Raw genomic sequence first — 57,671 nt, 5'->3', positions numbered from 1 at the left:
TACCACATCCACTAGGACCTAAAAGACAAACTAATTCGCCTTCATTAATTTCAAGATTAATGCTCTTTAGAGCTTCATATCCATTGCTATAAACCTTTTTAAGTTTTTCAATTTTTATCATGTGCCACCTCTAATATATTTTTAATCTTTAACTGAATAATAACATATATACTATACTAAATATCTTATTTTATGACAATATAATATATTTTTTTACATTTATTTTTAACAAATTTAACATTTTATTAACTTATTTGTAGTATACCAAATATGAATTTCATTTTTTACCATTTATTATAAACGTATTTATAATATGTTTTAATTATTTAATCATAGTTTTTGAATTAAATATTATTTTTATTCAGCTTAAAGATTTTATATATGTTGTCGAAATATTAAATATATTATTTTATATAGAAAAATAATGTTTAAATAATATGTAATTTTTATAACTTATATGATATTATTATTTTTAGAGGTGACTGTTTGTGAAAAGAATTATGAAGGTTGTATGTGCTATTATTGAAAATGACAAATCTGAAGTGCTTTGTACTTTAAACTCGAAAGATATGTCTTTTTCTAGCTTTTGGGAATTCCCTGGTGGAATTATTAAAGACGGTGAACCACCTGAAAAAGCCATAGTAAGGGAAATCTATGAAAAATTAAATTGTAAAATTAAAGTTAATTCTCTATTTAGTGCAACTACATATGAATACGACGACTACATATTAAACACTATGGTGGCTAAATGTTCAATTTTAGAGGACATGCCATCACCAAAGGAATATACAAAGCTATTATGGTTACCAATAGAATACATAACAAGTTTAAATTGGAATCCAGCCACTATCCCAACTGTAGACAAACTTATAATGAAGTATAAAAAAAATTCAATATCAAATTAAAAAAAGGCCATCAGAAAACCTGGTGGCTTTATATTGTTTATTCTCCTTTAAAATAACTTTTTATTTCATATAAATTATTGAAACTTTTATAGCTATATCTTTTTATTTTTTCATCAGCTTCTTTTAAATCTACTACATGAAGGGGAGTCATATTTCCTTTATAGGCTGCTTCAACTCCTGCTGAGGAATCCTCTATTACAATGCATTCCTCTGGAGTAACATTAAGCTTATTAGCTACCTTTAAAAATATTTCAGGGTTTGGCTTTGTTTTTTTAACATCATCTCTACAAACAACTTCATCAAATATTTTTTTAAAATTAGATTGGTTTAATTGTTTGTCCATTCTTTCTTTAGATGCAGATGTTGCTAAGGCAAGCTTATACTTTTTCCCCTTTAAGTACTTAAGCAATTCCTCTGCTCCATCTTTTATAGGGATTTTCTTTTTTAACTCTTCAGATAAAGCCTTATCTTTTTCTTCATACATTTCTTCTATTGGTATGTTTTCTCCAAATTCATCTTTAAATACTTTTTTAACATTTTCTCGTCCAGTTGCAATTACTTTGCAATATACTTCTTTTGTCATCTTATATCCGTATTTTTCAAAAACCTTTGTCCAAACATCTAAATATATTTTTTCTGTATCAAATAAAACTCCATCCATATCAAATATTACTGTTTTAAATTTATCTATATTTTGCTGCATATAATCCTCCATTTATAACTAACTCTAATACTAGTTATATTATAATAGAAAAATTAATGCAAGAAACTAACTTTCCTCTTCTAAGTACTTTATTAAATTTTCATATTTTTTTCTGCTACTTCTAACCTTGGTTTTAAATGATTATTTAAACAATGAGCACTTATAGTTTTGTTATAGCTAGATAATATTTCAATACAAATTATTGTATAAACTAAAAATACTTTCCATTAAACTTATCCTTTACTGCCTCAGTTACAATTTTAAATTTTTCTTCATTTTCTTGTATTAAATTAATTATTTTTTCTTTAGCTTCTAAATATTCTTTATTATTTTCTTCAAAATCTACTATTCTCTTAGATAAAGTATGAAACTTCATAAATATTATAGGATGCTTTTTAGCAAAGGACTCCATTTCATTAATATGTCTTTCTTCCTTAGTTGCATTTTTTAACCATTTAAAAATATAATCATAATTATTATTCATATTACACCTCACTTAACTTTATAAATATATTCTTTACTAAATTAGTTTTATATTATACTAAAAATAAAAAACTCCTTTTATAGCTAATTCATAACTATAAAAGGAGTTTTTAATTGTTTATTTTTTAATCATTTTACCCATTTCATTATTTAAAACATTTCGTATAGCTTTTGCAACACCTAAATTATCATTAGAATCTGTTATGTATTTTGCAATGGCTTTAACTTCTGGGATTGCATTTTCCATAGCAACAGTTTCTTCAAATATCTCAAACATAGAATAATCATTAAAACTATCTCCTAATATCATTACTTCATCTTTTTCTATAGATAATTTCTTAGCAACCTTTGCTAGAATTATTCCTTTTTGAGCATTCATATCAGTTATTTCTATATTATCTCTAAAAGAAGATGATATAGCTAATCCTTCTATTTTACTAAGTTCCTTTTTCATCTTATCTATTAATTCTATATCACTATGGAAGGCAACAAACTTTCTTACTTCTAAACCTTCATTAAAAAACTTATCTAAATCATCAATATACTTTAAAGCTGTAAAAAATCTTAAGTTTTCCGATATTTTTCTTGCTTCACTCTCTGTTAATTCAGGATTAAAACTTTTAGTTCTATTTATAACCTCTTCTAAAGCTTTTTCCCTTGTAGAAGTAGTAAAAATACCTTGATTAGTAAAAATTCTTGCTGAAAAATTATTTTCATCTAAGGTATCTATTATTTCTCTAGCACTTTCATTATTTATATTAATAATATCTAATATATTTCCCTCTTCATCTCTATATTCAGCTCCATTAGATAAAATACATTGTGATTTAATATTATGCTTATCTAACACTTCTTTAACACTTTGGTACTCTCTTCCAGTAGAAATTGCAAATATTATTCCTGCTTCTTCTGCTTCTCTAATGGCATCCACTGTTTCTTTATCAATATCGTGATTGCTATTTAACAATGTGCCATCCATATCTGATGCTATTAGTTTTATCATTTTATTTACCTCCAAATTATAGACCTACTATTGTATAGTTTCTCATTTGTAATTAAGTTATTCTAAAGTATATTATATCTTATTTACAGTTTAAGCTTGTCAATTATTATTATATCAATATTATTAAAATCTTTCCAAATATAATTTTTAATGCTAAAAACTAATAAAAATAGGCTATGAAACCAATCTCTAATTAGAAAATTTACATTGTTCCAAAGCCTATTCTTAATTTAAATTGTATTAATCCATTTAACAGCTAATTCAAACCATGATTCTACATGTTTATTTATAAGATCACTATTATCTTTATATGCTGTATTTACATCACAAAGACTTAATCCATGTACACCATCAGGATATATATGAAGTTCAAAAGGTACATTGTTTTTTCTTAAAGCACTAGCAAAAAATAATGAATTTTCAACTGGTACAACTGTATCATTAAAAGTATGCCATAAGAAGGTTTCTGGAGTATCCTTAGATACTAATTTTTCTAAGGATAATTTTTCTCTTTCTTCTTTAATTGCATCTATTCCAAGTAAATTATCAAAGGAATCCTTATTTGCAAATTCTCCACTTGTTATAACTGGATAAGAAAGTATCATTCCATTAGGCTTAATATTCTCCTTGTTTATATTTAAAGCTTCTGAAATTAAATCTTTATTCCATAATACTCCTAAGCTTCCTACTAAATGTCCTCCTGCTGAAAAACCACAAGTTATAACCTTATCTATATCAACATTCCATTTACCCGCCATTTCACGAACATAGTTTATAGTGGCTGATAGCTCTAATAGTGAAGTTGGAAATCTGTTAGGATTAACACTATACCTTAGAATTATTACATTAAATCCTTGGGAAAGTAATTTAAAAGCAATTGGTTCAGCTTCTCTATCAGAAGTACCTACATATCCTCCGCCAGGACATATAATTATAGTTTTCCTTTTTTTATTAATATCAATTTCTACACTATTATCTGGAATATAAACATTTACATAAGCCTTACTATCTTTTAACTTATTATTTATATCACAAATATTTATTTTTTCATAAATCATTTTCTTTTCCCCCATTCTTTCTCAATATATTTATTTTAATTTTATAAAAGAACTTATTATGAAGATACCTTATAAATTTAAGTAAAATATATATACTTATTATATTATTCTATAAAATATATTACAATACTTGTAATTACTGTAAATAAATATTGAAAAATGAAGCTATCTTAACAGTCTATAATTAAAAATTATAGACTGTAAGACAACTTCATTTGTACTTTTTATATTACTTTAATTAAGTTTTATAATTGATTAATTACATTAACTACATTATCAACACTAAAGCCAAATCTTTCGAATAATAATTCAGCTGGTGCTGAAGCTCCAAAAGTATCCATTGTTACATATTTACCATCAAAGCCCACAAGTTCTCCCCAGCTTAATGATGATCCTGCTTCTATAGCAACTCTCTTAGTTACTTTTCTTGGTAGAACCTTTTCTTTATAATCTGAATCTTGAGCTTTAAATATATCCATACAAGGCATACTTACTACTCTAATTTTATCATTTCCTAATTTCTTTTTAGCTTCAATAGCTAAAGAAACTTCTGATCCAGAAGCCATTAATATAATTTCTGGTTCTCCATTAGAATCATCAATTATATATCCACCCTTCATAGCTTCTTTATTTGATCCTTCTATATCAGGTAGATTTTGTCTTGATAATACTAAAGCTGTAGGTGTTTTCTTTGATGTCATAGCTAAATACCATCCAATATTTGTTTCAGTTGAATCACATGGTCTGAATACATTAAAGTTAGGCATTGCTCTAAGCATTGTTAATTGTTCTACTGGTTCATGTGTTGGACCATCTTCTCCAACACCTATACTATCATGAGTTAAAACATATGTTAATGGTAAATTCATTAGTGCTGATAATCTTGCCATTGGTTTAACATAATCACTAAATACAAAGAAGGTTGAAACAAAGGTCTTTAATCCTCCATGTAACATAAGACCATTTCCTATAGCTGCCATAGCTAATTCACGAACTCCAAAATGTATGTTTCTTCCTGCATAATTATCACTACTAAAGTCACCAGCGCCATTTAAATATGTTTTAGTTGATGGTGCTAAATCTGCTGCTCCCCCCATAAAGTTAGGGAATAAATCCTTAATTTTATTCATAGCAATACCAGATAAATTTCTTGTAGCATTAGCTTTTTTATCATATTTCCAATATTCAGAACTTTCATCTAACACTTTTTTATAATCAACATTAAAATATTTATCCCATAATTCTTTCATTTCTGGGTATTTAACAAAATAACTTTCATACATATTATTCCAAGCTTCATATACTTTATTAGCTCTTTCTTGTTCAGATGCTATATGAGAATATACATCTTCATCAACATAGAAATCCTTATCTTCAGATAAACCTAAGTTTCTCTTTAATTCTATTACATTATCTGCTCCTAAAGGCTCTCCATGAGCACATGCTAATCCTTCTTTAGCTGGACATCCTCTACCTATTTTAGTTTTAACTTCTATAAATATAGGTTTTCCCACTGACTTCTTAGCTTCATTAAGTACATTTAATATTTCTTCAAGATTATCTCCATCTTCTACTGTAAATACATTAAAACCAAATGCTTTCATTCTCATTTTTACATCTTCAGTAAATGCAATATCTGTACTTCCTTCAATAGAAATCTTATTAGAATCATATAATACAACTAATTTATCTAATTTTAATGTTCCTGCTAATGAAAAGGCTTCTGATGATATACCTTCCATAAAGCATCCATCTCCCCCTAATACATATGTATAGTGGTCTATTACTGGATACCCTTCTTTATTAAATACAGCTGAAAGATGTTTTTCTGCCATAGCCATTCCTACTGCCATAGCCATTCCTGCTCCTAATGGTCCTGTTGTAGCTTCTACACCAACAGTATGTCCATATTCTGGGTGACCTGGAGTCTTAGAATCTAATTGTCTAAAGCCTTTTAAATCATCAATAGTTACCCCATAATTAAATAAATGTAATAAACTATATAATAAACTTGATCCGTGTCCACCAGAAAGAACAAATCTATCACGATTTATCCAATTCACATCTTTTGGTGTACTATTCATAACTTTTGCCCAAAGGGTATATGCCATTGGTGCTGCTCCTAAAGGTAAACCTGGATGTCCTGAATTAGCTTTTTGAACTGCATCAGCGCATAGTCCTCTAATGGTATTAACAACTTTTCTATCTAAGTCCATGCTTTTTCCTCCTTAACTAATAATTTCCTCATTTCAATTTTATCACTAATTATATCTTTTTTATATGAAAATACTATCTTTTATCAAATTAATTCTATATGTTATCAAGGAACTTTAAAAGACCCATTAAACCTATTAACAAAGAAGGAAATTATACCAGTAAATACTAATTAGTGGCAAAGATGTATCTTATTCGTAAATAAAAAAGGAACTGTTATAATAAAGTACATACTAAGTGTTAGAAATAACTAACATCTAGGTACCTTTTAGAACAGTTCCCTTTATTAAAAATATATATATTTTTAAAACTAATTTTCTGGTTTATTATAAATATTTTTATATATTATTATACTAAGTCTATTTATTAACTCTTTTTTACCTTAGAACTTATAATAGGTAATGTTGTAGCAACAACTAAAGCAATTAATAATATTATTCCCATCATATTACTAGCTGCAAAACCTGTTGGTGTCTTAGGAGTTATTATTCCTGTTACTTGTAGTATAATTCCAAGTAATCCTATTATAGATCCACCTGCTACAAGTCCTGAAGATAAACCTACTCCATTAGAAACTCTAAACTCTTTTTCCTTTTCACTCTTGCTCATATTTTCAACAAATACACGAATTAAAGCTCCAACTAATATTATTGAAGTTGTTGATATTGGTAAATAAAATCCAATTGCAATAGTCATTACAGGTAGTTTTAATAGTAATAAAAATAAAGCTATAACTATACCAACTAAAATCATTGGCCAAGGTAAATTTCCTGACATTATTCCTGATGTTAATGTAGCCATTAAATTAGCTTGCGGAAGTGCAAATTGTGCATCTGCTCCTGTAACTGCTAATTGATTTGCAAGTAATAGAATAGTTCCTGTAACTACAATTACTCCTATTATACTTGAAATAGCAAAAGTTAATAGCATTTCCTTTCTGCTTCCACCTATTATATAGGTTACCTTTTGAGATTGGCTATATCCACCTGCTGTTGAAATTGCCACAACCATAAATGCTGCAAACAAAAGTAATGATTTATTATCACTTTGAGATGTCCATCCCATAATAACAAAAACTAATGTTAATATAACTAGTGAAGCTATTGTCATACCTGATACAGGAAGGTTTGAGGTTCCTATTGTTCCTGTTAAACGTCCAGATACTATTACAAATAATAATGATAATATTAATGATACTATTACTGCTATTATAGCCATTTTAACGCTATTTGAAATTATAAAGGCTGATATAGCTGCAATTATAACTCCAACTAAAAGTATTATTATTTCTCCAGAGTTTTTTTCTGAGTTATCATCCATATTTGACTTAGCTTTAAGTGTTTCTTTTATAGATAATATTATTGTTGGAACAAGTTTAAGAGCTCCAATTATTCCACCACAAAGCATCATTCCAGCTCCTATGTATTTAACATAACTTGATGATATTAAATTTACATCCATTTGATTAAGTAATACAGATGCATCATTCCATGATACTATATTCTTTTCAGCTAAATCTGTAAAATAACCAATTAAAGGCGCAACTCCAAAGTTAGCTAATATTGAACCTGCAAACATTTGTAATGATACCTCTAAACCAACTATAAATCCTATACCTAATAAAAGTGGATTTACTTCAAGAGAGAACTTCCATTTATAAAACTTGCTTCCTACAAAAGTAATAGTGTTATTTATTATATTTAAAAATGATCCAGTAAATAAATTTATAATTCCACTTATTCCAAATCCAATTCCCATATATTTAATTGCATCTCCATTTCCTTCAGATGCTACAAGGGTTTCAGATATAGCTAATGATTCTGGATATAAAAGATTTCCATGTTCTTCAACTATCAAATAATTATAAACTAATGACAAGGCTCCTATTCCAAATAGTACACCACCAACGCCTACAATTAATCCTTCAATAAAAGTGAATTTATTTCCTATTAATATAATTGCAGGTAAAACGTAAATCATACCACTTGCAATTGATTCTCCACCACTAGACATCCCTTGGGTTATATTTTTTCCAAGAATTCCTTTTCCCTGTGCAAATATTCCTATAAGCATTGAACCAATTATAGCTCCAGGAATTCCAGCTGCAACAGTTAATCCAGACTTCATGCCTGAATAAGCTGTAGATGCTGCAAAAATTGCAGATAATATTATACCAATTATTATAACAGGAATATTGGCTCCCTTTTTTGCTTTATCAGTAACATATGGAATATAATCTCTTCCATGAGTACCGCCATAAGCTTCCTTAGGTAACTTTTTATTCATAATATATTCTCCTTCTTTTGTATTTATTATTTTTAGTATAAGCATTTTATATAATAGAATAAATATATATAATAGTCAAAAGACTGACTTATCAATATATTCATATTACTTATTATTTTCAAAACATATGGATATTATTACATATAATTATTAAATATAAATATTAAGTTATTAATTAAATAAAAAAATAGTATTATGATTTTTTTATAATCATAATACTATTTTTTGTCCTTATTCTTTATATTATTTTATTCTTCATCTTTACCATCAATTACAGTAAGCTTTTTATCTATTGCAGTTCTATTACGAGGCTTTGGAACAGTATCAATATATCCAACCTGTAAAATAGCAGCTATTTTTTCTCCTGGTGCAACTCCAGCTGCTTCTCTAAATTCAGGTAAAGTTAAAAATGAATCAGTTTTCCAAAATACACCTACTTCTCTTTCCCAAGCTGCCAATTGGAAATTTTGAATTAATGCACAAACAGCTGCATAATCTTCTTCCTTAACAAAGGGCTGTGGATCTTCATGCATTACAACAAGTATATGTGCTGGAATAGATTCATAGTATTTCTTCATTTCTTCAGGACTTTTTTTCATCTTAGCTCCTTTTGAAGCTACATCAGCCATTGCATTTGCTAGTACTTCTTTACCTTCGCCATTGTAGATTATAAATCTCCAAGGTTCTCTTAATTTATGATTTGGAGCCCAACTAGCAACTTCTAGTAACTCACTTAATAATTCTGTAGATATACTTTCATCCTTAAATTTCTTTATTGTCCTTCTTTCCATAATTAACTGTGCCATTGGATATTTTGTAGCCATATTAATCAATCCTTTCTCTATCTATATAAAATCCTTTGATAATAATTAGTATTGTTAGAAATATAACTATATTAATTTAAATTCTCATTAAACAAGCATATTATTAATGATAATCAATAAGCACTCTATAATTGATATTGATTATCATTATTATGATACTACTTTTAAATTGTACCTGTCAAGAACCTATAATAGCAACTTTAGACTACAAAATTTATAAATATTAATTTCATTTAAAATGAATTCTAAAAATTATATCTATTTTAAATATAAAAATCACTTAATACTAAGGCTTATATATCAAAATATTTTTTGTAAGCTTTATATTTAAATTATCCTCTGAAATTAAAACAACACAATCATATTGATTTTCTATTTTAGTTTTATTATAAAAATAATACTTATCTCCATTATGGAAATATACATGACTTTCATTAATTAAATATCCATCTTCTTTTGAACAATAAATAGGGCTTCTAGTAGTACTTTTAAAATAAATATCTCCACTTAAATATGATGCTATCCTAGATGGAATATATATATTTTCTCCATGTCCTAGTAATAATACTTTTTTATCTCTTCCTATTCTTTTTTGAATTATATTTGCAGCTTCTATACATTCATCTTCTATTTTTAGAATTTCCTTAAAATCTATTCCAAATCTTCCTGTATACTTTAAATTCTCACCTCTTCTTGACATAATATTTAATGAAGCTACAGGAGATATTTCATTTATTATAACTTCTTCATTATTTAGATATACTTTTTTATCTTCTTCATATATTTCACCTGATATTAAGGATTTTACTTCTATTTCCAGATTATTTTTATCGGCAAATTCTTTATATAAGTTTCTATATTTAATATTTCTTAAATCTAAAATGCTAAGGATAGTATATTTTCTTACATTTGTAACTTTAATTAATTCCTTTATTATATTTAACATAGACTTTCCTGTAGTTATTTCATCATCTACTAAAATTACCCTATTAGCTTCATTTAATTTATTATGATTTATTAGAAAACATCTATGTGTTGTTGCATGGGAATGTTCTTCTTCAAAATTAAATATTGACTTTATATCTTTTATATCTTCTCTAGTTGTAGTTATATAATAAGAATTTTCTATAGATGCTGCTACTGCCATCCCTAGTGCTGTTGCTGTTTCTGCAAAGCCTAAAACAGCGATTTTTTCATTAGTCTTATAAGTTAATTTTATAGTATTTTTTATATTTTCTTCATTGTCATTTTGATTTTTTATATATTTAACAAAGAGACTTGTCTTATCATTCTCTCCAAATAAAATGGAAGTTAATAATAATCCAATTACTTTACACATATTTGGCCTTACCTCTATATGTTTTCCTAAAACCTTGCTTATAAATAAGAAATTTCTTTCAGTATTATTATTTCTGTAGCCTATTGATATTAAATCCTCTAAATCTATTTCATATATATTCTTTGTTATATTAATTTTCATCATAAATCCTAGCCTCATGAAATAAATCATTATAAGAAACTTTATTGTTAAGAACTCCAAAAGCATTAGCTCTATTACATATCCTTCTTGCCCAATTATAATGTGGTGATACTTCATTCATCTTATTATTGCTATAGCCTTTAAAAACTCCTCCAACCTCTTTGTGATTTAATATATTTATAGCATCCATATAATCCTCATAATTTACTGAATAAATAGAATTAACATAAATACCTTGAGTTGGATGAATTATTGTCTTCCCAGAGAATCCATTTTCCTTATCTAATTTTATTTCTTTAATTAATCCCTTAACTTCTTTAGAATTAATATCATAAGAAAAATACTCCCATACTGGAGCTGAAATTATATATTCTTCTTTATATCTACCAAAGATATTAACAATATCACAAAGGCAATCATTTATTACCCCTATATCATAAATACTATTATTTACACTTCTTCTTAGTCCAAATTTTGATGAAAAATCAGTTCCTCCTACTCTAATATTTAGGATTAAGTCTTTATACTCATCAATTAAATTTCTTAAATATAGAATTTCTTTCATTCTTTTTTCTTTATAGATTATTTCTTCACTTTCTAGAATAGGCATACCATAAATTTTATCATCATACTCATTTCTTATTCTATTTAAATGCTCTAAATACTGTGGTCCATTTATCTTATTAAACTTAGGAAATATAAAACCTGTTATTAATTTCAACTGATCCTTAGATAATTTAGATGAGAACTTAATAAATTGATAATTACTTCTAACCCTAATAAATATTAATGGAATATTATCTTCATTTATTTCTCCTCTTACTAAGTCTTCATGTATATTATCTAAAGCCTTTAAAACATTTATCTCCCCTTTGTCTATATCACTTTCTTTAATAGAATCTTCAAAACAAATAGTTATTGTAGTTATATCTTTTATTTTTCCTAGTTTTATTATGCTATAAATATCCATAAGTGCATTCATATATAAATTAGAGCCTATGTCATACTTTAATAAATCCTTATTTGAATATTTATTAAAACTCATAGGCTCTTTATAAAATTTTTCACTACTAATACTTTTTAAATGTCTCATGCTAACACCTTCACCCATATAATAAGATACTATTTTATTATTTAAAACAATTAATATCTATTGGTATTATATTTTTACCCTTTACTTTTTATTCTGATTTTAAGGCAAAACATATTATTTACTAAATAATTTTTAATATTTCTTTGTTAACATTTTTTATACTTATGTAATATACTGTACTACATGGATTTTAAGCTACAATAAGTAATTAATATGGAGATGAATATTTATATGATAACTGAATCCAAAATTGAAAATACTTGCATCTCATCAAATTGTACTAATTTAATGAAAGAATGCTCAAGCCTTCTATATAGAGTTCCAGTTTTTCTTAGCCACCCAAGTAGATTAAATTCAAAGCAAAGTGATTTTGTTGAAAATATAATTAAGGAAATTCGAAGATCTTTGTTATTTCCTAGAACTTTACCCGTTACTGAACAATATCCTGAAACACCTCTTACCAATATAAGAAGAATGATATTATCAAGCTATGGTTTTATAGCTCTTAATTTAGCCCAAAGAGAAGTTAGAGTTTTACAAAACAATTTGGGGCAACCCATTGATTTAACTACTTGGGAGGGAAGTCCATTTGCACAAATAGAGCCTTCCATGGCCTTTCAATTTGGTCTTCCTGTGCTTTTAATTAGAGAATCTACTGTAGAGCAAACTGGTATATGGTCCTTTGGAATTGGACCATTTTTAATTCTAGAATGGAATCCAAATTTACCTTTATCAGAATTCTTTAATAGCAATGTTTGGCTAGAAATTTTTCAAAACTGGATTTCTCAAGTAAGAAATGGTTTTTATCTTCAAACTCAACCATCCTTTAAATACACTTGTACTCGAGATGGAGTTAATTAAAAATCAAAAATTTATACGAAGAATTATTAGTACTATTTTTATTTTAGAAACTCCGAAAGGAGTTTCTTACTATGCACTATGTGGTTTTGAAACCTAATTACTTTCTATTATCCTTAATATTGTATCTGCTCCCTTTTTAGCACCTCCAGCTTTTCTAAAGCTTTCTCCTATTTCCTTTGCCTTATTTTTATAATTTTTATTATTTATAATTATTGAAACAGCTTCCTTAATTACTTCTGGTCTATTCTTTTTAAGCTTAATTCCTGCTCCTAAATCACTAACTCTTTGTGCCACTGCTCCTTGTTCAGATTACTGTGGAAATAACACCATTGGAACTCCATAATATAAGCTTTCATTGACGCTATTCATTCCACAATGAGTTATAAACACATCTGTATTTTGAAGTATTTCAATTTGATTTACTGTATTTTTAACTTCAAAGTTGCATGGAATATTTCCCAATTCTGAAATATTAGTTTCTTTTCCTACTGACATAATTACTTTTATATCACTATTTTCAAAGGCTTTTATACAATTTCTATAGAAATCAATATTTTTATTATTAACTGTACCAAGAGAAATATATAATTGTTTAATATCTTCATCCTTTGGCGTTACATTTATTTTTTTTACTGATGGTCCAATAAATGAATATTTATCTGAAAAAGTTTCAGATAAAGGTTGAAATTCTTTAGATGTATAAACTATTGTATTTGTATCATTATCATTTTGAATTATTGAAATAAAATTTTTAATATCATATCCATGTTCTCTTAATAAATTAATTTTTTTATTTACTTTTCTCATTCCAAATATCATATATATAATTTCTCCAAAGCCCCTTTTCATCATCCTTGAAGTATACTTATTAAAGGCAAAGGTAGTTGTAGAACATATATATGGAATATTTAATTTCATAGCATACAACTTTCCCCAAAAGCATATAGAATCCGATACTATACAATCTGGCTTAAATTCCCTAAGCTCAGAACATACCTTTTTATCCAAAGCTATGGTAGTATCTGCTACCATTTCCATTAAAAATGAAAAATCCTTTCCAATTCTTTTTTTATCTTCCTTTTTTAGTTCTGGAAGATAATCATCACAGCTAATAAATTTCGCTCCAGCTTCTTCTATTTTTTCTTTAAACTCATTGAAGGAATAATACCATACTTCATTTCCTCTATTACACAATTCTCTTACTACTTCAATCGTAGGATTAGTGTGACCATATGCTGGTATAGAAAAAAATACTATTTTACTCATTACATAATCTCCTTTCAATAACTGTCATTATTTATCCTCATATACTCCCATTTTTCCAACAAAATTAATAAGATCTCTTTGATGAACAATTGCGATACCTTTATCCTCATCTCCTAGAACTAATAGCTTATCTCCTGGATTAATATTAAATGTTTCTCTTGCTTCCTTTGGAATAACTATTTGCCCACGTTCTCCAACTAAAACTGCACCAAAGAAATACTTTCCTTTTGGGGGCACAACAATTCCAGAAGTCTCTTCTGAATGATTAATTAAATTATCTATAGTAACATCATATAGCTTAGCAAGAGCTATACAACTATTTATATCTGGTGTAGATTCTCCATTTTCCCATTTTGCTATAGCTTGTCTTGAAACATTAATCCTCTCTGCTACTTCTTCTTGAGTATATTGATGCACCCTTCTTAATCTTTTTAAATTCGAACTAATCATATTATTCATACTCATCATACCTTTCATATTAATTATAATAGCAATTTTCTTGAAATTCTATCAACTAAAGTTAACATCAATGTATATATTCGTAGCATATAAAAAGTAGTAACACTACTTTAGGGTTACTACTTTTTTAATCCATTTCTACTCTTATATTCTTCATATAGTTTCTGTGTTCTATCATAAATGCTTTTATTAATTGCTTCAAAATAATTATTTACCTTTTCTATATCCCACTCTTCTGGTTTTCCAGAATACTCTTTCATATCTTCAGTACTAAAAGAGGATAAAAACATTGATTCCATATATCCTTCAAAATTTTTACTAAAAAGATTCCAATACCCTTCTGTCTCATTAAAACGTTGTTGTAATACTGTATCCTTGCAATCACCATCTTCTAGATAAGCCTTTACAGCATTCAAATAATAATAATAATTATCATAATTAGGTGCACTTGAACGCGAAGTATTCATTGATACATAAGGAATATTCGGTTTCGGAATCATGAAAAAAGAGCCAACTGTATGGTTGTTATATACTTGCTCATTTCCACAATCACAAAAATTTAAAATAGAAAGATTTAAACAATCTATGCTTTTTAAATTCTTCTTAGACAACATACCTCTTTTTTTCATTTTTAACTTCAAAATTTGTTTATATGTCCCTATTGTATCTCCTCGTAAAACAATCTCATTTTTATTTTCATCTTGAAGCACAATTTGATACTTAACTTTACTTCTAGGTATTCTTTCAACCTTGTAACTCCACCATTTATTTGTGTTATTTATACGTATCTCTTTATTTTCATTTTTTACAAAGAACAATTCAATATATTTATCTATTGTCTTAATATACGAATCGGCATCAAACCCATCTGATGTACAATGAATACACACTTTATGATACTTTGTTTCATAGTCTACATTCCAATTATCTTGTTTAATCTTAACCATATCCTTTCAGGTTTTTAATATCCAGTTTAGCATCTATTATAATAATTCTCCACTTCATCCACAATTCAGTGCCTTTAAGTATCCATTCTAATAATTATGTCTAAATACACTATATGATCTTAGTATAAAGTATAGCCTTTCTAGAGAAACTCTTTTCATACTTTAGCATCACTTTCTTAGAAAAATTTTCATAATCCTATTATGTACAAAAAAGTAAGTTCATTTGAACTTACTTTTTATAGGTTAGTGTTAAAGTTTATTTTGATATGGCCCTTGTAATGTATATTATTCCCATATAAAAAACTTTAATGCTACTCCAGTACATATAATAGCAATAGCAATCATTGCAATCATAGGAACCATAAAATTATCTACGCTTATTCCTAAAGATGCTGCCTTTAAAAGCTTAATTCCTTGGGTTAATGGTAATATATCTGCAATCTTTTGAAGGATTCTTGGCATAATCTCATAAGGAAGTGTTGCTCCTGAAAAAATTAGCATAGGAAAATATAAAATACTTGCAATTACACCAGCTATTTTTGTATCTTTTGCAATTCCAGCAACCATTAATCCAATGCTAAACATTGATATCATTACTAATAAATATGAACTTAAAAATAAAACCCATGAACCTTCAAAGTTATAGTTAAAAAACAACCTTGCTACTCCATAAAAGTGAAACCTGTCCACTATCATACTTCTTTGTGCCCAAAATGCACTCAATAGTTGTACTTTTGCCTGCACCATTTGCTCCAAGAAGTCCAAATATTTCACCTTTCTTTACAGAAATATTAAGGTTATTAACAGCCTTTACATTTCCATAAGCCTTTGAAAGATTACTAATTTTTATTACTTCCATATTCATAAACCTCCTATCATTTGTTGATAAAATAATAACACCAGATAAAAGTCTGGTGTTATAATGTATACTTACAAATAATTTCTATATTTTTTGTAAATTTTATAAATTTTCTAAAAAATTATTGACAAATTAATATAAAAAACTTAAAATAAATACAATTAATTAAAAGCAAAGATGGAGAGAAGTAGAAAAGGTCACCACCTAAAGTGAGCTGGAGATAGTGTAAACCCAGTGGCAGGGCTTTTTTGAATAACACTCAGTAGCTGCAAACTGAAATATCTATTTTTATTTACTAGATAAATTAGGGGCGCCGTATTCCATGCGTTATATGGATACCAGTAATGGCTGGGAAGAGACCTTTTTAAGGTAAATTAGGTGGTACCGCGGATAAGCATCAATTCGTCCTATTGTTATAAGACGAATTGGTGCTATTTTTATATTAAGGGGGCTATTAATATGTGTACAATTATGTGTTATTCAGGAAAAGACATTGAAATGGAGAAATTTGAAGAAGCTTTAAAAAGAACTGAATCTAGAGGTCCAGATATGACAAAAATACTTATCTTACCTTCTGGAATCTTTGGTTTTCAAAGGCTTTCTATTATGGATTTAAGTTCTAGTGGCATGCAGCCATTTACAAATAATAAAGATGCTGCTATCTGTAATGGAGAAATTTATGGTTTCCGTGAAATCAAAAAAGAATTAACTAAAAAGGGATATTACTTTAATTCTGAAAGTGATTGTGAAATACTACTTCCAATGTATTATGAATATGGATTAGATATGTTTTCTAAATTAGATGCTGAGTTTGCAACTGTTATCTATGATGGGGCAAAAGATAGTTACATTGCAGCCAGAGATCCAATTGGAATTCGTCCATTATTTTATGGATATTCAAAATCCAAGAAAATATTATTTGCAAGTGAAGCTAAAAACTTAGTTGGACTAACTGATAAGATTATGCCATTTCCACCAGGACATTATTATGCTGATGGTAAATTTACTTGTTACTGTGATATTACTGAAGTAGATGGTGACTACTGCAATGATGACTTAGAAGTTATCTTCACAAAAATACATGATAAATTAGTAATGGGAATAGAGAAACGTATGGATGCTGATGCTCCAGTAGGTTTCTTATTAAGTGGTGGATTAGATAGTTCATTAGTATGTGCAGTTGCTCAAAAATTACATCCTAAAAAACCAATTAAAACTTTTTGTATAGGTATGACAGAAGATGCCATTGATTTAAAATATGCTAAAGAAGTAGCTTATTATATAGGTAGTGATCATACTGAATTTTATATGACAAAAGAAGAGGTTATTGACTCCTTAGATGAAGTTATTAAAGTTCTTGGAACTTTTGATATAACAACCATAAGAGCAAGTATTGGTATGTATCTACTTTGTAAAAAGATACATGAAACCTCTAATGTTAAAGTTCTTTTAACTGGTGAGATTTCAGATGAGTTATTTGGATATAAATATACTGATTTTGCTCCAAATGCAGAGGAATTCCAAAAGGAATCCAAGAAAAGAATAAATGAACTTTATATGTATGATGTACTTCGTGCTGACCGTTGTATAAGTTCAAATTCCTTAGAAGCAAGAGTACCTTTTGGTGATTTGGACTTTGTAAAATATGTTATGTCAATTGATCCTGAAAAGAAATTAAATAAATACGAAATGGGAAAATACCTTTTAAGACGTTCCTTTGAAGGAGACTTCCTTCCAGAAAATATATTATATAGAGAAAAAGCAGCCTTTAGTGATGCTGTAGGCCACTCTATGGTAGATTATTTAAAGGAATATGCAGAAGAAAAATATTCTGATGAAGCTTTTGAAAGCTTATGTAATAAATATGATTACCATGCTAAACCATTCACTAAGGAATCTTTATTATACAGAGAAATATTTGAAAAATACTACCCTAAACAAGCTGAAATGATATTAGACTTTTGGATGCCAAACAAAGAATGGGATGGATGTAACGTAAATGATCCTAGTGCAAGAGTACTATCAAACTATGGTGCTAGTGGTAAATAATTTTTAGACTTAATTAAAATGCGCACCATTACTTTTTTATTAGTGGGTGTGCATTTATTAATTAGGTAAATGAATATCCTTTAAGAAAATCAATCCCTATATTTTTTATTATTCTCATCATTTTTTTCTACTAAATCCTCTATGTTTCTTCCTTTCAAAATGTTTACTATTATAGGTGCAATTATTACCATAGCATCTCTATATCCAAGTTCAATATTATGTTCAATAGTATCCTTTCTTATATTAATAGTTCCTATACCATTTAATATTTCTAATGGAGTAGATGGATAAATCTCTATTATCCTACTATTCTCAAAACCCTTTCTATCTATTTTATTTTTATAAGATAAATGAACCACAATTATAATATCACAATCATGATTTTTAATTGGATAAATGGGTACATTATCCACATTATTTTTAGAGTATAAAGGTGAATTTATCCCACCATCTGCATATCTTATCCCCTCAATAATCAGAGGCTATTTAGCAATAGCCTCCTTATTTTAATTTTCTTCTTAGCAACTTAAATATCTGAATTCTATACTAGTTAAAAGTAATTCACCAGCATAATCATTATCAGATGGTATACGTGCTGAATTATTACATAATAGTACCTTCTACTATATCAGGAAGTACCATAGTAAATCTACTTCCTTTATTAACTTCACTTTCAAGTTTAACAAAACCCCCATGAAGTTCTGCTATATGCTTAACAAGAGTAAGTCCAATACCACTACTGCTTGCTTTTGAACTTCCTGTTCCTTTAACTTGAGAAAATCTATTAAATATAAAATCTTGATCTTCTTTTGAAATTCCTATTCCTGTATCTTCAATTGTAATTTCAATATTATTATTAATTTCTTTAATAAATACTCTCACCTCTCCACCCTTAGGAGTAAACTTAACTGCATTAGCTAATAAATTAATTACACTTCTTTCTATTTCAGTACTATCACAAGAAATAATTTTTTCTTCAATATCAGGATCAATAATTAAGGATAAACCCTCTTCCTCTATAAACTTACTCATAGAAAGTGCTGCTTCTTCAACAATATAAACTATATCATTATTATCCTTATTAATTTCATAATGCCCTGTTTCTATTTTAGAACTATCTATAATATCATTTATTATCTTTAATAAGTTATCACAATTCCTACCAATAATATCCATATATTCCTTAGATTTCTCATATGTTATAGCTTTGTTCCTATTAATTGAGTTTATTAATTGTACTGTTGCTGATATAACATTTATTGGGGTTCTAAGTTCATGGGATAAATTCACGAAATAATCATTTTTTAACTTTTCTTTATCTATTATTTCTTTACTTAATCTCTTATTTTCTTCTAATTGCTTATTAATCTTCTTTGTCTTTTGAGCTACTAATTTTTGTAATATGTTTACATAATTTAATATATAAGCAATAATAATTATAACTATAACTATGTATGTCAAATAAGCTAAAGGTGTTTTCCATATAGGACTATTAACTCTTATATTAATAGCCGTCTCTTCTGTTAATTCACCATATGCATCTCTAGCTCTTAACTTTAGAATATATTTCCCAGACTTTAAGGATTTAAAATCCAAAGTACTTTTAGAATCTACATATATCCAATCTGAATCAATTCCTTCAAGCATGTATTCATAAGTTATATTATTTAACTTTTCATAGTTTGGTACAAAGTAGTCAATGGATAAGTCTTTATCACTATAATCTAAAACTAACTCTTCTCCATCATAAATAACTTTATTCATTCCAATTAATATGTCTCCAATTACAACTTTATTTTTATTTTTATTAGATAAGACTATATTATCTGGATGAAAATAGGTTACTCCACTTGTGCTTCCAAATATCATTATTCCATTTTTAAGTTTTGAACTAGAATTTGAATTAAATTGATAGCCATATAAACCATCCATTCTAGTAAAATTCACAAAACTTTCCTTTTCAATATCAAACTTATTTAAACCTTTATTTGTACTTATCCAAAGATTATCATTATCATCAACTAAAATTGAATTTATAAAATTATTTGTTAATCCATCCGCTGTAGTATATAAAGTAAAATTATTATTTAAATCAAACTTACTAAGACCTACATTGGTTCCTATCCATATATTCCCTAAACTATCAAAAGTCATACAATTTATATAATTATTATTTAAAGAATCATCAATATATTGCTCTATAATTCCTTTTTCTTTATGATATTTAACTAATCCTGTGTCAATTCCACCAAGCCAAATAATATTTTCATCTTTATAATCTGGTAATATATATTTTATACGTCCTGGATTTATATTAAACTCATTTAAAGCTTCATTATAATATGTTTTTTCTTCAGTGATAATGTTATAAGAATAAAAACTAGATGTGGATGCAAGCCAAATATTTTCTTCATCATTATATAAATAGTATAATTCTGAAGAATAACCGTCTTCAACAAGATGATATTTATATAAATGCTCACTGGTGTTAATTGAAATTAATCCCTTATTAGTTATAATTACAATCCAATTATCATTTAGTTTAAATAAACTCTTTATATATTGGTTACTTAAATTTATTGTATTATTATTGCTATTGTCTATTCTATCTATTAAATTACCAGTTATATTATCATATATATATATTCCATTATATTTTGTTGCTATCCATAAGTATTTATCTTCTAGCAATATTGATACTATATTTTTATTGTTTAAATATACTTCTTCATTAAAAGAATTAAACTGATTATTGCTATTTAATATATTTATTCCCTTATCTGTTCCAATCCATATAGTTCCATTAAAATCCTCATAAAAACATGTTATACTGTTACTACTAAGAGAATTTATAAAATTCTTATCTTTTTTTATTACTTCTGCCTCTTTTTTATCTGATGAATATCTTAATATACCATTACTACTAGATAGCCATATATTATTTTCGCTATCGGACAAGATGCAATTATTATTATAAATTTCATCTTCTTGTTTATTATCATACACCTCTATTACTTTCTTTTCTTTAGTGGAATACTTTTTTATTCCATGGTTATTAACCATCCATACATAGACATTCTCATTTTCTCTTAAATCAAAAACGAGAATTCCTTCTTTTGTTGATACCCACATATTACCAAGTTTATCAATTTCTATATTATATATATATAACCTATCATTAAGTATTTCTGTATGATTATAATTCATTTTTAAATCTTTATCTAATACATTGATTCCAGCATTAGTACCAACCCATATCTCTCCATTTTTCCCTTCCTTTAAGAAAGTTATAGATGAATTAGTTAATGAATTTATATCATTTTTATCATTATATAAAGCTTCAATTTTTTTCTTTTTAATATCAAATTTTATTAATCCATTTTCAGTTCCAACTAGCATAATATTTTCATCATAACTACTTTTTAATATTGAAGTAACTTTTACATCACCTAAGTTATAATTATCATTTGGAACATCCTTCATCCTTATAATTTCATCTGTATCTCTAACTAAAAAATCTAATCCATTATCAGTCCCTATCCAAAGGTTTCCATATATATCTTCTTCTATATCCGTTATATATGTTGAACTTAAAGAATCATCACTTTTAATATTACAATTATATATTTTTATTTTTTCCCCATCATATCTATTAAGCCCATCTATAGTTCCTATCCACATATACCCTATGCTATCTTGAAATATTGTTGTTACATACTCATTAGAAAGCCCCTCATCAATGGATAATTTCGCAAACTCTTCTTTTTTTACCAATTCTGCAAAGGCTTTTGCAGGAGTACCAATATTTATTAAAATAAATGTTAATAAGATAAATATTGAAAATTTGCATTTCATATTTTTTTCTACCTCGCCTTTTTATTATTTATCTTTTGAATCTACATTATTTTAACATAAAATGTCCTAAATTTATACAAAATAATACTTTTTTTTAAAAAATTATTAGTATAAAAAAAGATATATTAACACAGTTATCATATGTTAATATATCTTTTAGTTATAGGCTATTAACTATTTATATTATTTATTATTTATATATTGATACATATTTCTTCCAGCTAATGTTCCTGATCCTAAAGAAAGCCCAAATGCTGATCCTTCATTATCATAGTATGGTGCAGTAAATAAGCTGCCTGCATCTACTCCAGCTACATATAATCCATTAATAGGTTCATTATTTTTATCTAAAGCTCTTAATGAATCATCAACCTTTACGCCTCCAAGAGTACACCATGCACTTGGTTCATATTCAAATACATAATATGGTCCATTGTTTACTGGTGTTAAGAAAACTGGATCCTTAACGAATTCGCTATCATATTTTGCTTCACAATACTTATTATATTGTTCAACTGTTGATACTAAATTATCAAGACCGAATTTTTCAGCTAATTCTTCTATTGTATCTGCTTTATATGCCCAACCTTCATCGATTGCTTCTTGTAATTGAGATTTAGCTTCAGTTAATACTTTAACATGTGCTTTTGATGTTGGTGCTTCATCTGATAAGTTTCTTACACCTGCAACCCAAGACTCAGGGCTACCTAAAGTCTTAAATATACCTTGTTCACAAACTGAATTATAGTATGCTTCATCCATTACAGCATAGTACTTTCCATATCTTAATGTAGCTTCTGCACCACTTAATGGTTCTGAAGCCATTATTTCTTCGTTAAAGAATCTATTTCCTTCTGAGTTAACAAGTAATCCACCATAAATACCAAATCTTAAGTTTTGATTACAATCCATAGACCAAGTTCCAGCCTTTGAGTTTGAAGCTGAGAATTCATTTGCAACTATACCCCAGTTTTTATCTTCTACTCCACCTGCTGCTAATGTCATATTAATTCCGTCACCAGTTGATAATGTATTACCAAGTGGGTTTATTGTAATATTACCAAATTTATTTTCAATTATTTCTTGACCACCTAAGTATCCACCAGTAGCTAATAATACAGCATCTGCATTAATTGTAACCTTTGTTCCATCTGCCTTTGTAGCCTTTATTCCTACTGCGTTTCCATCTTTATCTAAGATAACTTCTTCTCCAGTAGTTTCAAGCATTATAGTTCCACCATTAGCAGTTATTTTATCTGCTAGGAATCCCATTCTGTCTAATCCCTTTTCTTTAATTCCATGTCTTGCTCTAAAACCTACTCCATAAGCATCTTGTCTTAAGTATACACTTAAACCTAAATCAGCTAACATATCTATTGTTTCTCCTGTAACTTCTAAAGTCTTACGAAGTAAGGCATCGTTAACTGTGCTATTACCAAATTCAGACATATGCTCAAATAATTCTTCTGTTGTAAGGTCTTCCCCTTCTGCTTTTTGAACCTTAGTTCCAGTAGCTATAGGCCCACCTGCATTAGCTCCATTACTAACAGCAAGGCTTACACCTTTTTCTATTACCATTACCTTAGCACCTAAACCTGATGCACTAATTGCAGCTGTTAAACCTGCAGCACCACCACCAACTATAACTATATCTGTATCATAAGTTTCTTCTTTTTTAGAAGCTGTCTCTTCTTTTTTATTATTCTTTAATGCTTCTACATCTCCATTAGCTTGCTTTACACAATCTTCAACTGCAGAAACAATTGCATTAGTAGTTAAGCTTGCACCTGATGTTACATCTACTTCTAAAGTTTGTCCATCAACAATTGACTTTATAGTACGTTCAATAGCTTCATTTGAAATACCTTCTGTTTCATTACTTTCTAAAACTTCAACAGAAACTATTGATTCTTCATCAAATACTGTCTTTATTTTTACATCTCCATTTTTACCAGCACTTACAGCTGTATACTCTCCAGGTGTAAAAGATAGTTTCTTGTTACCTGAATTACAGGATACTAATCCTAGTAACATGATAATTGATAACATGCTACTTAATAATCTTTTTACATTCTTTTTCACTAAGTATTCCCCCTAATTTGTCAAATTTATATCAATCCAACTCAGAGTATAAAGGTTGCACTTAGTGCAATGTCAATACATTTTATTCTACAGGTATATATATAATAAATCCTTTACTTCCATCTTCATATTTAAGCTTTACTCCATTAAAATAAATATCTCCCACAGCTTTCATATTATTTTTTTCAATATATTTTAAAGCATCTTCTATAAATTCAATAAATTTATCATTTTTATTATGATTATTTGCATAGTAAACTAAGCATTTCCCCATTTTTAATATTTCTCCTTGATTATTTAAATCAATTCCTCTACTTTTTGCTACATCTAAATCTAGGGATATTCCATAATCTTTTTGAATCTTATCTATATTATAAATATACTCATTTTTTATACGACTACAATATTCTGAAATTGGTAGCATATCTACAAATTTTGAAAAAGTATCATACTCTGAAATAGTAAAATCTAATCCTTTAGATGCAGGTATAAAAACTTTATCTTTAATATATTTGATTTGGTACTTATTCTTTCCTGATTTTACTGTTTCTAAATTTTTTCTAGTACTATTTATACCTTCTAATTGCTCATTTAATTTTTCCATTTCTTTTTCTATTTCATTTTTTCTTTCATTAAGCTTTTCTATAACTGAATCTACATCACTATTTTCAATTAGTTCTAGAGAATCTTCTACACTAATACCTAAGGACCTAAAATGCTTAAATCTATTTAGTTTAAAAGCATCAAAATGAGTAAATCTTCTATAATTATTAGCTTCCTTTTTAGGCTTTAATAAATCAATTCTTTCAAAGTATCTAAGAGAACTATAGGGTAATCCCACCATAGCACTAAATTCCTTTGCTGAATATTTTCTAAGATTTAATTTCTCTTTCATTTTTTGCATAACTCCTATTGTTCTTCCTATTCCATTTATCATTTATAATTTAACTTATGTAGAGTTAAATATTTATAGTCACTTAAAAAAGCATCATTATTTTAACATAAATATAACTCTTTTCAAATTCTTTGTATTTTTTTTAACAATATTTATTATTGTAAGTATAAAATATAGAGTAGTTTTAATAAGTGATATAAATTTTTTTTATTTATCTTATAAAGAGATATAATAAAGCAGACTTAAAACTTCTTTTTTAAGTTTTAGGTCTGCTTTATTATTAAATAATATATAAAATTAAAGATTCCCAATTATTTAATAATTATTCTGCTGTTATTCTTACTTGTTGCTTTTGTAATATTTTTAAAGTTAAATTTAAAACTATTTTTTCTGTTACTTTAGTAAATGTTTGTTCTGTAGGAGATGTACAGTTAGAAATTGCATTTGTATTAATGTCCACTTCAATAATATCTGCCCTAACTAATTCAGTAAAAGGTTTTTCATTAAAAACTTCTGTTATAGCAGAACTCTCATCACAAGGATTACTACCAACAATAGTATCTGAACATTCATCACAAGATTTAATTTTATCTGTAAAAAATTCTATTTCACAAGGAATTGAATTTCCCATAAAAATAGGCTCTCTAATAAAAGTAATTCTTGTTGTAAAATTGAATGGTACATTAAAATTTGAATATCTTATATATCCACAATTATTTGGAGTACCTTCTGCACTATAAGTTTTAGGTACATACTCAATACTCTTCTTAATAAATCCTTCTACAAAAAGTATTCCATTATCTCTACAATTATCTTCAGAAAATGGAATTATGCGGGATTGAGTTAAAAACACATTTTTCCTTATTCTATTAATCTCTAAAACTTCCTTATCTAAAGTAATAGTAGCTTCAATGGGAAGTGTAACTTTTACCTCTGCTAGAACTACTGGAATTTTTACAACTAAAGGCCCACATTCAATAGTATCAGGTATTATATCAGTTTCTTTAGTTAATGGTTGTACCTTAGAATTAACTGATGAACAAGAATTAGACACAGTTTTACAATCATTAATAATTATTTTATTATCATTCATTTTAGGGCTTCCTCCATTTTTATCTAAGCATAGTTAATTCATTCTATTTAATGTATAATATACAAATTCTGTCCTTTTAGTACATTAGTAAATTAAGTATAAACATAAAAAGTCCTCAATAGCCATTATATTAAAAGCTATTGAGGAAAATATTCAATATTACATTTTACTTAACTATTATATCGTAATTATTAGATTCCTAATGCTGTAACATTTACTTGTTGTTTTTGTAATACTTTTAATGTTAAATTAACTACCACTTTTTCTGTAAGCTCAGTAAAGTTTTGTTCTATAGGAGCATCACAATTTGAATATGGTCTTGTGTGAATATCAACTTCTGCAATATCTGCTCTTACTAATTCTGTAAAAGGCTTTTCATTAAATATTTCTACATTGAAAAAGCTTTGATCACAAGTATTACGTCCTATTATTGGATCTGCACAAGCATCGCAGCCTCTACGTTTATCTGTAAAGAATTCTAATTCACTTGGTCCAAAATTTGCACTGAAAATTGGTTGTCTAATAAAAGTTACTCTTGTTGAAAAACTAAAAGGTACTTCAACTGTACAATGTCTTATATATCCACATATATTAGGAGTTTTTGGTGTGCTACAAGTTTTTGTTGCGTACTCAATATTCTTTCTAATAAATCCTTCTATAAATAATATTCCAGTACCAAATTCACTATCTTGAGAAAATGGAATAATACGAGATTGAGTTAAAAATACATTTTTTCTTATTCTCTTAATTTCTATAACTTCCTTATCTAATTTTATAGCAGCTTCAACAGGAATTGTAACATTTACTTCTGCTAATACTACTGGAAGCTTAACAACTACAGGACCTGGTGCAATAACATCAGGTGTTACTGGAATTTGCTCAGTTAAAGTTTGATTCTTGCTTGTAACAGTTGCACAATTATTTGTTACACATAAATTATCTTTTGTATTTGTATTGTTATAATTCATAATAACATTTCCTCCATTTTGTATAATAAAGAACAATTAATTAAACCTTATATTACATAATAGATTAATTATCTCTTTTTGTGCATTAATGGATAAGAATTTTTATTTTTTTTACTGCTTAGGCATAGTAGCTTTAAATCTTTCTTCACGACTCATTTGTGAAAGCTCTATAACATGGTCTAAGTTAAGATTTAATGCTTTAGCCATTCTTTCACCATATTCTCTATCTGCAAGATAACAATGGGCAGCATGTCTGTATTTTATGTTTTCAGTAATATCACCCATATGTCTTGCTGTATTTCCAATTAATAGTTCTCTTTTATCCTCTGTCATTAATCTATATAAATCACCTGGTTGATAGAAACAATCATCATTTTTATCATCGTATTGACTATAATGATCCATATATCCACTAATTTCAAGAGATGGCTCATTATAAGAATTGTCATCTTGCCATACTCCATAACTATTTGGTTCATAATGCTTTGTTGCTCCATAATTTCCATCAACACGCATTTGTCCATCACGATGAAAACTTGAAACTGGACATTTAGCTGCATTTACTGGAATAGAATTAAAATTTACACCTAAACGATAACGTTGAGCATCTCCATAAGAGAATAATCTACCTTGTAGCATCTTATCAGGTGAGAAACCTATACCAGGAACAATATGTGCTGGATTAAAGGCAACCTGTTCAACATCTGCAAAATAATTTTCAGGATTTCTATTAAGTTCTATTACACCAACTGGAATTAAAGGATATTCTTTATGGCTCCAAACCTTTGTTAAATCAAAAGGATTATCTCTATGATTTTTAGCTTGTTCCTCAGTCATGATTTGGAAATACATAGTCCATCTTGGGAAATCTCCTCTTTCAATAGCATTAAATAAATCCCTTTGACTACTTTCTCTATCTACTGCAATTAATTGCTCAGCTTCTTCATCTGTTAAATTTTTTATTCCTTGTTGTGTTCTCATATGGAACTTAACCCAAACTCTTTCATTTTTATCATTAATTAAACTAAAAGTATGACTTCCAAAGCCATGCATATGGCGATATGTTGCTGGAATTCCCCTATCACTCATTGTAATTGTTACTTGATGAAGTGCTTCAGGTAATAGTGTCCAGAAGTCCCAATTATTTTGTGGAGATCTCATGTTAGTTTTTGGATCACGCTTTATAGCATGGTTTAAATCTGGGAATTTAAGAGGGTCTCTAAAGAAGAATACAGGAGTATTATTACCTACTAAGTCCCAATTTCCTTCTTCAGTATAGAATTTCATTGCAAAACCTCTTAAATCACGTTCTGCATCAGCAGCACCACGTTCCCCTGCAACTGTAGAGAAACGAATAAACATTTCTGTTTGTTTTCCAATTTCAGAAAATATCTTTGCCTTAGTATATTTAGTAACATCATGTGTTACAGTAAATGTACCAAAGGCACCACTTCCTTTGGCATGCATACGTCTTTCTGGTATTACTTCTCTATCAAAGTGAGCAAGTTTTTCTTGAAACCAGACATCTTGCATAACCATTGGCCCTCTTTTACCTGCTGTAAGGACATCTTGATTATCTCCAATAGGAGCACCAACTTCGTTAGTTAATTTCTTATTCATAAAACCCTCCTCATTTTAATAATTTTTATTTTGACTTTATATTAAGTATACATTTTACACATTATTTTTTTCAAAAGTTTTTCAGAATATTAAGAAAATTGTAATTTTATGTTCTTTTCTCCTAGAAATGTAATAAAAAAACTTCTCTTATAATAAACAGCTTTTTACTGTACCAAAAGAGAAGCATTTGCTTTATTTATAAATATTATTGAGTTTTAAAATTTAAAAGTTTATTTTTTAATTGATCTTCTATAGTTCTTAATTCAACTTCAGCTTCCTTACGCTTTTGACGTCCTTCTGTTTGTATACGAAGTATCTCATCAAGAGTTGAAATTAAAGATTCATTAGTAACCTTAAGGGTTTCAATATCAACAATTCCTCTTTCTGATTCCTTTGCAGTTTCTATAGTTGAAGTTTTTAATATTTCTGCATTTTTACGTAAAAGTTCATTTGTCATATTTGTAACTTCACTTTGAACCTTTGCTGCATTAGAAGAATGCGCAACTCCTAAAGCTAAAACAATTTGACTCTTCCAAAGAGGGATAGTATTAACTATTGTTGATTGTATTTTTTCGGACATTAAAGAATCATTATTTTGAATTAAACGAATTTGTGGAGCCATTTGAAGAGAAATCATCTTAGTTAACTCTAAATCATGAATCTTCTTTTCAAATCTATTACAAAGAGCAAGAAAATCATTTACCTCTTGGGCATCTTGAGGAAGTCCAGTAATTCTTGCTTTTTCTTGTAATTTAGGTAGCTCCTCTTGTTCTAATTTTTGAAGCTTCTTTTTACCTGCTAGTATATACATAGAAAGTTCTTTAAAATATGCCTTATTTATTTCATACATCTTATCTAGCATGGCAATATCCTTTAAAAGTTGTATTTGATGTTTTTCAAGGTTATTACACATTTTATTAATATTATCTTCTACCTTATCATACTTTATCTTCATTTCAGAAATCTTATTCTTGCCTTTTTTGAAAAAACCAAAGATGCCCTTTTTATCTTCTGTATCTTCAAAATTCTTTAATTCATGAACTACGCTAGAAAGCATATCACCAATTTCGCCTAAATCTTTAGTTCTTACATTATTTAAGGCGGTTTCTGAAAAATCCGAAATTTTCTTTTGAGCTCCTACTCCAAATTGTAAAATAGAATTTGAATTCTTTATTTCTATTTTATTTACAAATTCATCTACCATACGTTTTTCTTCATCTGTTAAATTAATTTCATCAATTATTTCCTCTTTTTTATCTTCTTTAACTTCTAAATTAGCAACCTCTTCCACCATTGGTTCAAAAACTAATTCAGGCTTTAAATTAATATCCTCTTTAAATCCATCACTCATTATAATTTCCTCCCTTTTACTTCAAGCTTATTTTTTGAAATCCTCTTCTGTTAATCCCTCTTGTTTAAATAAAGTTTTTAAAACAGAAATATCTGTTGAAATATCTAAAACAATATCTTCATATAAATCATCTAATAAATTTTCAAAGGCATTATTTATAATATCAATACTTTTTTCGATTTCATTTTTAGCATTCATTATATTATCGCCCTGTACTGTTTGCTTAGTTAAATCCTTATATGAATTAATAAGCTTTATAGTAATAGGAAGATAATGATTTATAAATTTATTAACTTCTTGAAGCTTTTTAGGATTCTGTTCAACATAATTAAGTATTTGATTTGCTATGCCTTGTAATTTATCTATCTTAAGAGCTATTTCTTCTTTATAAAGCTCATTTCTTACAGATTTTATTTCTTCAATATACTTTCTTCCCATTTTAATTATAGAATTTAATTCTTCTTCTTCAGAATCATTTATATTTCTATTTAACTTTGCCTTTTTATCTAATTCTTCCTTATCCATTTGTTGCTTTTTTAATTTTAAATAATCAGTATAAACATCATCATTTAACATAAAGTAATTTTTTTCATCATCTATATGTCCTTCTGTAAACATACCTAAATTTATCATTTTATTAAGATCTTTAATAACAAAAGCTTCTTTTTCTTTAGCAAATCTAGCTAGGTCTTTAATTAAGCAATAACTATTATCTTCAATAAATCTTACATAAGTCTTAAAACGCTTTATTCTTTTTCTTAAATTTACACCTCTAAATAATAAACCTAAGCTTATTCCTAAAAGTAAAACTATTACTATAAAGGCCCCTAATGTATCAGCAACTAATTTACTGAAAAATGACATAAATATTATAAATACTAATGATAAAATTCCAAAAAACATAGTGCCTAATAAGCCAAATATCATATAAACAATTCCTGATACAGTTCCAGCTGGTCTTTTATCAATGTATGTTGATATATTATTTTTAGCCTTCTTATTTAAGTTATTATAATTATTTTCTATTTTTATATTAAATTCATTTAGCTTTGATTTAAATTCATTTATTGTATCTTCAGCTTTATAGCTAATATCTCTTTTTAAATTTACGAAATCTATAGCATTAAAGGCGTTTTTCACTGTATTCATAATCTGATCTTCTAAGTCAGAAAAATCTCTTCTATCCATTCTATTTCCTCCAAATTATTTTATTAAAATAAACATAAAATTAAATATAAAAAGCACTCTATCTTCATTAAAATATTTCAATTTTATTATATCTTATTATTAAATCAATTACAATTTATAACAACTGCATTATCTATATTATAAATTTTAAATAATAAAAAAGATATATTAATACTTATATGTACTAATATATCTTTTTTCCAATTGCTATAAGTTATACTAAAATACACGATTACCATATACATAATATTCTAGTTCTATATAACTTGTTAATCCATTAAAATATCCTTATCATTTAAAGAATGTATTATCCCCTTATTAGAAAATTTCCTATCATACTCTTCTTCACATTTTTCTAATACATTAGGAAGGCCTATAGTAAAGCTACTACCTTTATTAACTTCACTTTCAAGTTTAATATATCCACCATGAAGTTCAACTATATATTTAACAAGGGTAAGTCCAATACCACTACTAGTTGCCTTTATAACTCCAGTACCTTCTACCTGTGAAAACCTCTTGAATATAAATTCTTGATCAGATTTTGATATTCCGATACCAGTATCTTCTACAGTTATCTCAATGTAGTCATCAACTTCCTTAATATATAATCTAATTTCCCCGCCTTCTTTAGTAAATTTAACTGCATTACCTAATAAGTTAATTATGCACCTTTCTATTTCTGTTTCATCAAAGGATATTATCTTCTCTTCCATATCAGGATCAATTATTAGGGATAAACCTTTATCTTCTATATAATTACTCATATTAAGTGCGGCTTCTTCAACTATATAAACTATATCATTATTCTTCTTAGAAATTTTATATTTTCCAGTTTCTATCTTTGAACTATCTATAATATCATTTATTATTTTTAATAGATTATTACAACTTTTATGCACAATACTCATATATTGATTTATTTTATCATGAGTGATATTTTTATCTTTATTAAGTAAATTTATTAGTTGTACCGTTGATACAATAACATTTATTGGTGTTCTAAGCTCATGAGATAAATTTACAAAATAATTATTTTTAAACTTTTCATTATTTATTAGTTCTTTACTTAACTTTTTATTCTCTTCTAACTGTTTATTAAGTTTCATTGTTTTTTGATTTACTAGGTGCTGTAATATCTTAACATAATTAAATATATAAATAATAATTACTAGTAATATTAGTAAATATATTATATAAGCTAAGGGTGTTTTCCAAAAAGGATCTTTTACCCTTATATTAATTTTTGTTTCTTTAGTTAATTCACCATGTCCATCTCTAGCTCTTATTTTTAAAGTGTACTTTCCAGGTTCTAAAGATTTTAAATAGATTTCATTACTAGTATCCATATATATCCATCTTGAGTCAATTCCTTCAAACATATATTCATAAGTTATATTATTTAAAGTTTCATAATTAGGTAGAAAATAATTAATATATAAATTTTTATAATTGTAATCTAAAACAATTTCTTTTCCATCATAGGAAACTCTATTATGTCCAACGAAAATATCTCCAATTACTACTTCATCTTTAAGCATTTTATAATCAACTATGTCATTTGGATTAAAGTAGGTAAGCCCTTCAGTACTACCAAATATTATGTTTCCATCTTTAAGCTTTAAACTTGAATTTAAATTAAATTGATATCCATATAAGCCATCCATTATAGTATATTTAATAATGGTATCTTTATCTATATCATACTTATTTAACCCTTTATTAGTACTTATCCAAATATGATTGTTATCATCAATTAATATTGAATTGATAAAATTATTAGATAATCCTTCTGAAGTAGTGTAAGAAGTGAATTCCTTTGTATTTAAATCAAATTTACTAAGTCCTACATTTGTTCCTATCCATAAGTTTCCTGAATTATCAAATGTCATACAATTTATATAGTTGTTAATTAAAGAGGTTTCTTTTGAAGGATCATTTATATATCTTTCTATAACCCCTTTTTCTTTGTGGAATTTAATTAAGCCAATTTCAACTCCACCTAACCAAAGAATATCTTCACATTTATTATCTTGTAAAATGTACTTTATTACTCCTGGATTTATTCCAAGCTCTCTCATACTTTCGCTATAATAATTTCTTTTGTCTTTTTCTATATTATAAGAGTAAAAATCATTTGTTGTTGCTATCCATATTTCTTTTTCATCGCTGTATAAATAATTTAGTTCTGAAGAATAATACTCTCCTATTATTATTTTTGTATATACCTTATCCACTGTATCTAAAGCTATCATTTCTTTATTAGTTACTAGAACCATATACCTATTATCTATTTTAAACATAGTTTTTATATATCTATCACTTAAACTAAAGCTATTTTTCTCATATAGCCAACTTTTTAAATTACCACTCTCTGCTTCATATATATATACTCCATTGAATTTAGTAGCAATCCATATATTATCATTATGTTGTAATATAGATACTATATTCCTATTCCATTTACTAATATAATTAAATGTAGCTTTATCATTTAATATATTAGCTCCCTTGTCTGTTCCAATCCAAATAGTTCCATTAGAATCTTCATAAAAACAGGTTATAACACTACTAGAAATTGAATTTTTACTACTTATATCCTTTCTGTATACATTAAAGTTACCTTTATCTCTCAAATACTTTATTGCACCATTACTTGTAGATAACCAAACATTATTTTTACTATCATTTAAGATAAAATTATTATAAAAATTCACTTTATTATCTTTAAAATCATAAATAGTAGTTACAGTATTTTCTTTTACATTATACTTTTTAACTACTTCACTATTAATTACATATATATGATCCTTTTTATCTTCTCTTATATTTATAATAATGATACCTTGTTTAGTGGATATCCACATGTTACCTAGTTCATCTTTTGATATATAGTTGATAAATAATTTATCATTTTCTTTATTATTACTTATTACAGAATTTTTATCTATTATATTTATTCCTGATCTAGTTCCCACCCACAGATAGTTATTTTCATCTTCTTCTAAACATGTTATTGATGAACTAGTTAAGGTATTATTATCACTTTGGCGGTTATAAAATGCTTCAATTGTTTCATCCTTTATATTAATCTTAATTAAACCATTTTCTGTACCTACCCACATAATATTCTCTTCAAAACTGCTCTTTAATAGTGATGTTATCTTTAAATTACCTAAATTATATTTATCATCTATATCTTTCATTCTTATAATGGTGTCTGTATCTCTAACTAAGAAATCTAATCCATTATCAGTCCCTATCCAAAGATTTCCTTTGCTGTCTTCCTCTATAGTTGTTATAAATGTTGAACTTAAAGTATTGTCATCTTCAACATTACAGTTATATATTTTTATTATTTCACCATCATATCTATTAAGACCATCTTTTGTGCCTATCCACATATATCCCTTGCTATCTTGAAATATAGTTGTTACATATTCATTTGAAAGGCCATCATTAATAGATATACTTTCAAATTTAGAATCATTTAGTACTTCTGCATGGGTCTTTATAGGAATCAAAATAAATATTAAAATAAATATCATTAATCTTTTCAGTATCATATCATTAAACCTCATAAAGTAAATTTGCTTTATATAAATCCTTCTATATTTTTATTTTACTTTAATTATCTTAATGAAATTTATTTTTGTCGTAAAATGTATTTTTTTGTAGTCTAATTGTATTTATAATTACTTTATGGAAAGTTTACTATAAAAAATTATTCACAGGGTAATATTTTTATAAATTCCTCGTATAATAAAAAAGATACTGCTATAAAACAGTATCCTTAACTTATTTTCTTATCTTGCTGTATCATTATATATGTAGTAAATATATTATTTTTATGATGTCTATTAACATACCCATTATATTTTTTTACTATATTATCTACTTGAACTAAACCAATTCCATTCATATAATTATTCTTTGATGATATAAATTTACCATCTATTTCATTTACATAGCCACTACTAGTATTATTACTTATCTTAATAACTAATATATTTTTTTCTGATGCTATTTTTAAATTAATAAATCTATAGTCCTTAATGTTATCACAAGCTTCAATAGAATTATCAAGAAGATTACCAAGTATAGTACATATATCTACACTAGAAACTTTTATATCTGAATTTATTTTTAAATTTAAGCTTATATGTATATTTTTCCCTTCAGCTGCTTTAATTTTACTTACTAATATAGAATTTATGGCTATATTATCTGTATATATATTTTTATCTAATTTAGTAATACTACTATCTATTTCATTTATATATGAAATAACATCTTCTTTAGTACTTACTTGTAATAAACCAGATATCATACTTATATGATTTCTGAAATCATGTTTCCAACCAACCATTTCAGTATACATATCTATAATTTCCTTATCATGAATTTTACGATCTAAATCCATTTTTAATATGAACTTTTCTTCCATTTCCTTTGAAAATATATTTAATATATATATTGACAATACTTGTATACTGCATAAAATAAATAAAATGGTTATAGTATCCTTATTCACTGTATTTATATTTACTATTAATGCTCTTTCTATAATGAATATTAATATATGATTAAAAAGTAATATAGCTGCAACTATATATAATGTTATATCTTTTATGTATTTTATAAAATTTATATTATTCAAAAAGAAGCATATAAGTACAAATTGAAATAATCTGATAAATAATACTACTATAACTCTTTTGTAATTAGTATATAGAAACATCTCGGAAAAGGTTATATTAAATGACATTGAAACTATAATGTATATTATAAAAGAACTTACTACCATTATAGTAATATATAAAGAAGATAAAAAAAACTTTTCTGATATTCTACATTTTCTAAATAAAAGAGGATAAATTATTAATAAACTATAATAAAAAAGCATAAATCTAATTATTTTAATTCCACTCATGTGAATAAATACTTTATTGATGTTTATTGTTGACATTGAAGCATAAAAAATAATCATTATTATTGTAAATACTTTGCTGTATTTCTTAATTTTAGGTTCCATTATTGTATTAAAAAAGTATATTATCATAATTGAACTTAGTAAGTTACTTATTCCTTCTAATACATGTAAAATTATCATAAACTATTTCAATCCTTATTCACAAATATAATTTATAAAAGTATCATTAACTTCTTTATATTTTCCTCTACTTATAGGTATCTTAACCCCATTTTCTAATAATACATTATTTTTTATTATTGATTTAATATATCTTACATTTACTATATAAGATCTATGGCATCTAATAAAATATTCACTTGGCAAAATCTTTTCTATCTCACCTATATTCTTTCTTATAGTAATTTTTTCAGTACTTGTATGAATATCTATATATGGAGAAAACATTATAAAATACTGTATTTTATTATAATCTAATTTTATAATTTTTTTTCCTGTTTCTAAAACTAGTGAAGAATCTTCTTTTTCACTAGTAATTCTATCTAATGTGCTATTTAAACAATAATATAAATCTATTGTCTTAATAGGTTTTATTAAATATTGTAATGCACGAACTTTATATCCATGTAATGCATATTTAAAAAATCCTGTTACAAATACTATATCTATATTTTTATTTTTTTCTCTTATTATATTAGACAATTCAATTCCTGACATTTTGCTTAACTTTATATCTAAAAATATAATGTCGTATTGATCATAATCTGACCATTCAAATAAAAATGATTCTGCTGTTGTAAAATTATCAATTGATATTTCAATATCTTTTTCCTTAGCCCATTTTTTAATATGATTATTAAGTAAATTAATTTGTACAACTTGATCTTCACATATAGCTATCTTCATTGATATAAGAATCCCTCCATATTTTATTTATCTTCAAATATAAGTTACTATTTTTCTCTTTAAATAAAATAACATAATAATCAATTTTCTTATTATAACTTAAACTTATATTAAATGTAAATTTTATTTTCACTAATTTTATATTTTCTCATTGTAAATATTGGTATAATTTCCATCATAGTTTCTTATTACTTATATTTATTATTACTTTTTTGGTATTTTCAGCAACAATTTTGTTAAAAATGTAAGTATCAATAATTGTTAATATCAGGAGGTAGCCATGAAAAAAATAATAATACTATTAGTTTTATTCCTATCACTTTTTTTAGTTTCTTGTGGTAGTGCCAACATTACTACAGAAACTACAATAACAGGGGATAGTATTTCTAAGATTAAAATTATTTTAAATTATGATTCATTAGTTAAAAGTCAATTAGAAAACACTAATATAAAGGATAAAATAAATCCTTATTTAGCAGTTAAATCATCGTATAATAGCGAAATTAACATGTATGTTGATGAATTAGTTTTATCTAGAGAGGTTATTAATTATCTATTATCATCTACTAAACTAAAAGACTACATATCAATAGAAAGCTATAAATCAACTTCTTTATTCAAAAACTTATACACTTTTGATATAAAATTCCTTTCTGATTTATCTTCTCTTGTTGATAGTGATTTATCAGCATATTTACCATCTCTTGCAGATAGTAATTTATCTGCATACTTAAGGTATATACCATTTAGCAATAAGATTATTATACCTGGTAAAATATTATCATCAAATTCTAATAATGTAATAAATGAAGATACCTTAGAATGGACCTACACTTTAGATCAAATTAATAGTGATACAAATTTACAATTTGAATATGAAGCTTATAGTATTTTTAGAATAATGTTATTTATTTTAATTATAATTGCTTTACTTGCTGCTATAATTTATTTAATAAAAAGGAATAAAGCAACAGATACCTCTAAACATTAAATTTCCCATAAGGTGGTATATATGATGAAGTATATTATATTTGATTTAGAATTTAATCAAAGCTCTAATAAAGAAGATAGGCTTACTCAGTTACCCTTTGAAATAATACAAATTGGAGCCTTAAAACTTGATGAAAATTTTAAAACTATTTCAACATTTAATGAATTAGTAAAGCCTACTGTTTATAAAAATATTCTTCCCTATATTCAAGATCTAACAAAGATTACTGACGAAATGGTTTCTTCTGCCAAAGAATTTACAAATATTTATTATGACTTTATGAATTTTATTGGAAAAGAAGATATAACATTCATTGTTTGGGGGATTTTAGACTTAACAGAATTATATAAAAACATTATTTACTTTAATCTCCCTACTGAAGACCTTCCTAAACTTTATATAGATATTCAAGATTATGCTAGTAAACATTTTAAAGTTCCAGGTGGAAAAAGGATTGGACTAAAAAATGCACTAGATTTTCTAAATATAAATATAAGTTGTGAATTTCATAATGCTTTCAACGATGCTTACTATACAGCTGAGGTATTTAAAAAATTATATACTGATTCCATAGAGCCGAAAGCTTATTCCCATACACCTATTAGAATAAAATCAGAGCCAAAGAAAATAGTTGATTATAATGCCTTAATTATTCAAATTGAAAAAATGTATAATAAAAAATTAACCTCTGAAGAAATCAGCATGATAAAATTAGCATACAATATGGGTAAAACTAATCAATTTCTTATACATATAGAGAAAGAAACACAAAACTAAATAGAGGTACTTTTTCTAGGAAAACTAGTTAAACAAGACCACTTATTAAGAAAAATAGATAAATTTTTTCTATTATTTAATAAAAAGAAAAACCTATACTAGTACATAAATTGCTAGTATAAGTTTTTCTTTATTTCTAAGTTTATATTAATAAATCATCGTAACACTTACTTAATAACTCCTAATATCTTTTCAACTACCTCAACATCTGCAGGTACCCAATCTTGTGATTCTAACTCATCTAATGAAACCCACTTTGCATCATTGTGTGCATTTAAGTTAAGGCTTCCACCACATATCTCACAAGTAAAACAATGCATAGTTAAATGAAAACTTGTATAATCATACTCTACAGTTGTTAGATATTCTAAATTATTTATATCTAGTTCAAGTTCTTCCTTAATTTCTCTTATTAATGCCTCTTCTTTTGTTTCTCCTACTTCTATTTTTCCACCTGGAAACTCCCACATATCTTGAAATTCTCCATAGCTTCTGCGAGTTATAAATATTTTATCTTTCTTTTTTATTATAGCTGCAACTACCTCTATTAGCTTCATAACTTCTACATTCCTCTTTAATTCTTCTATTTTGCATTAACACTAAACATATAAACCTGTTACTTTATTTTCTTTTATAAAAAATAAAGTAACATGATATTTCACATATATCACATTACTAAAAAAATCATAACTTACTTATATTAGTAAAACTATCTTTCCACCTTAATTATATCATGTAAAAAATATAAAATATAGACTTATGTTTCCATTTTTCCTATGATAAGATGATGTAAATATAATTAGCAAAAATGACTTTTAAAACTAGTAACCTACCTATTAATTATATTATTCTAGTAAAAAGGAGAATTTATATGAGTATTGAAAACAAAACTTCAATCCAATCTAAATCAGATAAAATATTAGATAAGGGACCTTTTTATCACGGAACAAAAGCTAACCTTAAAATAGGAGATTTAATTAAAATAGGATTTTCATCTAATTATGGCAAAGGTAAAAAAGCTAATTTTGTTTATATGACAGCAACTTTGGAGGCAGCAATTTGGGGAGTAGAACTAGCAATTGGTGATGACAATGAAAGAATATATATAGTTGAACCTACTGGAGAATTTGAAGATGATCCTAATTTAACTAATAAAAAGTTTCCTGGAAATCCTACACGTTCTTATCGTACATCCTTTCCACTAAAAGTAATTGGAGAAATAACTGAATGGAAGGGCCATTCACCAGAAGAACTTAAAATTATGAAGGATAATTTAAACAAACTAAAAGAACAGGGAATTGAAGCTATTAATGAGTAATTTAATTATTCATTTTATTTTTATATTGAAAAAACTCTAAGGAATTTAATTTTCACTTAGAGTTTTTTTAATATGAATTACTTTATTAAATTACTATAGATTTGTTTGCTTTATTTATTAGCTTAGCTGGATCTTCATTATGTTAACATATTTCGAAGTACTCTACTATTGCAGCTCCATTCCCTTTTAACTTTAAATTCTTATCTATATCATCATTATAAATTCTAGTGCTAAACACTTCTGCTCCATTAAATTCACATAAGCCATTAGGATCATTTATCCAACCTATTGGTGGCATTATATGATATTTATTTCTCCATTTATCACCATTTAATATTTCTAAGTGTTCCTTCATGTACTCTTTAACTTCTTCATCAAACTTATCTTTTAACATAAAGTTATCTCCCTTTTTCATTTCACCCTCCTTTACGTAAAAAAACTCCTCAAAGCACGCCAAAAATAAACTTGGTAATGCCTCAAAGAGTAACAATCCGTATCTGTAAGTAAATTATACCATCTCATGTAATGGTTGTTAATATAGTTTCATACTAAATTTTATCTTTTTTATTATTTTTTATACCTATATAATGCTTTATTAAAACAATAATTTCCACTAGATAATTCCAATACCATTTTTCTTCATATATTCATTTAATTCTTCTTTACAGTAACAGTACTCCCCACAGTCGCATATTTTAAGAATCATTTTATTTTTAATAGTCTCCTTGCCCTTCTCTACTTCTTTCTTTAAACTCTTTACTCTTTTCTCAATAATAGCATTATAAATTAGAACAAAAACTAAAGCTCCATAGAATTCATATCTTGACCAAATTTCATTTATGCTATAGTTCTTATTTGTTAAAAAGCAATAAAGTAATGTTCCTAATATTCCTATTGTAGAAACTAAAACTTGGCTTTTTTCATACTTTTTAAGTATTTTATTTTTCTCAATTAAGCTATCTGCCTTATCTTTAATTTCCTTTTTTATAACTTTAATAGATTTGTTTTCTTTATAATTTCCCAAAAAGTATTCCCCCTAAAATATCTACTTAATAAATATTACTTAAGGGGAAAAATAAATATGATATATTTTATAATTATCACTAATTAAATTATCCTATCTTTATTAATCCAAATATCTTCTTAATAATTCTTCAACCACTTGAACATCTGCTGGAACCCAAGTTTGTGATGATAATTTTTCTAATGAAACCCATTTTGCATCATTATGTGCATTTAAATTTAATAACTACACTTATATATAGATTATTCTCTATATCTTAAAATAACCTTATCCTTACTTTCTTCTAAGAATATATTTAAATATGCTAACTTCTTAAAACAAAACTCTTCTATGAATTTTTCACTTTCTTCCCTTAAATAATAATCATGAGTATATCTATTTCTTAGCTTTATAGCCATAATAAGATATCCCTTTAAATTTTCATCAAAAATCCCATATTATATGCACTTTGATATTTTTCTAAAAATTTCTCTTTTTTATATCTATAATAAGGACTCATCTATAATACCTCCAAAATAACTATATTGCTCATCTACTTTTAATGTTTTCTCTAACTTCTCGTTATTTCTTACTGACTTTAGTACATAATGATTAAAATCATACCATCTTTCTTCATCTAAAATATATTGCTTATCACTATCTACTGCAATACGAGCATATTTATTAGTAAAATCATTAAATAATAGAAAAGTTAAATTTATTTTCTCATATTTATAGAATTCTTTAGCTATTTCCTTTATTTCATCCTCAATATTAATTGTATCTAAAAAATCCACCTTTGGTCCAACAACAACAAGTAAATCAATATCACTTCTATCTTTAATCCAATGCTGAGTACCATAACTACCAAATTCACATAAGGCTATAATTTCTCTATATTTTTTTATCTTTTTTATAAATTCTTCTTTATTCATATAGAAACTCCTTATATTTACATATTTAGCTTTATTATATTCTAATTATTTATATTATTAAACATAAAATTCTATATAGGCTTTACATAAACATAAATTATTTAAATATTAAATAATAATTGATTTATTTGCTTTATTAATCAGCTTAGCTGGTATTTCTTCATGCAATCTCCAAACAAAACTTATTGGTTTTTTCCCAGTATGACTTCTATATTCACAAGTTCCTAAATAAGTAAAAGGTGATGTTAATCTATCTCTATCCTTATACTCCCTAACAAAAAGAGCTATCTTATTGTTAGTTGACTTGTGATTAATATATCTTTGTGCTGTTGGACTTTCAACTGAAGTTCTTAATTGTGTTTGCCAATGGAACAGTTTCTCGTTTATTGCATAATCCTGGTATAATGTTGAAGGTGAAAAATCTTTATCACTTTTATTTAGTGGAATGAAGAATATATCTCTTTTCTTATCTTTAAAGTATTTAACTCATTCTCTAAAAGATGGATTTTTATCATATAATATTTCAAGTAATTATATATTCTAAGTATTTATATTCAATAAACTTACCATCCACTCTAATATTATTATTTGATAATACTTCAATTTCATGATTATTTAAGTAATATTTATCATTTTCCTTTTTAACTTTTTCCCCAATATTACTAGAAATATCATTAAGTTTTTTATATACTTTAACTTCAAAATTACTTTTTATATTTAGCATATGCATATTACTTGCATTTTTTAATAAATATAATGTTGTATATGAAATTAAACCTTTAGATTGAATTGGTTCTATATTATTTATTTCTATTACATCATCAAATTCAAATCTTAAATAGACTTCATTTCCCTTCCACTTTTTACATTTTAATTCTTTACATTCGCTTCTTTTGTATTCATAAACATTTCTAATAATTACATAGTTCTGAATTCCACAATCTTCTCCAAAGTTATTTCTTGATTTATAAAATGCTAAGTACTTTACTCCTAATCTCACTTTAGAAAGACTACTTTTTGGTATATGATAGAATTTATGTTCCATATATGCATTATAATGTTCGGAATCAAACGTATTTACTACCATAACATTTCTATCTTTAAACTTAGAATAGTCATCTAATTCATCTTGAATGATTCTATTACTTTTAGCTTCAAGTAACGATTCTCCAATTATCTTTCTTAAATGATGTTCCATTAATTTTGTACTTCCTGGCAACATTGGTAATGCTCCAATATTAACTTGTTCAATACTCTTATAAAATTTATTATTAATAAACTTCTTTTCATCACTATAAGGGAACATCACGTATGCTCCAAAAGTATCATATTTAAATTGGAATGTTTCCTTTAATTCTGATACTATAGAATCTCTATATTTATGCATTACATTAATATCCTCTTCCATAGGCCCAATCTCATTTGAATCTGTATTAATTCTATATTTTGCATCAAATATATAAATACGTTCTTCATTATTCTTTGAACTTTTAATACTAAGTACAATATCTGGTCTTTGATTGGTTGTTGGTAAAGAATATGATTTATTATACCAAAGATTTATTTCATTTGAACCATTGCTATATATTGTTTTAGCTTCTTTATCTTGTATTAATGACAAATACAATCCATTATCACTATATTTTATTATTCCAGGTTCTTTAACTTTATATCCCATATCTCTTAATAGATGATGTATTTTTATATAGCACCATATTTCATACAAATTATATAATTTCTTTGGTGTCATCTTATATAAATCTTCTCCTAAAGCAAGCCCCTTCTTTAACATAATGTACTTATTATAAATCCCTTTATATCCTGGAGATATTTGAAATACTAGTGACATTGATTTTTGATCTTTTAAATCACTAATTTGATTAAAATATATTTTTAGATATCTTTCTAATAATATTCTTTTACCTTTAATAAAATTTATATATGAATTTTCATTTTTATAGACTTTAGATATATTTTTTTCAATAGATACTAATCTCTTTATAATATTTGAAATTATATATTTAATATATCTGTTCTCGTATATATCAATAGTTGTAATTTTTCTTTTATCAACTACTTTTGTTGGAATATATGATTTATTTTCTATATTTACAAATCCTACTCTATCTTCATTTAATGAACTTGGATGTTTTCTTATATAATCAACTGTTTTCCTCGATGTAATTCTTGATTTTTCAACTGATTTTATATTTTCAATAGTTTGGATATTGTGTTTAAAATGGTTACATATTCTATTTATATCTTTTTCTAAGTCTTTAAAAATATATTTAAGAATATTTATATACTCTGAATTTGTTTGCTTATTTGTATTTTTTAATACTGTATTTAAATATGTTTTACCTAATATTTCAAAAGCTAATGAAGATATTTCTTCATTAATATCACTTACTATTTCTTTGTAATCTGTTTTATAATCTACTTTTGATGGAAACACTTCTATAGTAAAACTCAGTATACATACTTGATCTTTTATTACATTAAAAGTTGAATAACCTATATTAGAATCAAATTTTATTAGACCTACATTTACATTAGCAAATGTTTGCATATTATTTGATAAATCACTATCCATATGTTCAATTTTATACTTACTATCTGTTTTATTTACTAATACAATTTGATATTCTCCATTTTCATAAAAGCATGGTAACATTGTTCCATTTTTACTATCAACCATTTGACCATAGCTATCTATTGTATTTACAGTCACTTCATTTTCATATTTTCCGTTTATAAGTATCTTTGCCATAACATTTTTATTGTAATCTAGATTACTTGATTTTTTATCATCTGGATTCCCTGTAATAGTTATTTCAAATTCATCACAAACTATCTCGAGTATTTTGTTATTTTTATATCCAGAATGAAGTATAGCCATCCCTGTATCCTCTTAGCATCATATATATTTTTTGTGCACTCATTTTATATTTAGCATTTTTTATATTTTCTTTTGCTTCATTAACATAATCTCCATCAGGGTCTATTTCTGTTCCATCTAAGCAATAGTTAAATAGTTTTATTAATATTTCTTTAATACATTCATCACTACCTATTATTGTTGGTAATATTTTCTGCATTATTTGATAATCAAAAGCCACATTTTCATCTAGTAATTGAACTATATTATTTTCTAGCATATAAAATACTATTTCATCTCTTACTCTATATCCAAAATGCCTTGAATATTGTTTTAATATATTGTTTATTTCTATTATTTTATCATTTATCCTTTTAACAAAATCTTTGTCATAATTTACTGCTTCTCGTATATTTAGAAAGGTAGTTTCTAAAAACTTATTATCAACATCTATATTTATAACTTGTTCATTGTCAAAATCTAATGTTTCTAAATTTACATCTAAAAACTCTATAGTATTAGCTCTATCCAATACTTTTCTACTAAAAGAAAAAGTAGTATCATCCATATTAACTGTACCAATAATATAAAGATTTTCTGGAATACCAAGACCTTTATACTCATTTCCATCTGGAAGATAATTATCTGATATGATAGGATTAGTTACTATTTCTCCATTTTCATTTCTTTCTCTTGATTCAATAATACTTAAGTATTCACTTAGATAATATTCTACTCTGGCCAAGTTCATTTCATCCAAGCAAACGAAATATGACTTATTCTTATTAATTGGTTTTGAAGCTGTTTTTATTGTTTTAAGAAGTTCTCCTGCTATGAAATCATCTTTAATATTCTTATATCCAAGCAACTCCGTACTATCATTCCAATCAGGCTTTACAGAAATCAACTTATAGTTATCCTTACATCCTATGGCTTCTGCAAATAATTTAACTAGCTTTGACTTACCACTTCCACTTATACCTGCTAAGATAACGAATGGCTTTGTTTTTAGTGATAAATAAAAATTGCTTAACTCTTCTTTATTGTATATAAAACTCTTACTTTTAATATAATTCTCAATTCTCTCTATTTTGTCTTGTAAAGTAATTTGTCCCTTTATTTCAAGTAATATACTCTCTTTTTCTTCAGATATTTCTTTCTTATCAAATCCATCTATATCTTCTACACATTTATCATAATATGCCTCTAACTTATTAAATGAATCCTCTAAAATCTTTAATGTATATTCATTTCCATTTGTTTTTATTTCATTGTAAGAAATAGATTTTCCTACTTGTAATTTTTTATATTTATCTTCTTTTACTTTAATAATAAAATCATTAACTTCATCAATACTTAATATTTTATAATCAACATAATTATTCTCACTACCAAAGAATTCTAAAGTATCATCATTCATATTAATATAATCTAAATATCTATTATGTCTTCTCTTCTCATTTTTATCACTTTCACTGCCTCTAATTTCAATTGATATTCTAATTTGAGGTTCAGAATTTATAATTTCTGCAAAAACAGAAATGCTAGATGTAAGATTGCCTTTATCTGCTCTTTTAAACTCTATCCACAAATAATCTCTAACTTTTTTATTAGATCCATCTAGCCACTGAGAAGCTGATTTAGTATTATATATGTAGCCTTTTTCAGTAAATTTAGTATATATCTTTTTCCATTCATTTATCATCTCAGAAGCTGAATTTTTTATTTTTATCATTTCTTCTCGTTTTCTACTATCATCAATTTTTTCTATTTTTTGATAAGGCTTATTATTGTACTCTCTTAAAAAGTCTAATATTTTAATAAAATTAACCATAACTTTTCTGCCCCCTATATGTTAAATATCAACATAATATAATTATATATTTTTTTCCTGTAAAAACTACTTAAATTCCATTTTATTTCTTGTTTAACTTTAAAAATTCTAATTTAGAATTCCTATATAAAAGTCTATACATTATTACCTTCTATTACTTTATTTAATAATAAAAAGCTACATTATACATGCAGCTTTTTATTATTAGAAATTACTCACAATTTTATTTTTATATTAATATTTAATTATATATTTTCATTTTCTATTATACTATGTAACTTTTTCCCCATATGCTCTATTAAATTTACAACTAGCGCATTTCCCATACAAAAGTATCTAAATGAATGGGTCATACCTGTATTAGTCCAATCGTCTGGAAATCCATTTATTCTTTCACATTCAACAGGTGTTAATATTCTTAACTTTCCTGTAGAAATATCTTTAACAACATGAGTGCTTCTATTTTTACTACCTTCACTTGTAAGCATTGTTCTTGCTGGCTTATCTATGAAATCTGGAAACGCTATTCCACCTTCTCTAAATATGTACTTATGCCCACTTTTAGAGGTTCTTTCAATAGCTTTAGCTCCTTTCATATAAGTCCACTTTTCTAAATCATCTTCAGATAAAATATATTTTTCATCCACATTCTTTTCTAAAATCTCATTTAAAGTTATTTGATTCCCTGTTAATAAAGCATTAGGATTTGTATCTATTGTATAAATTATTCCATTCTTATACACTCCAGAATTCCCAAATTCAAATGAAAAGTCATTAGAAATATCAAGTATATCTAAATTATAATTATTCTTTATATTTATGCTTCTAATATTTTCTTTAGAGAATTTTTCCACACTAAATATTGAACTAAAAAACCCTTTATCTTGAATTTGCTCATATTCACTTTGTGCTTCTAATTCCATATAATATTTAGTTGTGTTATGTACTGCGAAAATAAATGTACGTCTTCTTCTTTGTTGAAAACCATATTCAGCCGCATTTATTACTCTCCACTCAACAGAATATCCTAATTTTGCTAAGCAACTAATAATAATTCCAAAATCTCTTCCACGTTGACTTGATGGTGATTTCAGTAATCTATCTACATTCTCTAATAATATGAATGGAGGCCTCTTTACACTCAATATTCTTTCAATTTCCCACCAAAGCACTCCTTTTTTTCCTTGTATTCCACGAGCACCAGTGCTTGCAACTGAATAGTCTTGGCATGGAAATCCCCCTACCAATAATGTATGATTTGGAATATGTTCCGCTGGAACTTGAGAGATATCTACATTACTATACTCATCTATACCGCCAGAGGCTTCAAAATGACTTTTATAACACTCAAAAGCATGTTGAACTTTTTTACTAGGTTCCCATTGATTTGCCCAAACTGTTTTCCAATCTGATGAACTTTTCTCAAGCCCAACTCTAAATCCACCTACCCCAGCAAATAATTCACAAATTGTATGTTTCATATTGATAACCTCCTAATTTACTACCTACACAAACGATCGTTCTATATATATTTATCATATTTCTTTGTCTTATTCAAGAAATATTTTTTTTATAGATTTAATTATAAAAAACAAAAAAGTAGATAACTTAATAATACCTAAATTAAAAGTTATCTACAATAAATATATTATTCCACTTCATAAAATTGAAGTTTATTATCATTGAATCTATATTTTATTAATCTTACATAACTCCAAGTACTAGCTATTGTTGGTCTTTTTCCTTTTATATAATTTCTTATACATATTTCATTTTTATACTTAATTACATCTTCACTAAAATTATATGCAACAACAAAAGCCTGAATCATGCCATAGTCTCCAAAAGAATATTCTCCATTAATCCAATCAACATATTTCATTATTTGATTTATTGTATCTTTTGTTGCTTCATCTTTTTTTATTTCTACAACCAAATATTTAGAAATTGTATCAAATCCCTCTATATACTTAAATCCGAATAAATCCATTTTATCCATATAATCTATTGCTTTAAATGGAGATGCTATAACTTGATGTGATAAATAATCCCAAGAGCCAAATATATTGCACTTATTATTACTTATGATATCTATTAATGCTGCTTCTATAGCCATTTCATGTTTTATTCTATCTCTATTATATGAATTTATCAATAGAGGCTGTGAGTTCATAATATATCTTTCATCTAATTTATTTGATAGTTCATTTTTAAACTTTAAATTATATTCAAATGAATTTCCATCTTCATAAATAAACTCTTCGTTTCTTTTTAAGATAATATCTCTAAGTGCTTTATTTTCATCTTCATCTACCTTTATAAAGGATAATTTCCAAAATGCTCTTAGTGACTTAAACTTACTTGGGTTCGATGCCAAAACTTCATCCATATCAATACCATCAGTGAAAAACTTAGGATATGGCTTAAAAATACAAAAGCATCTATTTTTAATATTATTCTCTTTATTCATAATCATGCTATTTTTAATTTCATTATACTCATAATTCTTAGGTATACCTGCATCAATATAATTCCAGTATTTACAATCATATTTTACTTTTACTAATTCTCCAATCCCATATATTTTTCTTTTAATGAAAAAATAAATATTATCTCCAGGTTTCATTCCAAAATAGTCTGCAAAAGTTCCTTCATGATGCGTCTTCCAATTATTATTAATAGGATTACTTAAATTTGTACTATATATTCCATTTATGATACATTCTTTTAAAGAGTCCTCATTATCCATACTCATTATATATCCAGCCATATTTTCACCTCCATTAACTCACTTTAATATCTATCTATTTGATCTTTTAAATATTTAGCATTTAACCAAAAGCATTTCTTTCTTGCTTTCATTCCTTGTGGTGTAATAATTAAATCACTTGAGTTACGTGCTTTTGGTCTTATATGAGCAATTTCTCCATCACTTATTTTAATAAACTTTTCATATTCACCTTGTTTTATTTTATTTATAGTATCTAACCAAACCCTATACATACTACCATCTAAATCAGATATAGGCATATTCCAAAACATGACTTTATAAAGATAAATATTATCTAAGCTTAATTCTGATTGTTTTTCAAAATTAATCTTACTCTTAAAAATTATCCATAAGTATTTTTTATTTTCGAATTTATTTCGTATTGTAGATTCTTCCCATTCTTCTTCTACTATTTGACAATAATTAATTTGCTCAAAAGACATTGACTCCTTTGGCGTACCATTAGGTTTTAGCACAATAGTTTTCACCTCTATATTTGCCTTCTTAAACTCTTCAAAATTCTCAAGCTTGTCTCCAAATGTAGATTTACAAACATCATCTACTATTAGTCTGATAAAATTTTTAGCTTTTCTTTCCCTATTTATTGAATATATATTAATAATTTCAGAAATACTTTTATTTAAAAGTTGGTCAAATAATTTATATATTTTTTCATCGAATAAAAGTTTTCCATCTGATAATGAATTTAAAAGCTTTACTTCTCTATGCTGCTCTCTTTCCAATAATTCATCTATAATAAAATCAACATATTGTCTTTTATAAGAAAATGCTCTTTGTTGAGCCATAATTTCTGAATTAGGTTGTCGCCTTTTACTTTTTTCTGCTGTGCTCCCTTTAGTACATGCACCAAGATACATGGTATCACCCTCAGAAATTTCATGTGCTCTACCATTCCTAACTTTATCAGCTATTATGTTCCAATCCCTTTCTATAATTTTTAAATCTTTTTCTGATGGACTCCATAAGCTAATAATTTTAAATATTAAATCTTCTTTTTCAACGTATTTCTCATTCATATAAAACATTAAAAGAAGCTCTTTACATTTTTTCATTATTGAATTATTTTGCCATGTTTCTTCATTCAGTTTAAAATAATCAATAATACTAAGAACAATTCTTTCTTTTGCTGAATATCCTAGTTGTTCTCTTATACTATTAGAATTTTCTTTTTTAGTTATGGATTTTAACGGACAAACTTTTAATTCTACACCAACTTCACTAAAATCAGCTTCTTGCCTGCTATTAACCTTATATCCAAAGTATTCTTCTTCTATAGTTTGTCCCAATCTACCTTTAGATTTTTCATTATTAAATTTATTTTTCTTTATATCTTCGTTTATATCATTTAAACTTTTATTAAGTAGCCTTCTAGCATATTCCTCTATTGATTCTTTATTTTCTCTATCATACTTATATTCCAATTTCCCCATTCCCTTACTAATAATTTCTATATAATATATTATATGAAATTTTTCTGTATACTTAAAATTTATAAACAGTTCTTTAAATATATTATAACTTATAAATATGAAAAAACCATAAGCAAGTGGGTTACTACCCCACTAATACCCCCGGGCATAACAAGTGTCATCTTAACTTTTGTACTTATACTTGTATTTCAGTATTAATTACTTGCTCATATAACCCTTGCTTCAATAAATTCACCACCATTTTTATTTATCATATTATTTAATATTTTACCATATTTGGATTATTATAGATATTTTATACCTTAGTAAAATACTTTATAATATGACAATTATGTATTAACTCAAAAGTTATTCAATACTATAAAGAACAAACAAGCTTCATATAGAATTTTATTATCTTATCAAATAATCCTTTTATAACACTATGTTTGTCCTATTACCCGCCTCTATAATTCTTGATTGTAAATTTCTTAACATTCTATCTGCACTTTCTTTTCCCTCTAGAAGAGATCCAGTTTCTTGCCTAAAACCTTTTTTAGGATCTCCTTTAAATGATAACCAATTAAAACTAGTTATAACTGTAAATTTATCATCACATACAAGAACCTTTTCATGGGTATTTCCTAACTTTACTAATGATAAATATTTACTTATAGCTTTATCTTCTTTTAACTCATTTAATAAATTTATTGCTTTTTTAACATCATTTTCTATTTTATTTGAAATACCATAACAAATCACTACCTTAACTTTTCTAGACATTGTCTGTCTTATTTCTCCTCTTAATTCAGAATCTGTTGCATCATTCTTAATCCAAGGAGAGACTATCACTACTTGTTTCTTAGCTTCTCTTAAAGCTTTAATCAATATTGGTCTATGCTCATAAGTATTGAGTATCTTGGGTGCATACTTAATTTTTTGTTTTTCCATTTCTAATTCTTTTTTCAATCCATCTATCTGCATAGTTTTAGTTAAATATTCTTCATCAGATTCAACATCAATACTTTCAATTTCCTGAACTTTTGATTCAATCTCTTTAATATTATCTAAAATTTCATGAGCTTCTTCTACTTTTTTTCTTATTTTAGCTTCATTAATCAGAGATGTTCCCTTATTATCTATTTCACTATCAAATTCGACTGTTGGTATTATATTAAATCTCTTACCTATCAATGATATTAATTTAGTTTCATATTGTTGCATTCTTTTATTAATATCATATACTTGTATTTCAAAATCACCTTTATCATTTGTAAAAACTAAAACATTCAGTTTCCTATATACTTTTTCTATTTTATCTATGCTTTTTACAGATAATATATCTCCATCTAAATAATTGTTATTATTTAGTCTCTGCTGCTTATTTGCAACTTTTTTAATTTTATTTAAATCTATTTCATCAATTTCTGGTTTATTCTCAATAAACGGAATCATATGAAATGTTCTTCTAACTCTTTCCCCCTTATCTAAACTTTCATTAATTTGATATTCTCCTGTTATTCCATCTATCAAAAATGTATAATCTAGCTGTTCTGGAGCTAAAAAATTATTTTTCTCTAAAGCTTCTATTCCTTTTGAAGTTAAAATAACTTCTTTTGTTCCAAATTTATAATTAACCATATCTAATTGATGTAAATTTAAAATATTTGATATAATAACTTTCTCTTCTAAGCCCAAAAAATTCATTAAATTATCAGTATTCTTAGCTCCAGCTTTAATATATTTTAAACAAAATTCTTGAATTAATCCTAACTCCTTTTTTCTTTGTAAGATAATTTCGCATTTAATTCTATATACTGGAAATGCTGCTTTATAGTAAGTAGCTAATCTATATCCTTTTATAGAATCTGCATAACTAGATGCTAACTGTTCTATAGATGTTATTCTTTCCATATTTTGCAAATTGAATCACCTCTACTTTACAGTACTCATTACTTTCAATATAGTCATATACTTTATGAAATGTATTATTTCTATTCTTTAACACACACTTACTATCACCAATAATAACAAGTAGATCTTTAGCTCTTGATAAAGAAACATTTAACCTTCTTTCATCAGATAAAAATCCTATATTTCCAGAATTATTACTTCTAACAATACTATAAATTACAATATCAGTTTCTCTTCCTTGAAAACCATCTACTGTATCTACTTCAATTGCAATGTTAGTAAATTTAATTCCCTCTCTATCAATTAACCTATTTATAAGATTTTTTTGTGCTTTATACCCAGCTATAACTGCAACTGTTTTTTTTATTTTTTTATCGAAGTAATTAGTATCAAGTTTTATTAACAATTTTACAATTTCTTTTGCTTCTAGAGAGTTTTGTTTAGTGGTTCCTATAGATTCCTCAAATTTATCTGGAACATTTTTAGTATCTATCCATACTATTGCATTATTTTCAAATTCATCATAACAATGCTTTCTATCCTCCATCTTTACCTTTGAAATAATATTGTCATTATAAAATATTCTACTTATTAAATCCCCTATTACTGGATTCATTCTATATTGTTCTCTCAATATATTTTTACAATCAGAATTTAAATTTTTTTCAAGATAAGCAAATAAACTCTCTTCGATTTCTTTTTTATTATAATTATGACGCACTTTAACTTCATCTGATAATAATTTATCAATTACAGGTGGAAGTTGTTTTTGATCTCCAACTAGAACTATTTTTTTACCTAGTACCATTGGAACTAATAATTCTGGTGGAGTAGCTCTTCCTGCTTCATCAATAATGACTAAATCGAATTTTAAATTAAAGCTATTAGAATAACCAGCTATGCCTATACAAGTAGCTCCTATAACACTAACTTCCTCAATTAAAATTTTTTCTATTTCTTCAGATTGATTTATTCTTTTTAACCAATCATTCTTCAATCTTTCAAACTTAGAAAATTTATCAAACTTTTTCTTTTGTTTTTCTATTTTTGCCTCAAGATCAATTCTATACTCTTCAATGTTTTTATATTTACCTATATCAAGAATATCGTATCCAGCTTTTAAATCATTTTCAAATTCTTTTAACTTATTATTTTTTTCATCAATATATCTCTTTATTATTTCTAATTCTTCTTCTAACTTAATTAAAGTTTCACATTGTTTTATAAAGTATTCACCTAACTGTATGTATTCATCTATAAATTGCTCCATAAATTTATTTGATTTTGATAATTCAATATTATAAAAGCTATTTTTTAAAGCTTCTAACCTACTTAGCTTTGACTTTTTATCATAATATTTTTTTTCTTTATTAGCTTTAAATTCCTCATCGTGAAAAATCTCAGTTCTTAAATTTTTAATATTTTCTTCAATGGATAATATTTCATTTAAAATATTATATTTTTCAAATAATTCTTTATCAAAATTTTTATTTTTTATATAATTAAAATATTTATTCACTTTATTTTTTATCTCTTCAATAATATAATCTACCTGAGCATTAATAGTGTAATTTTCCATACCATTAGAAATCATTTCCTCTCTACCAAGCCTTACTACCTTTATAGAAGGATCTTCTTCTTTAATTTTACTCATAGCATGATTCACTGCCACGTTCGATTGAGATGATACTAATATTTTAGCATTTGGATTTAAAGATAATTGTTGAATAACCAACTCACTAATAAAAGTAGTTTTCCCTGTTCCTGGCGGCCCTTGTAATAAATAAATATCTTTTGAACTTAATGCTTCTTCTATTATCCTTTTTTTATTTTCATCTAATATCTTATTTCTAAACTTTAAATTGTGAGATAAGTACATAATCTTAGCACTATTAGGATCTGATAGTAACTTAGGTAAATTCCTATTAACACATTCATTATTTTTTACTTTTTTCAATGAATTTTCTTGTTTAATAATCAAGTTATCCATAAAAGCTGTATCTACTGATACTTCGCCACTATTAGCAAAAATGTCAATATCTAATCCTCTAATAACATCTATATATAAATGTCCTTTTTTAAAATTACTAAAATAACCTACCCTACCTGTTTTTGAGCCTCTCCCATCCTTCAATGTTATAACCATCATTTGCTCTTGAGTAAATTGTACCTCATCTATTTGATCTTTTATTTTTAATATTAGTCTTCTATCTATAGAATTATATCTAAATTCTGAATACCTTAAAGTATTTCTATTATTCTCATTTAATTCTTTTTGAATTTCTAAGATGTTATTCCATTTTTTTATAATTTCTTCTGTAATTATATTATTTTTACTTTCTACATCAATCTTTTTTTGCTTTTCAGTGTAATTATTTATAAGATTATTAATATTAATTATTTTTCTGTTACTAAATTCAAAATAAAATTTTTTATCACATTTCATCCCAAAATTATCTTTTCTTAAATCTAACAAATATGTATCTGGAATAGTAACAGATACTATTGTTAAACTATTCATAGTAAGAGTATCTAATACACAATTATATTCTACCTGTTTACCAAATAATAAATATTTTTTTTCATCTTTATCTTCATATACATTTTTTGCTGATGCAAAATATACATCATTACTCAAATCATCTAATATAAAGGAAATGGCAAGAGTTCTATTTTCTTTATCTATCATCCCTAATTTCACTAACTTTTTCATAGCAGTTGTTGTTAATCCTAAGGAGTATCCTTCTCTTTTTTTGCTTTCACACTTTTTCCAGTCATTTTGAACTTTATATATGTTAGTTGTCCTCTTAGCAACATCTTCCTCAACCATTTTAACAATTATTTCTCTTTTTTCTTCTGATAATGATTCACAATTCATAATTTGTTTCTTTATAGAAGTGTTTGTATCTATAAATTTTCCATTAAACAGTTCACAGAAAACTAAACCAAGAGAATAAATATCTGATTGAAATGTTAATGCTTTACCTAGCTTTTGTTCAGGTGATGCATATTTTAATGTTAATGCTTGTATAGTAAAATTTTCTCCATCTGTTCTAAAAGAATCCATAATTTTACTTATACCAAAATCAATAACTTTTACCTTACCTTCGTTTGTAATCATAATATTAGATGGTTTAAGATCTCTATGTAATACATTTTGACTATGTGCATAGTTTATAGCATCTAATATTTGCAAAGCCAAAGACTCTTTTTCAAAGGATCTTATTGACTTATCATTGATAATCTCCTTTAATGTTTTTCCTTCAATGTACTCTAAAACTATATAAAATAATTTTTGTTCTCTATCATATCCCTCATCAAATAAATTAACTATATTATCTTGTCGTAATAAACTTAAAACTTCGCATTCTCTTTTAAAGTAATTTTCTAACATTTTATTATCTGAATCATATTTAAATATTTTTACAGCAACTAACTCATTTTCTTCGCTATAATCTTTACATAAATAAACCTCTGAATTATTAGTTGAAGAAAGTTTTTTTATCGTTTTATATCTATCCACAATCCACGAAATCATACTTATCTCCTTTATTAATTATTTTTATATTATATAAACAGCCCTAAAAAGTCTTAAAAGTATTACAAAATATTATCTATTTTGATATATATTTCTACTTATATTTTATCATATTTGTATAATTTGATATATTGAAACAAAGAAAAAAACACCGATTAGCGAACCGATGTTTTTATTAATTTAATGTAAATCTGAATAATCTTCTCTCAAAGATATTAAGCAAGTGGGCTACTAGTCCCTAGGAATAATATCCTAAAGTTCTGTGTACTTTTTACTTGTTCCCTTTGCTTTTTCTACTGGGTATTTCTTTTCATTTTTGTCCATTTTATTATTCATTATTTCTTCTATATTAACACCTAGTGAATCAGCCATATGTAAGCAATAAACCATAACATCTGCCAGTTCATCACATACCTCTTCTTTATTATAATTATCATCCCAAAGGAAGTGCTCTAACAATTCCCCTGACTCTATACTTATTGCCTTTGCTAAATTAGATGGTGTATGAAATTGGTCCCATTCTCTATCTTCTCTAAATTTTCTTATCCTACTTTTTATTTCTTCCATTATATGTTCCCCCTTTTGCCCTTGTATTTCTTTGTAACCTCAACTCATTATGTACTATTACTATATTTTTTGAATATTTATATATATTTTTTATACTATAATATGGCTCCATGCTATTCCTGCTTTTATTTTTCTTACTTGCGAATCACTTATATTGAAAATTTCTCCTATTTCTACGGATGTCATTCCAGTATGCATAGCTAAATATTTTATTTCTTTAGCTTCTTCTTCAGTTAGTTTTACTCTATTATGCTTCTCGCCTTTTTTACATTCCGATAGATGCTTTTTATGTTCTTCACTAAAGCCCATTACATTTCTTTGATAATTTAAAGTTG

General features: G+C 26.1%; 44 protein-coding genes, 4 pseudogenes and 1 other annotated feature (2 of these 49 cut by a window edge). Of the genes and pseudogenes, 6 read left to right on the top strand and 42 right to left on the bottom strand.

Annotation, left to right across the window (positions count from 1 at the left end; all coding sequences use genetic code 11):
- Window positions 1-121, bottom strand: partial view of an ABC transporter ATP-binding protein gene (locus tag ACFYH6_RS06075; protein ID WP_416178856.1) — the 5' end (the start) only. Its footprint begins 950 nt before the window's first position; the window shows 121 of its 1,071 coding nt (coding positions 1-121); the start codon lies at window positions 119-121; the stop codon falls past the left edge of the window.
- Between the two features lie 367 nt (window positions 122-488).
- Between ACFYH6_RS06075 and ACFYH6_RS06070 the strand changes: the two genes are divergently transcribed.
- Window positions 489-905, top strand: a complete 417-nt coding sequence (locus ACFYH6_RS06070) for a (deoxy)nucleoside triphosphate pyrophosphohydrolase (protein WP_416178857.1) — start codon at window positions 489-491, stop codon at window positions 903-905.
- A gap of 37 nt (window positions 906-942) precedes the next feature.
- Here ACFYH6_RS06070 and ACFYH6_RS06065 read toward each other — a convergent pair whose 3' ends face one another.
- From ACFYH6_RS06065 to ACFYH6_RS06025, 9 genes are all read right to left on the bottom strand, one after another.
- The gene (locus ACFYH6_RS06065) at window positions 943-1,608 is read right to left on the bottom strand and encodes an HAD family phosphatase (RefSeq protein ID WP_316345412.1); all 666 of its coding nucleotides are present in this window, start codon (window positions 1,606-1,608) and stop codon (window positions 943-945) included.
- Window positions 1,609-1,819: 211 nt separating this feature from the next.
- Window positions 1,820-2,092: a hypothetical protein gene (locus ACFYH6_RS06060; RefSeq protein WP_316345410.1), complete on the bottom strand. Its 273-nt coding sequence runs from the start codon at window positions 2,090-2,092 to the stop codon at window positions 1,820-1,822.
- A 117-nt stretch (window positions 2,093-2,209) separates the two neighbouring features.
- Complete coding sequence (locus ACFYH6_RS06055; RefSeq protein WP_316345408.1) at window positions 2,210-3,094, bottom strand: Cof-type HAD-IIB family hydrolase; 885 nt, start codon at window positions 3,092-3,094, stop codon at window positions 2,210-2,212.
- Between the two features lie 230 nt (window positions 3,095-3,324).
- Window positions 3,325-4,152, bottom strand: a complete 828-nt coding sequence (locus ACFYH6_RS06050) for an alpha/beta hydrolase (RefSeq protein ID WP_416178858.1) — start codon at window positions 4,150-4,152, stop codon at window positions 3,325-3,327.
- Between the two features lie 245 nt (window positions 4,153-4,397).
- Entirely contained in the window at window positions 4,398-6,368 is a 1,971-nt protein-coding gene (gene tkt, locus ACFYH6_RS06045; protein ID WP_416178859.1) for a transketolase, read from the bottom strand.
- Between the two features lie 364 nt (window positions 6,369-6,732).
- Window positions 6,733-8,652, bottom strand: a complete 1,920-nt coding sequence (locus ACFYH6_RS06040; RefSeq protein ID WP_416178860.1) for an OPT family oligopeptide transporter — start codon at window positions 8,650-8,652, stop codon at window positions 6,733-6,735.
- Window positions 8,653-8,900: 248 nt separating this feature from the next.
- A complete protein-coding gene (locus ACFYH6_RS06035) occupies window positions 8,901-9,476 on the bottom strand; it encodes a nitroreductase (protein ID WP_416178861.1) in 576 nt (191 codons plus the stop codon).
- A gap of 286 nt (window positions 9,477-9,762) precedes the next feature.
- Window positions 9,763-10,959, bottom strand: a complete 1,197-nt coding sequence (locus ACFYH6_RS06030) for a phosphoribosyltransferase domain-containing protein (RefSeq protein WP_416178862.1) — start codon at window positions 10,957-10,959, stop codon at window positions 9,763-9,765.
- Window positions 10,946-12,049 carry an HpcH/HpaI aldolase/citrate lyase family protein gene (locus ACFYH6_RS06025; protein ID WP_416178863.1) on the bottom strand — a complete coding sequence of 368 codons (1,104 nt, stop codon included), beginning with the start codon at window positions 12,047-12,049 and terminating at the stop codon, window positions 10,946-10,948. Before ACFYH6_RS06025 ends, ACFYH6_RS06030 begins: the two co-directional genes overlap by 14 nt.
- Window positions 12,050-12,280: 231 nt before the next feature.
- On the opposite strand from ACFYH6_RS06025, the gene ACFYH6_RS06020 reads away from it, so the two are divergent.
- Window positions 12,281-12,910, top strand: coding sequence for a hypothetical protein (locus ACFYH6_RS06020; protein ID WP_416178864.1), 630 nt, complete (start codon window positions 12,281-12,283; stop codon window positions 12,908-12,910).
- Window positions 12,911-13,003: 93 nt separating this feature from the next.
- On the opposite strand, the pseudogene ACFYH6_RS06015 reads toward ACFYH6_RS06020, so the two are convergent.
- From ACFYH6_RS06015 to ACFYH6_RS05995, 5 genes and pseudogenes are all read right to left on the bottom strand, one after another.
- A pseudogene (locus ACFYH6_RS06015) lies at window positions 13,004-14,176 on the bottom strand (macrolide family glycosyltransferase).
- A 27-nt stretch (window positions 14,177-14,203) separates the two neighbouring features.
- Entirely contained in the window at window positions 14,204-14,626 is a 423-nt protein-coding gene (locus ACFYH6_RS06010; RefSeq protein WP_416179027.1) for a helix-turn-helix domain-containing protein, read from the bottom strand.
- Window positions 14,627-14,754: 128 nt separating this feature from the next.
- Window positions 14,755-15,582, bottom strand: coding sequence for a hypothetical protein (locus tag ACFYH6_RS06005; protein ID WP_416178865.1), 828 nt, complete (start codon window positions 15,580-15,582; stop codon window positions 14,755-14,757).
- A gap of 285 nt (window positions 15,583-15,867) precedes the next feature.
- Window positions 15,868-16,275, bottom strand: a pseudogene (locus ACFYH6_RS06000) (ABC transporter permease); the annotation flags it as partial.
- Window positions 16,253-16,441, bottom strand: a pseudogene (locus ACFYH6_RS05995) (ATP-binding cassette domain-containing protein); the annotation flags it as partial. The pseudogenes ACFYH6_RS06000 and ACFYH6_RS05995, both read right to left, overlap by 23 nt.
- 165 nt (window positions 16,442-16,606) lie before the next feature.
- Window positions 16,607-16,854 (top strand) — a binding site (T-box leader).
- A 46-nt stretch (window positions 16,855-16,900) separates the two neighbouring features.
- Between ACFYH6_RS05995 and asnB the strand changes: the two are divergent.
- Window positions 16,901-18,490: an asparagine synthase B gene (gene asnB, locus ACFYH6_RS05990; RefSeq protein ID WP_416178866.1), complete on the top strand. Its 1,590-nt coding sequence runs from the start codon at window positions 16,901-16,903 to the stop codon at window positions 18,488-18,490.
- Between the two features lie 89 nt (window positions 18,491-18,579).
- Here the strand turns inward: asnB and ACFYH6_RS05985 are convergent, their stop codons facing one another.
- The 12 genes from ACFYH6_RS05985 to ACFYH6_RS05930 all read right to left on the bottom strand — a co-directional run bounded on the left by ACFYH6_RS05985 (window position 18,580) and on the right by ACFYH6_RS05930 (window position 37,381).
- On the bottom strand, window positions 18,580-18,849 hold the full coding sequence (locus ACFYH6_RS05985) for a hypothetical protein (RefSeq protein WP_416246475.1): 270 nt from the start codon (window positions 18,847-18,849) through the stop codon (window positions 18,580-18,582).
- A gap of 244 nt (window positions 18,850-19,093) precedes the next feature.
- A complete protein-coding gene (locus ACFYH6_RS05980) occupies window positions 19,094-22,345 on the bottom strand; it encodes a two-component regulator propeller domain-containing protein (protein WP_416178868.1) in 3,252 nt (1,083 codons plus the stop codon).
- A gap of 183 nt (window positions 22,346-22,528) precedes the next feature.
- Window positions 22,529-24,427 carry an FAD-dependent oxidoreductase gene (locus tag ACFYH6_RS05975; protein WP_416178869.1) on the bottom strand — a complete coding sequence of 633 codons (1,899 nt, stop codon included), beginning with the start codon at window positions 24,425-24,427 and terminating at the stop codon, window positions 22,529-22,531.
- Window positions 24,428-24,509: 82 nt separating this feature from the next.
- Window positions 24,510-25,322, bottom strand: coding sequence for a MerR family transcriptional regulator (locus ACFYH6_RS05970; RefSeq protein ID WP_416178870.1), 813 nt, complete (start codon window positions 25,320-25,322; stop codon window positions 24,510-24,512).
- A gap of 322 nt (window positions 25,323-25,644) precedes the next feature.
- On the bottom strand, window positions 25,645-26,415 hold the full coding sequence (locus ACFYH6_RS05965) for a CsxC family protein (RefSeq protein ID WP_416178871.1): 771 nt from the start codon (window positions 26,413-26,415) through the stop codon (window positions 25,645-25,647).
- Window positions 26,416-26,606: 191 nt separating this feature from the next.
- Window positions 26,607-27,383, bottom strand: a complete 777-nt coding sequence (locus ACFYH6_RS05960; RefSeq protein ID WP_316343627.1) for a CsxC family protein — start codon at window positions 27,381-27,383, stop codon at window positions 26,607-26,609.
- A 111-nt stretch (window positions 27,384-27,494) separates the two neighbouring features.
- The gene (locus tag ACFYH6_RS05955; RefSeq protein ID WP_416178872.1) at window positions 27,495-29,003 is read right to left on the bottom strand and encodes a catalase; all 1,509 of its coding nucleotides are present in this window, start codon (window positions 29,001-29,003) and stop codon (window positions 27,495-27,497) included.
- A 205-nt stretch (window positions 29,004-29,208) separates the two neighbouring features.
- The gene (locus ACFYH6_RS05950) at window positions 29,209-30,354 is read right to left on the bottom strand and encodes a toxic anion resistance protein (protein WP_416178873.1); all 1,146 of its coding nucleotides are present in this window, start codon (window positions 30,352-30,354) and stop codon (window positions 29,209-29,211) included.
- Window positions 30,355-30,381: 27 nt separating this feature from the next.
- Window positions 30,382-31,542: a 5-bromo-4-chloroindolyl phosphate hydrolysis family protein gene (locus ACFYH6_RS05945; protein ID WP_316343629.1), complete on the bottom strand. Its 1,161-nt coding sequence runs from the start codon at window positions 31,540-31,542 to the stop codon at window positions 30,382-30,384.
- Window positions 31,543-31,811: 269 nt separating this feature from the next.
- Window positions 31,812-35,108 carry a ligand-binding sensor domain-containing protein gene (locus ACFYH6_RS05940; protein ID WP_416178874.1) on the bottom strand — a complete coding sequence of 1,099 codons (3,297 nt, stop codon included), beginning with the start codon at window positions 35,106-35,108 and terminating at the stop codon, window positions 31,812-31,814.
- Between the two features lie 227 nt (window positions 35,109-35,335).
- Complete coding sequence (locus ACFYH6_RS05935; protein WP_416178875.1) at window positions 35,336-36,655, bottom strand: sensor histidine kinase; 1,320 nt, start codon at window positions 36,653-36,655, stop codon at window positions 35,336-35,338.
- Window positions 36,656-36,670: 15 nt separating this feature from the next.
- Window positions 36,671-37,381, bottom strand: coding sequence for a LytTR family DNA-binding domain-containing protein (locus ACFYH6_RS05930; RefSeq protein WP_316342350.1), 711 nt, complete (start codon window positions 37,379-37,381; stop codon window positions 36,671-36,673).
- Between the two features lie 280 nt (window positions 37,382-37,661).
- Between ACFYH6_RS05930 and ACFYH6_RS05925 the strand changes: the two genes are divergently transcribed.
- Window positions 37,662-38,372: a hypothetical protein gene (locus ACFYH6_RS05925; protein WP_416178876.1), complete on the top strand. Its 711-nt coding sequence runs from the start codon at window positions 37,662-37,664 to the stop codon at window positions 38,370-38,372.
- A gap of 21 nt (window positions 38,373-38,393) precedes the next feature.
- Window positions 38,394-39,149, top strand: a complete 756-nt coding sequence (locus ACFYH6_RS05920) for an exonuclease domain-containing protein (protein ID WP_416178877.1) — start codon at window positions 38,394-38,396, stop codon at window positions 39,147-39,149.
- A gap of 167 nt (window positions 39,150-39,316) precedes the next feature.
- Here ACFYH6_RS05920 and ACFYH6_RS05915 read toward each other — a convergent pair whose 3' ends face one another.
- Window positions 39,317-39,706, bottom strand: a complete 390-nt coding sequence (locus ACFYH6_RS05915) for a (deoxy)nucleoside triphosphate pyrophosphohydrolase (RefSeq protein WP_416178878.1) — start codon at window positions 39,704-39,706, stop codon at window positions 39,317-39,319.
- Window positions 39,707-40,020: 314 nt separating this feature from the next.
- Here ACFYH6_RS05915 and arr point away from each other — a divergent pair, with 314 nt between their 5' ends.
- Window positions 40,021-40,467 carry an NAD(+)--rifampin ADP-ribosyltransferase gene (gene arr / locus ACFYH6_RS05910; RefSeq protein WP_416178879.1) on the top strand — a complete coding sequence of 149 codons (447 nt, stop codon included), beginning with the start codon at window positions 40,021-40,023 and terminating at the stop codon, window positions 40,465-40,467.
- A 142-nt stretch (window positions 40,468-40,609) separates the two neighbouring features.
- Here the strand turns inward: arr and ACFYH6_RS05905 are convergent, their stop codons facing one another.
- The 14 genes and pseudogenes from ACFYH6_RS05905 to ACFYH6_RS05840 form a co-directional block, all read right to left on the bottom strand.
- The gene (locus ACFYH6_RS05905) at window positions 40,610-40,882 is read right to left on the bottom strand and encodes a hypothetical protein (protein WP_416178880.1); all 273 of its coding nucleotides are present in this window, start codon (window positions 40,880-40,882) and stop codon (window positions 40,610-40,612) included.
- A gap of 198 nt (window positions 40,883-41,080) precedes the next feature.
- Window positions 41,081-41,491 carry a hypothetical protein gene (locus ACFYH6_RS05900; protein ID WP_416178881.1) on the bottom strand — a complete coding sequence of 137 codons (411 nt, stop codon included), beginning with the start codon at window positions 41,489-41,491 and terminating at the stop codon, window positions 41,081-41,083.
- A 242-nt stretch (window positions 41,492-41,733) separates the two neighbouring features.
- A complete protein-coding gene (locus tag ACFYH6_RS05895) occupies window positions 41,734-41,889 on the bottom strand; it encodes a hypothetical protein (protein ID WP_294363135.1) in 156 nt (51 codons plus the stop codon).
- 84 nt (window positions 41,890-41,973) lie between these two features.
- Entirely contained in the window at window positions 41,974-42,405 is a 432-nt protein-coding gene (locus tag ACFYH6_RS05890) for a nucleotidyltransferase domain-containing protein (protein WP_416178882.1), read from the bottom strand.
- Between the two features lie 108 nt (window positions 42,406-42,513).
- Window positions 42,514-42,918 (bottom strand): annotated as a pseudogene (locus ACFYH6_RS05885) (DUF3427 domain-containing protein); the annotation flags it as partial.
- 10 nt (window positions 42,919-42,928) lie between these two features.
- A complete protein-coding gene (locus ACFYH6_RS05880; RefSeq protein WP_416178883.1) occupies window positions 42,929-45,304 on the bottom strand; it encodes a DUF2357 domain-containing protein in 2,376 nt (791 codons plus the stop codon).
- On the bottom strand, window positions 45,279-47,117 hold the full coding sequence (locus ACFYH6_RS05875; protein ID WP_294363144.1) for an McrB family protein: 1,839 nt from the start codon (window positions 47,115-47,117) through the stop codon (window positions 45,279-45,281). The genes ACFYH6_RS05880 and ACFYH6_RS05875 overlap by 26 nt, the downstream gene beginning before the upstream one ends.
- 245 nt (window positions 47,118-47,362) lie before the next feature.
- A complete protein-coding gene (gene dcm / locus ACFYH6_RS05870) occupies window positions 47,363-48,598 on the bottom strand; it encodes a DNA (cytosine-5-)-methyltransferase (RefSeq protein ID WP_294363147.1) in 1,236 nt (411 codons plus the stop codon).
- A 167-nt stretch (window positions 48,599-48,765) separates the two neighbouring features.
- The gene (locus tag ACFYH6_RS05865; protein WP_416178884.1) at window positions 48,766-49,887 is read right to left on the bottom strand and encodes a hypothetical protein; all 1,122 of its coding nucleotides are present in this window, start codon (window positions 49,885-49,887) and stop codon (window positions 48,766-48,768) included.
- Window positions 49,888-49,910: 23 nt separating this feature from the next.
- Entirely contained in the window at window positions 49,911-51,329 is a 1,419-nt protein-coding gene (locus tag ACFYH6_RS05860; RefSeq protein ID WP_416246474.1) for a Sau3AI family type II restriction endonuclease, read from the bottom strand.
- Window positions 51,330-51,752: 423 nt separating this feature from the next.
- Complete coding sequence (locus tag ACFYH6_RS05855) at window positions 51,753-53,231, bottom strand: phospholipase D-like domain-containing protein (protein WP_416179028.1); 1,479 nt, start codon at window positions 53,229-53,231, stop codon at window positions 51,753-51,755.
- Entirely contained in the window at window positions 53,194-56,769 is a 3,576-nt protein-coding gene (locus ACFYH6_RS05850; protein WP_416178885.1) for an AAA domain-containing protein, read from the bottom strand. Before ACFYH6_RS05850 ends, ACFYH6_RS05855 begins: the two co-directional genes overlap by 38 nt.
- A gap of 252 nt (window positions 56,770-57,021) precedes the next feature.
- Window positions 57,022-57,336 carry a nucleotide pyrophosphohydrolase gene (locus ACFYH6_RS05845; RefSeq protein WP_416178886.1) on the bottom strand — a complete coding sequence of 105 codons (315 nt, stop codon included), beginning with the start codon at window positions 57,334-57,336 and terminating at the stop codon, window positions 57,022-57,024.
- A gap of 90 nt (window positions 57,337-57,426) precedes the next feature.
- On the bottom strand, window positions 57,427-57,671 hold the 3' portion of the coding sequence (locus ACFYH6_RS05840) for a hypothetical protein (protein ID WP_416178887.1). Its footprint extends 301 nt past the window's final position; 245 of the gene's 546 nt are visible here — the last part of the coding sequence; the start codon falls outside the window, past its right edge; the stop codon is at window positions 57,427-57,429.

Origin of the sequence: Clostridium sp. HCS.1 (genome assembly GCF_047900555.1) — a bacterium.
Taxonomy (GTDB): Bacteria; Bacillota; Clostridia; order Clostridiales; family Clostridiaceae; genus Clostridium.
Note: the sequence above shows the minus strand (reverse complement) of the source record. Positions and strands in the feature narration are given on the sequence as shown.

Excerpts from the sequence above, each read along its gene's own strand:
- ACFYH6_RS05980 (WP_416178868.1), bottom strand. The coding sequence starts at position 22,345 with ATGAAATGCAAATTTTCAATATTTATCTTATTAACATTTATTTTAATA.
- ACFYH6_RS06035 (WP_416178861.1), bottom strand. The coding sequence starts at position 9,476 with ATGGCTACAAAATATCCAATGGCACAGTTAATTATGGAAAGAAGGACA.
- ACFYH6_RS05890 (WP_416178882.1), bottom strand. The coding sequence starts at position 42,405 with ATGAATAAAGAAGAATTTATAAAAAAGATAAAAAAATATAGAGAAATT.
- ACFYH6_RS05915 (WP_416178878.1), bottom strand. The coding sequence starts at position 39,706 with ATGAAGCTAATAGAGGTAGTTGCAGCTATAATAAAAAAGAAAGATAAA.
- ACFYH6_RS05955 (WP_416178872.1), bottom strand. The coding sequence starts at position 29,003 with ATGAATAAGAAATTAACTAACGAAGTTGGTGCTCCTATTGGAGATAAT.
- ACFYH6_RS06020 (WP_416178864.1), top strand. The coding sequence starts at position 12,281 with ATGATAACTGAATCCAAAATTGAAAATACTTGCATCTCATCAAATTGT.
- ACFYH6_RS05855 (WP_416179028.1), bottom strand. The coding sequence starts at position 53,231 with ATGGAAAGAATAACATCTATAGAACAGTTAGCATCTAGTTATGCAGAT.
- ACFYH6_RS05850 (WP_416178885.1), bottom strand. The coding sequence starts at position 56,769 with ATGATTTCGTGGATTGTGGATAGATATAAAACGATAAAAAAACTTTCT.
- dcm (WP_294363147.1), bottom strand. The coding sequence starts at position 48,598 with ATGAAACATACAATTTGTGAATTATTTGCTGGGGTAGGTGGATTTAGA.
- arr (WP_416178879.1), top strand. The coding sequence starts at position 40,021 with ATGAGTATTGAAAACAAAACTTCAATCCAATCTAAATCAGATAAAATA.
- ACFYH6_RS06005 (WP_416178865.1), bottom strand. The coding sequence starts at position 15,582 with ATGGTTAAGATTAAACAAGATAATTGGAATGTAGACTATGAAACAAAG.
- ACFYH6_RS05875 (WP_294363144.1), bottom strand. The coding sequence starts at position 47,117 with ATGGTTAATTTTATTAAAATATTAGACTTTTTAAGAGAGTACAATAAT.
- ACFYH6_RS06060 (WP_316345410.1), bottom strand. The coding sequence starts at position 2,092 with ATGAATAATAATTATGATTATATTTTTAAATGGTTAAAAAATGCAACT.
- ACFYH6_RS05950 (WP_416178873.1), bottom strand. The coding sequence starts at position 30,354 with ATGAGTGATGGATTTAAAGAGGATATTAATTTAAAGCCTGAATTAGTT.
- ACFYH6_RS05845 (WP_416178886.1), bottom strand. The coding sequence starts at position 57,336 with ATGGAAGAAATAAAAAGTAGGATAAGAAAATTTAGAGAAGATAGAGAA.
- ACFYH6_RS06050 (WP_416178858.1), bottom strand. The coding sequence starts at position 4,152 with ATGATTTATGAAAAAATAAATATTTGTGATATAAATAATAAGTTAAAA.
- ACFYH6_RS05960 (WP_316343627.1), bottom strand. The coding sequence starts at position 27,383 with ATGAATTATAACAATACAAATACAAAAGATAATTTATGTGTAACAAAT.
- ACFYH6_RS05865 (WP_416178884.1), bottom strand. The coding sequence starts at position 49,887 with ATGGCTGGATATATAATGAGTATGGATAATGAGGACTCTTTAAAAGAA.
- ACFYH6_RS06065 (WP_316345412.1), bottom strand. The coding sequence starts at position 1,608 with ATGCAGCAAAATATAGATAAATTTAAAACAGTAATATTTGATATGGAT.
- ACFYH6_RS06040 (WP_416178860.1), bottom strand. The coding sequence starts at position 8,652 with ATGAATAAAAAGTTACCTAAGGAAGCTTATGGCGGTACTCATGGAAGA.
- ACFYH6_RS05920 (WP_416178877.1), top strand. The coding sequence starts at position 38,394 with ATGATGAAGTATATTATATTTGATTTAGAATTTAATCAAAGCTCTAAT.
- ACFYH6_RS06055 (WP_316345408.1), bottom strand. The coding sequence starts at position 3,094 with ATGATAAAACTAATAGCATCAGATATGGATGGCACATTGTTAAATAGC.
- tkt (WP_416178859.1), bottom strand. The coding sequence starts at position 6,368 with ATGGACTTAGATAGAAAAGTTGTTAATACCATTAGAGGACTATGCGCT.
- ACFYH6_RS05905 (WP_416178880.1), bottom strand. The coding sequence starts at position 40,882 with ATGAAAAAGGGAGATAACTTTATGTTAAAAGATAAGTTTGATGAAGAA.
- ACFYH6_RS05965 (WP_416178871.1), bottom strand. The coding sequence starts at position 26,415 with ATGAATGATAATAAAATAATTATTAATGATTGTAAAACTGTGTCTAAT.
- ACFYH6_RS06030 (WP_416178862.1), bottom strand. The coding sequence starts at position 10,959 with ATGATGAAAATTAATATAACAAAGAATATATATGAAATAGATTTAGAG.
- ACFYH6_RS06025 (WP_416178863.1), bottom strand. The coding sequence starts at position 12,049 with ATGAGACATTTAAAAAGTATTAGTAGTGAAAAATTTTATAAAGAGCCT.
- ACFYH6_RS05925 (WP_416178876.1), top strand. The coding sequence starts at position 37,662 with ATGAAAAAAATAATAATACTATTAGTTTTATTCCTATCACTTTTTTTA.
- ACFYH6_RS05880 (WP_416178883.1), bottom strand. The coding sequence starts at position 45,304 with ATGGCTATACTTCATTCTGGATATAAAAATAACAAAATACTCGAGATA.
- ACFYH6_RS05930 (WP_316342350.1), bottom strand. The coding sequence starts at position 37,381 with ATGAAGATAGCTATATGTGAAGATCAAGTTGTACAAATTAATTTACTT.
- ACFYH6_RS05935 (WP_416178875.1), bottom strand. The coding sequence starts at position 36,655 with ATGATAATTTTACATGTATTAGAAGGAATAAGTAACTTACTAAGTTCA.
- ACFYH6_RS05895 (WP_294363135.1), bottom strand. The coding sequence starts at position 41,889 with ATGGCTATAAAGCTAAGAAATAGATATACTCATGATTATTATTTAAGG.
- ACFYH6_RS05940 (WP_416178874.1), bottom strand. The coding sequence starts at position 35,108 with ATGATACTGAAAAGATTAATGATATTTATTTTAATATTTATTTTGATT.
- ACFYH6_RS05945 (WP_316343629.1), bottom strand. The coding sequence starts at position 31,542 with ATGGATAGAAGAGATTTTTCTGACTTAGAAGATCAGATTATGAATACA.
- ACFYH6_RS06010 (WP_416179027.1), bottom strand. The coding sequence starts at position 14,626 with ATGATTAGTTCGAATTTAAAAAGATTAAGAAGGGTGCATCAATATACT.
- ACFYH6_RS05970 (WP_416178870.1), bottom strand. The coding sequence starts at position 25,322 with ATGAAAGAGAAATTAAATCTTAGAAAATATTCAGCAAAGGAATTTAGT.
- asnB (WP_416178866.1), top strand. The coding sequence starts at position 16,901 with ATGTGTACAATTATGTGTTATTCAGGAAAAGACATTGAAATGGAGAAA.